The sequence below is a fragment of the Pauljensenia sp. UMB10120 genome (genome assembly GCF_030212035.1).
Classification (GTDB): domain Bacteria; phylum Actinomycetota; class Actinomycetes; order Actinomycetales; family Actinomycetaceae; genus Pauljensenia; species Pauljensenia radingae_A.
Map to the genome: position 1 here is coordinate 288,357 of NZ_JASODH010000002.1, position 57,671 is coordinate 346,027.

The window sequence follows — 57,671 nt, forward strand, 5'->3', positions numbered from 1 at the left end:
AGCAGGTAGGCGGCGCGATGCAGCGCAACAGCGGTCTTCCCGGTTCCCGGACCACCCTGAACGATGACCAGGCCGGAATCTTCTGAGCGGATCACGCTGTCCTGCTCGGCCTGAATGGTCGACACAATGTCGGTCATGTGGCCCTGACGGGCTTCGCTCAGTGCGGACATGAGTGCGCCTTCGCCCTGGAGCGTCATATTCCGCTTGTTTGCGGCCTCCTGATCCAGTGCTTCATCTTCGATTGCGGTGACGCGGCGGGCTCGGGTGGTCAGGTGGCGCCGCCGGATTACACCCTGTGGATCAATGGCCGTCGCCTGGTAAAAGGGTCGCGAAGCGGGGGCGCGCCAGTCAATCAGCATGGGTTCGCCCTCGGCAGTTGAGATGCCGATGCGACCCACATAGTGAGTGAGGTCATCTTCCATGTCGATCCGGCCGAACACCAGGCGGTCCTCCACCTGATCGAGGCGCTCACGCAGGTCAGAGAAGTGTGCTGAGAGCACGTCACGTTCTGTGAATCCCTGAGCGTTGCCGACACCATGCTGGCGGTGGGCGCGTTCCTGCGCCAGACGGTACTCATCCTTCAACTGGTCAAGTCGGTGGTACGTCGCATCAACGACAGCCTGCTCATGAGCAATCTCGGGGTCCTGTGAGCCTGCGTCGACGGGTTCGAACATGCATCCTCCTGGCTAACTGACGGCATACTATTGTGCCCTATCTGGAGGACTTCGGCATATACAGCGAGATAGAAATTTCACCTTGTAGCTCAAAGCTCGCCTGAGGGCACGGATTTGGGTACCGTGGTAGTAGCGACACAGCTGAAAGGAGGCAGCGATGGCTGACAATACGCTTGATCAGTTCCTGGACGACCGAGAAGCGTACGACGACGGCCCCGCCAAAGGCGCGCGTGCCCCCATTTTGCTGACACACTTTGACGGTGCGATGGATGCGGGAACCGCCGGCCACCTCGCAATCGAGCAACTGTTGCACACGCTGGACACCCAACGCGTGGCCACGTTTGAGTCGGACATGTTCATCGACTACCGCTCACACCGCCCTGTGATGAATATTGACGACTGGGTGACAACCTCTCTTGAAGTGCCTGAAATTGCACTTGACCTGGTCTACGACGATGCGGGAGTGCCGCTGCTGGTTCTCCACGGGCCTGAACCCGACGCGAAGTGGGAAACGTTCGTCCGAGCCGTGTCCCACCTTGCCGAGCAGGCAGGCGTGGAGATCTCGTTCTCGCTGCACGGCATCCCTTCCGGTGTGCCGCATACACGGCCCACACCTGTTCATATGCACGCCACAGACGGCTCCTTGTTGCCTGAGCAGCCACAGATGTCGGGAACGATGCGCTTTCCGGCACCCATGACGTCATTCCTGCAGTCCCACCTGGCCAGTCAGGGCATTGACGGTGTGACCATGCTGGCGGCAGTGCCGTATTACATGTCTGACACGCAGTACCCGCGTGCCGCTTCAGCGCTGTTGACCTCGCTGTCGGACTACGCTGACCTGTCTCTTCCGGTTGGCGACCTGGAGCGCGGTGCCAGCGAGGAGATTGACCAGGTAACTCAGCTCATTGAGGCCAACGAGGAAGTCTCGCGTACCATCGCCGCCCTCGAAAAGCACTATGACGCGCTGGCGACCGCGTCGAACAGCACGGAAACCTTCCGGCTGCCTGACTCGGAAAGCTCCGCAATGTCGGCGGAGGACATTACCGAGACCATCGAGGAGTTCCTGCGTACCCGCTCACAGCGTTCAGCCGAGGCTGACGCGACCAGCGCGAACACCGACGAGGCAACGCAGGGTGACGAGGAGGATCAGGTCACCATTGATGATGTCCTCGACCGCCTCAAAGAAGGTTCCTTCCACGCGCGTCCTGCTCGTGGCGCCGAAAGCGAATCATCGGCGCGCCCATCACAGGGCCAGCGCGAAACTGTCGAGGATGTTCTGCGACGCCTGCGTGACCGCGGCAACGACAGTGAGGCAACCGAACGTAACCAGACCCTGCGCCACCGTGCCGATCCGACATGGGGACCCCCTCAGCAGCCATCCGATGACTAGGCGGGCACTTCTCGTCTGGACGAGCGCCATGTTCGCCTACGTGCTGGCCGTTGCTGCACGTACATCCCTGGGCGTTGCCGGTATTGAAGCGATGGATCGTTTCGCCATGCCCGCATCCGTGTTGGCTGCGTTCTCCTCCGTGCAGCTGTTCGTCTACGCTGCGATGCAGATCCCATCGGGACTTGCGCTGGATCGGTGGGGGCCGCGACGCGTTCTCATGGTCGGCGCAGCCCTCGTGTCCATCGCCCACATTGCCATGGCGTGCGCGACGAACTTGCCGCTGGCATTTGCTGCCCGCATTCTGCTGGGAGTGGGTGACGCGACGGCCTTTATTTCTGTGCTGCGCCTGGTACCGAGCTGGTTCACCCCATTTCGCGTACCGCTGATGACTCAGCTCACCGCAATTGTCGGACTGCTCGGTCAGGTGGTGTCAGCCGTTCCCTTCCTGTGGGCGCTGCGCGCCTTCGGCTGGACTCCAGCCTTTTGCATCCTGGCGGGTATTGGATTTTCGGCAACCCTCCTCATCGGATTGGCTGTTGCGGACAAACCCGGAGCGAAACGTGAGCGTTCAGATCAGCAGGGGGAGCACGCACTGACTACCATTAAGTTCGTCATGCGTGACCCGTCGACATGGCTCGGGTTCTTTGCCCACTGGACAGGCGGAATGCCCGGCATGACGTTCACACTCTTGTGGGGCGTTCCGTTCATGACTCTCGGCATGGGACTGAGCCCCGCTGTCGCCTCAGCGGTGCTCGTAGCATTCACCTGCGTCAATATTGCGATCGGTCCAGTCGTCGGTCAGCTGACCGCGTTACGACCCGGTGGCAGAGTTCTGGGCGTGTTGGCCGCGGCCGCTGCCTCCACCTTCGCATGGGTCATCGTGCTGGCTCGCGTGCAGCCTGCCGGTGCCTGGGCAGCATTCTTGCTGGGAATCGTGCTTCCCGTCAGCGGCGTCGCTTCAACAATTGCATTCGACTTTGTGCGCCGCTCTTCACCCGAACACCGCCTGGGTACGGCAACCGGAACGGTCAATATGGGCGGTTTCGTTGCCACGATCGTGACAGTGCAGGTCATCGGCGTCGTCCTTGACCTGTTGAACCCAACACGCGAATACGGGTGGAGCGAGTTCCGCGTGGCGATGTCCATCCAGGCCATCACACTGCTCATCGGGGTGATCGGTGTGATCGTGAATGCGCGGCGTGCTCACGTACGCATCATTCGCCCTGTGGATCTTCCATAGGCCGAGCCCCCGCAATCCACTGGTTTAACGACTTACCTGCCATGATGCGCGCTGGAAGTGCGAGCTTGCGCAGCAGCCGGTCCAACTGGGCAACATCCAGCGGCGCAAAGTGCGGCGACTGGTCGCGGACCGTCTTCCGTCCGGCCACCATGACATTGCCCCACCTGCCTGAACGCGCCACCTTCGGGTCCGCAACGGCGACAACTTCGCCGAACGCCTCGCTGATTGCAGCAACGTCAGGGCGCCCGTTTGCCTTCCCACCGTGCGGCACGTTGGCCACGTACAGTCCACCCGGTACGAGGGCATCCCATGCTGATCGAGCCGCCTGAAGCGTCATCAACTGGCGGGGCACGCTCTGATCGGAAAAAGCGTCACGTACGATGACGTCCCACCGCTCAGGGCGTGTCGAATCGAGGACCTGGCGCCCTTCGCCCACACGTATCTTGAGTTGAGGCGAGCGCGGCAGATCAAACAGGTCACGCACGGTGTGCGCCAGATCTTCATCGATTTCAACGACGCAATGGCGCGACTGTGGACGCTTGATGCTCCATGCCCATGCCAGAGCGCAGCCGGCTCCGCCGATATGGAGGACACGCACCGGCTCAGGTGATGGTGCAAGCGCTTCGAGGGCGGCATCCATATGCTGCATGTATTCAAATTCGAGCACCTCAGGATGGTCGACATCGACACTGGAGGACTCCGCACCGTTGACGAACACTGTCGCATGGGAACCATCCCACGTCACCCGTGCCGAGCCAGTGGAGATCGCAAATTCGTGAGCGTCGCGTGAAGACATACCCGTTACTGTAACGCCCCTAAGATAGTGATGAGGGGAGGAGCCATGTCGAACGCGCCGCGCGACAAGCGCGCCAAACGCAACTGGGGCGATGACGATTCAGCCACCCCGATCATCCACGTGGATATGGACTCCTTCTTTGCTTCGGTTGAACTGCTGGAAAATCCGCAGCTGCGTGGCAGACCGCTGATCGTCGGCGGATCAGGAATGCGGGGCGTGGTCACATCCGCAACCTACGAAGCACGTGAATTCGGAGTGCGTGCCGGTATGCCGATGGCGCGGGCGCGCGCACTGTGCCCCAGTGCGCAGGTGGTCTCCGGGCGCCGGGAAATATACAGCGCATACTCGACGCGCGTGATGGCGATCCTCGCTCAGATCACGCCACTGGTTGAGCAGGTCAGTATTGACGAGGCCTTCCTGGATGTCGCCGGCGCCAGGCGCCGGCTCGGGTCACCCACCACGATCGGACATCTCATCCGCAGGCGAATCCGGGAGGAGGTCGGCCTGCCGGCCTCAGTCGGGATCGCCTCCACGAAATCCGTTGCAAAGATCGCGTCATCACACGCCAAGCCGGACGGACTGCTGCTGATACCTGAGGATCAGACGGTGGCATTTCTGCACAGTTTGCCAGTGGGCGTGTTGTGGGGCGTGGGAGGTCGAACGCTGGATGTGCTGCAGCAGGAAGGCGTTGAACGTGTCGCCCAGTTGGCGCAGATGCCGATGACACGGTTGACGAAGCTGTTGGGAGTGGCCAGTGCGCACCACTTGCACGACCTGGCGTGGGGCATCGACCGCAGGCGCGTGCATGTGGAACGCGAAGAAAAATCGGTCGGAACCGAAACAACCTTTGAGACGAACGTGATCAGCCGGCGTGACCTTGAGCAGTTCATCGTGCGAGCCGCCCACAAGTGCGCTCGTCGACTGCGAGCAGGCGGACAGGTGGCGTGGACGGTTACGATGAAGATGCGCGATGCCTCATTCCGCACGATCACACGATCCGCCACACTGGTGGCGCCTACCGATGAAGGCCGCGTCATTGCCCGCGCTGCCCACGACCTGTTTGCAGCCGAAGTGATGCCGAGCGGGGGAGTCAGACTCATGGGCGTGCGAGCCGAAAATCTGCAGCTGCGCCGGGACGGCGTGGCGGTCCTGATGGACAATGACGGGCGCTCGCGGGCTGTGGAGGAAGCGATGGATCACGCCAGTGAGCGTTTCGGTGACGGAGCATTGCGACCAGCTTCTTTGCTGGGCACTAGCGTCAAAAAAGACGATGTGTCGCCTGCAGATCGTGGCCCGAATGGTCTTAGGGAACCTTAGACCGTTACACTGGATCCGTAACGTCCACAGCCGAAGGAGGTGCGCGATGGCCCTGTCCGACTATGAAAAAGAAATACTCGAACAAATGGAGAGCCAGCTGCGTGAGGACGATCCGGAACTCGCCTCGACCATGTCGGCTCGCACCTCGCGATCCTCACGTGCACGTTCCTCGTACGACACTTCCGCTGATTCCCCTCGGCGCTCCAAACTCTCCCCGCGCAACATGATCCTCGGCGCTTTCTTCGCTGTCATCGGCATGTGTGTGGTGCTCGGTGGTGTGACGCTCGGTTACGGCATATGGTCGATCCTTCTGGGAGTGCTCGGATTCTGCATCATGGTCGCCGGTATTCTCTTCGCGTTGCATACGCGCCCGGTGGATCCCGCCTCGTCGAAGAAGTCTGGCACGAAGCCGTCCAGTGGACGTTGGACGGATTTCGTTGCGAATCAAAATCGCCGCTGGGACGAACGCGGCCGCGACTAGTCACTGCACACTCGCCGTTCCTTCGTTCTCCATTCTTGCCGCCGCTCATTCTTTTGTGCCCTCATCGACGAGGGTGACTGACGTGAGTTGGCGCTGGCTGCCCACTGATATCACCGCGCCGCGAGCGTCGTGGACGTCCACCACTGTGCACCACTGCGTGTGCTGACCCCTCATCGATGAGGGAATACCCCTGCGAAATCTGCAGCCCGACCCTGATATGCCTCGATGTGGCACATATTCATGCCCGTCAACACCCGGCGTCGAGAATTTTCCCTCCACCTTCCTCCACCCTGATTTTTACGCGATTTTCCAACGTTTATTTTCAAAATAAACCGAAACATGGGCACAAAATGTTCCCATAGTGGTTGAAAGTGGGTTAAAGTGGAGCTGCGTGTCACGGAGGGGAAGGGAGGTGTGGCATGTTCCTGGGAACGTACGAGCCGAAGCTCGACGACAAAGGGCGTGTCATTCTGCCTGCTCGTTTCCGTGACGACATGGAAGGTGGAATCGTCCTCACCCGTGGTCAGGAACACTGCATCTACGCATTCCCTGCCCATGAGTTTGAGTCCATGGCACAAGAACTGATGCGCGCGCCCTTGTCATCGAAACAGGCGCGCGACTGGGTTCGCGTCATGCTCTCAGGTGCCTACAAGGAAATTCCAGACAAACAAGGACGCGTTGTCGTTCCAGCTGACCTGCGAGCATACGCCGGACTTGACCGGGAACTCACAGTCATTGGAGCTGGCGCACGTGCTGAAATCTGGGACACCACAGCGTGGCGCGAGTACCTCACCGTCCAAGAAGATGTTTTCGCCAATACAGCGGACGAAATCATCCCCGGAATGTTCTGACCCCACCGTGCCCTCCGCCCGACGCTCTGACATCACTTCCCCGATGGCAGATCGGCGGGGGAGAAGCAGGTGGGAAGAACGCACACAGGCAGATCACGGACAAGGAGGCGACGTGAGCGCAGAAACTACACGCGATGCAGCTCAGCTGCACACACCCGTCCTTGTCGACCAGTGCATGGATCTGCTCGCCCCTGCCCTCACTCGGCCCGACTCTCTTCTGATCGACGCCACCCTGGGAATGGGCGGTCACACGCACGCAGCCTTGACACGCTTTCCCCACATCCGTGTGGTCGGAATTGACCGCGACCCGCAGGCCATTGCGCTGGCAAGCGAACGTCTGCGCGAATATGGACAGCGCTTCGAAGCCGTGAACACAACATACGATCAAATCGGCCAGGTCATTGACGACCACTCGGCAGACGGACTGGCAGATGCCGTCCTGATGGATCTGGGCGTCTCCTCACTGCAGCTCGATGAGACAGAGCGAGGCTTTTCCTACGCGCATGACGCACCCCTCGACATGCGCATGGACCCGACCCGTGGACGCAGCGCAGCCGAACTCATTGCAGATGCGAGCATGCAGGAACTGACGGACATCCTGCGCACCTTCGGGCAGGAACGCTTTGCGCACCGCATCGCCACGTTGATTGTCAAAGAGCGCGCCGAGCAGCCCATCACGAGAACCGGACAGCTGGCGGATCTGGTCAAACGCGCCATCCCTGCGCCGGCACGCCGCACGGGCGGAAACCCCTCCAAACGCACGTTCCAGGCGCTGCGAATTGCCGTCAACAACGAGCTGGACATTTTGCGGGCCGCCATTCCGCAGGCACTGAGCCATCTGCGCGTGGGCGGACGAATGGTTGTCGAAGCCTACCAGTCCCTCGAAGACCGCATCGTCAAAGAGATCTTCGCTCAGGGCGCCCGTGACAATGCGCCGCCCGGACTGCCGGTGGTGCCTGAGTCCATGAAGGCGACACTGACACTGGTCACACGTGGCGCTCTTCAAGCTGACAGCGCTGAACAGGAATCCAACCCTCGATCACGATCCGTGCGCGTGCGTGCCGTCGAAATCCGTTCCCCATGGAGGCCACAATGACAAACGAAGCAGTGGCGCGTACACGTCCAGCATCCCGTACCCGCGACACGCTGCGGCCCACCCTGCACCTGATCGAGGGAAAGATTCCGCAGCGCTCAGTCATCCCGCTCGCACTCCTGGCGATCGCGATTCTGCTGGCGGCAATTGTCGTGCCGCTGGTCGTCAACACGCAGATGGCTGAAACTGCGTTTGAGATCAGGGAGATGCAGCTGGAGGTCAACGCGCTAGATGCTGAAGCGTGGACCCTGCAGACGCAACTGCACAACGCATCGTCACCTCAGGCCCTCGAAAAATCTGCACGCGATCTTGGTATGGTTCCGGCAGGACCCACCGGGTTCGTCACGTTGTCGAACGGCACCGTCGAGGGCGGCCAGGCCGCTTTTCGTAGTGAATAACGCGCAGCTAGAAAGGCTCACTAGATGAACACTCGTGCGGGGCGGCAGGAGTCGGCTCGGCGCGCCCACTGGATCTTGTTCATCACCCTTTTCGCACTGTGCGCATGCGTGCTGCGCCTCTTCCTGCTGCAAATCGTCCAGGGGCCAGCTCTGGCTGCCGAAGGCCTCGAAGTGCGAACATCGGCCTCTGATATCACCGCTCAACGTGGCTCCATTACTGATGACACCGGAATCGTTCTAGCTGAATCCGTGCAGACTTACCACATTGCCGTCAACCAGATCAATATCCGCACCTACGAACATGACGGTCAGATCGGGCCGGCAGCAGCAGCCTCGCAGCTTGCCCCACTGCTCAAGATGGATCCGGTCGAACTGGGCGGACTGATGGTCGGTGATTCGACGTATGCCTACGTCAAGAAGAACGTGGATGCGGTGACCTATCGCAAGATTCGTGCCATGGACATCTACGGCATTGAGTGGGAATCAGCTTTTGAGCGCACCTACCCCAATGGCTCGACCGCAGGTCCCGTCATTGGCACCATCAATGCCGAGGGGGTCGGCGCCTCCGGTCTTGAAGCCACGATGGATCAGATTCTGCAGGGCAGCGCCGGACGTGAAGCCTTCGAAATTGCTCCGAACGGCGCCATTATGCCGGGCGGAAAGCACACAGTGGTTGAACCGGTCTCAGGCGGATCGGTGCGCACAACACTTCGCGCCGACCTTCAGCATGGTGTCCAGGAAGCCCTCGATGCGCGCGTGAAAGCACACAGCGCCGACTGGGGTGCCGTCGTCATCACCGACGTGAAGACCGGACGAATCCTCGCCCTGGCTGATTCCAATTCCACCGCGCCCAACAGTGCCACACCTCAGCCGGTTTCCGCCGTCCAATATGCATTTGAACCCGGATCGGTCGGCAAGGTCGTCACCGTGGCCACAGCCCTGAATAAGGGCACAATCACCCCGACCAGTGAATTTACCGTGCCCTACTCTCTGGACGACCTGCCGGGAGCTGACGGCCCGATTAGTGACTTCCACGAGCATCCCACAGAACGAATGACGGCAACAGGAATCCTGGCAGAATCATCCAACACAGGCACGATCCTGATTGGCCAGACCGTTGACGATGCCGACCGGTATGACATGATGCTGAAACTGGGTCTCGGTGCCCCTAGCGGCATTGAACTGGCCGGCGAATCATCCGGCGTGGTTCGCACACCCGACCAGTGGATCGGACGAGACAAATGGGTGTCCATGTTCGGACAGTCCTACTCCATGACAGCCGTCCAGGAAGCCACGATGATGGCCACAATCGGCAACGGCGGCGTGCGCATGCCGCCACGCATCATCGACTCGTGGCAATTGGCCGACGGTACTGTCCATACCCCCGACCCAGTCCAACCAGTCCAGGCGATGAGCGCACAGAGTGCATCCGACCTGCTGAAGATGATGGAATCGACCGTGGCGACGGACGTCGGCACTGGGCAGACAGCCAAGATGGACGGATACCGGCTGGCCCTCAAAACGGGTACTGCTGACATCTTCGTGGACGGCGTGCCCGCAACCGTATCCACTGTGGCAGGTGTCCTCCCCGCCGAAGCGCCTCAGATCGCAGTGTCAGTTGTGCTCTACAATCCGAAAGTCGGAGTGATCTCATCCGATTCGGCGGCGCCCCTCTTCGCGGAGGTCGCCTCACAGGCGGTGCGAAATCTCGCAATTCCCGCATCACAGGAACAGGCAGAGCTATTCCCGCTCAGACCGGGCTCATGATAGAGGACAGGGACAACCTGCTGAAAGAAGGACGATGAACAGGCAAGCAGAATGGGTAGCCCGAGCAGTGGGCGGGCAGATGATCGGCCCTGACGTGACGATCACGGGATCAGTGGTCACCGATTCGCGTGAAGCAACCGCAGGATCGCTCTACGTCGCCCGTCGCGGCGAGAACGCCGACGGGCACGACTTCATCGCCAGTGCACGAGACAACGGAGCGGTGGCCGCCCTGGTCGAACGTGAAATACCACAGGCCGGACTGACCCAGATCGTCACCCCCGAATCGACCGAGGCGCTCGGCGTCCTCGCCCATGCACATCTGGAGGACCTGCGACAGGCAGGCCCCCTCGATGTCATTGCTGTGACAGGGTCCGCCGGAAAAACCACCACCAAGGATCTGCTTGCTGCGCTCATGGCGACCGACGGGCCGACCGTTGCGCCCAAACTGTCCTTCAATAACGAGGTTGGCCTGCCACTGACCGTCCTCAAGGCCGACGAACACACACGTCACCTGGTGCTGGAAATGGGTGCATCGGGGCCCGGACATCTGCGCATGCTCACCGGCATTGCCGCTCCGGATGTGGCGATTGAACTGATGGTGGGCACAGCGCATCTGGGAGGCTTTGGATCGCGCGAAGCCACCGCCTCCGCAAAAGCCGAACTGATTAAGGGCATGAAACCTGACGGGACAGCTGTACTGAACGCTGATGATGACTACGTGGCGGCGATGGCTCAGCGTGCGCCAGGACGCATCATCGGATTCACCACGCGCACTCAGTACCCGCAGTTCACCGACACGTGGATCCGCGCGGAAAACATTACGATCGACGCTGACGAACGCGCCGCATTCGACCTAATCACACCCGAAGGACGTGCTCACGTGCACCTGACATTGGTGGGTGCGCATCATGTGCACAACGCGCTGGCAGCCGCAGCCGGCGCATACGCGTGCGGCGTCGACACGCAGACCATTGCGCAAGTCCTGACCGCTTCGGGGCCATCATCACCACACAGGATGGACATCGAGACAGTCACGCTGGACGAGGGACGCACCATCATCCTGATCGATGACGCCTACAACGCCAACCCGGATTCCATGCGCGCAGCACTGACCGCTCTGAAGCATCTGGGTGCTCAACGCAATGCGCGAACCGTGGCAGTGCTGGGCGCCATGCTGGAGCTGGGGGAGCAGTCCGAGGCCCTGCACCGAGACGTTGCCCAAATGGCACTTGATGCAGGCGTGTCCCATATCTTCACGTGGTCAGCTGATGCGCAGCCACTTGCCTCCCACGCGCAGGCGAAAACAGATTCAGGCACCGAAGTGACATACAGTGAAGACTGGAATGAGACACTGGGCGAACTCACCAGCGCCGTTCGTGACGGCGACATTGTGTTAGTCAAAGGCTCATACGGATCTCATGCGTGGCAGATTGCCGCAACACTGATGGAAAGCGGGTGCAGTCGATGATCGGGGTTATTGCGTCATTCGCGGTCGGCCTGGTGCTCTCACTGGGCCTGACACCCCTGTTTATCCGATTCCTTGTCCGTCACCAATACGGACAGTTCATCCGCCAGGACGGCCCCACCCAACACCTGACCAAACGTGGCACACCGACAATGGGTGGCGTTGTCTTCATTGGCGCCACCATCATCGCGTGGCTTGCTGGCAACGCCGTAAACCGCACGCTGCCCGCCTATTCATCACTCCTGCTCGCATTCCTCTTTGTCGGCTTGGGAATCGTCGGCCTGCTCGACGACGGCATCAAAATACGCAAACAACGATCCCTTGGCCTGCACGCAGGTGCGAAGATCATCATGCAGGTGGCGATCGGCTCCATCTTCGCCATTTTGGCACTGATGCGACCCAACGAACGCGGCATCACACCTGGATCGACGGCGATATCCGTGGCACGTCCCACCGGTATCGATCTGGCGTTCGCGGGCATCATCGTGGGCGGCATCCTGTTCGTCCTGTGGGTCAACTTTCTGGTTGCCGCATGGTCCAACGCCGTGAACCTGACAGACGGCCTGGATGGTCTGGCGACCGGCGCATCAATCTTCGTCTTCGGAGCGTACGCGCTGATCTCAGTTTTTCAGGTGACACAGTCGTGCTGGGGAACGACGATCAACACGGCAGCCTGCTACACGACCCGTGACCCCTTGTCACTGGCAATTTTCTGCGCCGGCCTGGTGGGAGCGCTGGCCGGTTTCCTCTGGTTCAACGCCTCACCCGCACAGATCTTCATGGGGGACACCGGATCTCTCGCCCTGGGCGGCGCAGTCGCCGGCATGTCGATTTTCACGAACACGGAGTTCCTGGCCGTCATCATCGGCGGACTCTTCGTCATCATCACGATGTCTGACGTCATCCAGATCAGTGTGTTCAAACTGACGCGCAAACGTGTCTTCCGCATGGCGCCGCTTCACCATCACTTCGAACTCAAGGGCTGGAAAGAAATCACCATCGTGATCCGTTTCTGGCTGATCGCCGCACTCCTGGCAGTGATCGGCGTCGGCCTGTTCTACGCGGAGTGGGTGTCATGGCTGTAATGGAACAACTGCCCCAACCCGGTCGTGCAGCAATCATCGGATGGGGAATGTCCGGTCGGGCCGCAGGCCGCGCCCTGAGTTCACGAGGCTGGGACGTCACGGGCTTCGACCAGCACGACGTTGCCGAAAACAACGACCGTGTCGAGGTTATCGCTGACGCCGATGAACTGGCCACACGCGTCGTGCAGACCGCGCCCGACCTGATCGTCATGTCTCCGGGAATCGCACCCCACGAGCCAGTATGGCAATCGGCATTGTCTGCGGATATCCCAATCGTCGGCGAGATGGAACTGGCGTGGCTCCTGCAGGAATCCGGCCTGCATGCAGGCCGCCCCTGGCTGATGGTCACCGGTACGAACGGCAAGACCACAACGGTCTCGATGCTGGCGGCCATGCTGCGCGCAGGCGGAGAGAATGCCCTCGAAGTAGGCAATATCGGCGTCCCCATCACGCAGCTCATTGACGATGATGCTGACGTGTTTGCAGTGGAGGCATCCTCATTCCAACTGTATTCGACCCGCACCGTATCCCCGGAAGCGTCCGTTGTCCTCAACGTCGATGCCGACCATCTGAACTGGCACGGCAGTGTCGAGGCCTACGCGCAGGCAAAGGCACGCATCTACGAAAACACACGCATCGCATGCGTTTATCCGTCAGCTGACCGTCGCATCGAAAAAATGGTGGAGAACGCGGACGTCATTGAAGGGGCGCGCGCCATCGGATTTACACTGGGCACCCCTGCTGTCTCACAGGTCGGCATTGTCGAGGACACCCTCGTCGATCGGGCCTTTCTGGATGAACGACGCACGCACGCATTGCATCTGGCTGAATTCGATGACCTCGTTCATGTCTCCGGTGCACAGCCCTCGCCCGCGCTCCTGATGGATGCGCTGGCGGCCGCCGCTCTTGCACGCGCACATGGAGTGACGCCCGAAGCTGTTGCAGAGGGTCTGCGCACTTTCACGCAACCCGCCCACCGGCGAGCCATTATCTCGCACGCAGCGGACATGACGTGGATTGATGATTCAAAAGCCACCAATGCGCATGCCGCCGCTGCTTCCCTGGCTGGTGTCACGCCGGGAACTGCCATCTGGATTGCTGGGGGAGACGCAAAGGGGCAGAACTTCGACGACCTTGTCACCCGCGTCGCCCCGTTGTTGCGCGGCGTGGTGCTCATTGGCGTCGACCGGGCGCCTTTGAGGAACTCACTGGCGGCGCACGCTCCGTCGGTGCCTGTCGTGGAAGTCGATGGTCATGATGACTGGATGTTCTCGGTGGTGAACGAGGCGGTTGGCCTGTCGCGACCGGGCGACACCGTGCTGCTGGCTCCGGCAACCGCATCGTGGGATCAGTTCGACAACTACGGCCAGCGAGGCGATGTTTTTGCCCAGGCGGTGCAGCGCCTGGAAGACATGTGGAACACCAACAAGTAGGGGAGGCAGATTGTGGCGGACCAGGTGACCCGCAGTCCGCGCGAACGGCTGGCGCGCCTGTGGCATCGCATACCGGCGATCCGCTTCGGGCGGGAAGGCCAGTCATCTGCCGTGCGTGAATCCTCGCCTGTCACGTCCTACTACCTCGTCATCATCCCCGCAGTGCTGCTGGCACTGATCGGACTGCTCATGGGGTTTTCTGCCTCCGCCGTCACCAACATTGCCCAGGGTGAAAACCCCTATATCGCTTTCCTGAAGCCGCTGGCGCTGACGACAATCGGGCTCATCATGATGTTCGTGGCACAGATGGTGCCCGAGAAGGTCTACTACGCCGGAGCCCTTGTGCTGTTCGCACTCGCCTGCCTCCTCCAGGCCCTGGTCATGGTGCCGCTGTTTGGCCGTGCCGAGGGCGGCAACACGAACTGGATCCATATCCCCGGTCTGCCGTTCCTGATCCAGCCATCCGAACTGCTTAAACTGGCGCTCATCATCGCTTTGGCCCAGCTCGTCGCCCGCAGGGATTCGCGCCGTGATGACTTCAAGCAAATGGCGATCCGCTGTGGTGGTGCGACCGCCGTTGCGCTTGGCCTGGTCATGCTCGGACACGACATGGGGACAGCCCTCGTCGTTGCCACGTGTGCCTTTGGCGCGCTGTGGGTGGCAGGACTGCCCAGGAAGTGGTTCGGCTATGCGATCCTGGCAGCGATCCCGATTCTGGCATTCCTCGTCGTGCAGAACCCCACGCGACTGAGGCGCATCATCGCCATCATTCCCGGCATGGGGCCGGAGCGCTCCACCTCAGCTCCCGAACAGATTGACCACGCGCTGTGGGCATTCGGCTCTGGAGGACTGATGGGGCTGGGACCGGGCGCATCGCGTGAAAAGTGGGAATACCTCCAGGCCGCGCACACCGACTTCATCCTTGCCATCGTGGGCGAGGAGTTCGGCCTTTTGGGCACATGCTCGGTCCTGGTTCTCATGATGCTGATGGTGTGGGGAATGGTGCGCGTCAGCAGGGAAACCACATCGCTTTTTGCCGCTGTTATGTGCGGCGGCATCGCATCGTGGATCGCTGTTCAGACCGTCATCAACGTCATGTCGGTAACCGGCATCGGCCCGGTGATCGGCGTGCCGTTGCCGCTGGTGTCCTCGGGCGGTTCGGCGTTCGTATTTACCGCTAGCGCTGTTGGGGTGGTAGCGTCATGTGCGCGCGCGAATGCTCGCATGCGAATGTTCGGCTCTCCCGACGAGGCTTCCGCAGGACGCGATCCACGCCGACGCATTCACAAGCGTCCCGCGCGCACACGACCAGTACGACAGGCACAGAAGGCGCGATGACACACACAATAGTTCTGGCAGGCGGCGGCACAGCCGGTCACGTCAATCCGTTGCTGGCAACGGCCACGTGTCTGCGTGAGCGCGGATGGGATGTGCGAATCCTCGGCACGCGCGAAGGCCTGGAAGCAGATCTGGTCCCGGCAGCAGGATTTGAGTTTCACGAAATTGAACGTGTGCCCCTGCCACGCCGACCCACCCCGGCATTGCTGACAGTTCCGCAGCGACTGCGCCACGCAATCGCGCAGTCCCGCAACGTGATCACAGGAGCTGACGGGTTGTTGGGTTTTGGTGGATACGTCTCCACCCCCGCCTACTTTGCCGCACGTTCAGAGCACATCCCGATCGCCATTCATGAACAAAATGCGCGCCCCGGCCTGGCGAACCGGCTGGGAGCCAGATGGGCCGCCCTCGTCGCACTCACGTTCGGTTCCACGCCGCTTGCAGCACGACAGGGACGCACCGAGGTCGTCGGATTGCCCCTCCGCCCGCAGATCGCGCGCCTGGCGCATCTGCGAACCACCGACGAGGGTGCCCGCACCGCCCGCGTCGAAGGCGCGCAGCGCTTCGGACTTGACCCGGATCTGACCACGCTGGTCATCACGGGCGGCTCCCTGGGGGCGCTTCACATCAACACAGTCATGGCATCCGTCGCCTCCGAGCTGCCTGAGGGCTGTCAGGTTCTGCACCTGACCGGTAAAGGCAAGGACGATGCCGTGCGTGCCAGTATTGACGAGGCGGGAGTGGCTCACCGATGGCACGTGGTGGACTACACGACTGACATGCATGATGCGCTGGCCGTGGCCGATCTGGTGGTCTGCCGCTCAGGTGCCGGCACCGTCGCGGAGCTGAGCGCCCTCGGACTGCCTGCCGTCTATGTCCCCCTCCCGATCGGCAACGGTGAGCAGCGTCTGAATGCGCATGACCACGTCGCAGCAGGCGGTGCAGAGCTGATCAACGACGCGCACTTCACCGTAGAACGCGCACGCACCGACGTCATGGGCATACTGACTGACCAGGAGCGCCTCAGCCGGATGCGCAGCGCGTCAGCTCATGGATCCTCTGCCAACGCCGCTGAGCGCCTGACAGACCTCGTGGAGGAGATGTGCAGATGAACGCGCAAACCGGTATCAGCACAGTTCATCTCATTGGCGTCGGCGGAGCCGGTATGAGCGTGGTGGCAGAGCTGCTTCATGCTCGTGGTTGTACCGTCAGCGGGTCGGATCAGAATCCGTCATCTGTCATTGACAGGCTTCAGGCAGCGGGAATTGACGCCTATGTCGGCCATGACGCTGATCGGGTCCCGGCCGACGCCACAGTTGTAGTCTCGACGGCAGTGCGTCCAACGAATCCGGAACTGGTCCGTGCCACCGAGCGTGGCCAGAGTATTATTCACCGCTCCCAGGCACTTGCCTATGCCGCCAGCGGCATGCGTTTTGTCGCTGTTGCCGGCGCGCACGGCAAGACTACGACATCTGCCATGTTGACTATTGCGTTAGCTGAAGCAGGGGAAGATCCCTCGTGCGCGATCGGCGGCATCGTGCCCCAATTTGGCACTGGTGCGCACCTGGGCGGCGGAGACATTTTCGTGGCCGAGGCAGATGAATCCGATGGCTCATTTCTCAACTACCATCCGACAGTCGCCCTCGTCACCAATGTTGAGCCGGACCACCTGGATCACTACGGCTCAACGGAGGCGTTCGAGCAGGCATTTGTGGACTTTGCGCACCGTATCGTTACCGGTGGGACACTGGTGTGCTGTGCGGAAGATCGAGGTGCGCGGGCGTTGGCGCAGGCAGCTCGTCGCGATGGCATCACCACGCTGACCTATGGCCGCCCTGAACGCTGTGAGGCGGTGCCGGATGTGACTATCACTGATGCTGCGACAACTGATCGTGGCTCGAGCGCCCACCTGTGCGGACCCGACGCGCTGGAGGCGACGATTCGCCTCGCCGTGGTGGGTGATCATAACGTGCTCAACGCGGCGGGTGCATGGACGGCAGGATGCGCGCTGGGGGTCGATGCCGGCCGTCTTGCCAACGGTCTGTCGCATTTTTCAAGTACAGGTCGCCGATTCGAACTTCGCGGCCAGGTGGGCTCCAGACGCGTTATTGATGACTACGCGCACCACCCGACCGAGGTGGAAGCAGCTCTCAGGCAGGCCCGGATCGTAGCTGACGGCGGCGAGGTAACCGTCGTCTTCCAGCCGCATCTATTTAGTCGCACACGAGCTTTTGCCCAGCGTTTCGCTGACGCTCTGGCGCACGCGGATCATGTGGTCGTCACCGATATTTACCCGGCGCGTGAAGATCCGATCGAGGGAATCGACTCCGGATTGATCGTGGCGCACCTGCCTCGAGCCCAATGGATCCCGGACATGCATGAAGCTGCCCGCCTGGCAGCGCGTCAGACAGGAGAACATGGCATAGTGATGACCATGGGTGCCGGCTCAATCACGCAATGCGCAGATGACGTTCTCGATGAATGGCGCAACGGGGACGTGCAGTGAGGCAACCACCCCGGCCTCGCCCTCCCCACGAGCCTGCCGAACAGCCTGAATGCTCCACCGTGCATGATCGCCATGCAGTCGGTGGGCGATCCGCATCAACGCAGCATTCCGAATCGAGCAGGCGGCCCGCCTCGACTCAGCGATCTGCGTCGGCCACGCGATCCGCGTCGGTGGAACGTATCCGCGGGCCACGCCAGATGCGCACGCCGCTGTCCTCGTCCAGTGCGGTCGACGCATTCGGCGAGCGGCGCGCGAGGGGCCAGAAAAACTCGAAGGTCACCCGTCTTGATGAACGACGCAAAGCACGTAGACGGCTGTCTCTTCGCACTCTGATGTCGATTATTGTCACTGTCCTCCTTGCTGCAGCGGCGATCTGGGCCATCTTCTTTTCGCCACTTTTCGCCCTCACGACCTCGCGCATCACCGTCGAGGGCGCGAATGAGGTCGTACCGGCCGAGCAGGTGATTGCCAGCGTCGACGAATTCAGCGGAACCCCGATTACGCGACTGTCAATGTCATCAGTTGTGCAGGCTGTGAACTCGCTGACGCTGGTACGCGACAGCCAGGTGCAGCGTTCGTGGCCCGATGGGCTGACCATTACGATCACCATTCGCAGGCCAGTGATGGTGGAAATGGTCGGTGAAAATGCCCGCGTCATTGACGAGGACGGCGTGGAGATACCCGGGGATCCGCCCGAGGGTCTGCCTGTTGTCGCGCTTCCATCTGAGGCCCCTCTCAGAGCGCAGGCAATTGAGCAGGTCCAGACGGTGTGGGCGGCGCTCAGTTCTGAGCTGCGTCAGATGACAGGCAAGATCAGTGCCGACGGACAGCAGCTGACCATTACCTTGGCGGATAACCGTGTGGTGCGGTGGGGGACCCAGGATGATTCGGATCTGAAGTCACGCGTCCTGAAGGTTCTGATCGACCAACGACCTGCGCAGGTCTATGACGTAAGTTCTCCGACCCGGCCGGTCACGTCCTAGCGACACGCCCACATCTTTCCTTGCAGTTTGAGGTGTTGTTTTCTACCGTCTTTCCGGCAGAATACAGGAGAAACACCAACCTTCAACTTGAGGTTGAGGGTTGAGTGGGAGGGGCACAAAATGGCAGGACCTCAAAACCACCTCGCAGTGATCAAGGTGGTCGGAGTCGGCGGCGGCGGCGTCAATGCTGTTAACCGAATGATCGAAGCAGAACTCAAAGGCGTCGAATTCATTGCGGTGAACACAGACGCCCAGGCTCTGCTGATGTCAGATGCTGAAACCAAACTTGATATCGGTCGCGACCTGACCCACGGCCTGGGAGCGGGAGCTGACCCGTCAGTGGGCCGTCAGGCAGCTGAAGACCACATCGATGACATCAAGGCCGCCCTTGAAGGCGCCGACATGGTGTTCGTCACCGCCGGTGAAGGAGGCGGCACGGGAACGGGCGCAGCCCCCATCGTTGCCAAAGCCGCCCGCGACTCCGGCGCTCTGACAGTCGGCGTCGTCACCCGCCCCTTTTCCTTTGAAGGCATGCGTCGCGCCGCCCAGGGCGAACAGGGCGTGGAGGCACTGCGCAAAGAAGTCGACACGCTGATCGTCATCCCGAATGATCGCCTGCTGTCCATCTCGGATCCCAATATCTCGATCCTTGAAGCATTCCAGGCAGCCGACCAGGTCCTGCTCTCGGGAGTGCAGGGAATCACTGAACTCATCACCACCCCGGGTCTGATCAACGTCGACTTCAACGACGTGAAGTCCGTGATGCAGGATGCCGGATCCGCGCTGATGGGTATCGGTGCTGCTACAGGTGATGACCGCGCGCTGCGCGCCGTGGAAACCGCGATTTCCTCCCCGCTGCTTGAAGCCAGCATTGACGGCGCTCACGGCGTCCTCATGTTCTTCCAGGGTGGCTCGGATGTTGGCCTGCAGGAGATCTACCAGTCCGCACTGCTGGTGCGCGAAGCCGCTCACCCTGAAGCCAACATCATCTTCGGCAACGTCGTTGACGATTCGCTGGGCGACGAGATCCGCGTCACCATCATTGCGGCCGGATTTGACGACCAGCCCGTGACGTCAGGTAACACCGATGCGCCAGCGAAGAAGCCGGAACAGCCGGCACCTGTCGCCGCGCCGGCCCCGAAGTCTGCGGAAGAACCCTTGCGTGAACGCTCAGCGGGAACCATTTCCCAGACGCCGGTTCGCCCCGCACATCGTGCAGAACCTCGCGTGCCTACCCGCACGCAGGCGCCGTCCGCCACACCGTCGGATGCGCCCAGTGCTCAGCCTGCTCCGCGAGATGCCGATTCGCTGGAAGTGCCGCGCATCTTCGACGAGGATGACTCCGCTGACGACCTGGATATTCCTGATTTTCTGCGCTGAAACATGATCACACCGATCGAGTGGGCAGGCGCCCTGATCACGCACACTGAAGCGGGGTCGGGCACCTGCCCACTTCGCAATAACGTGGGATACCACGTTGGCGATGATGCTCAGGCAGTGGCGAAGCGCCGCGATCACCTGAGCAAGCTGACCGGAAGCCCGCTGACCTGGATGGACCAGACACACTCCACGCGTGTCCGCGTCGTCGATGCGATCAGCGACCACATTGACGCAGACGCCCTCGTCGTCAATCTGGCCGAGGGGCCACGCACGGGACTGGCCGTGATGGTTGCCGACTGCGTGCCTGTGTGCCTGAGTGTAGCTCATGGGACGATCCTGGCGGCGATCCACGCCGGACGCACGGGGCTGCTCGGTGGAATACTCAGCGCGACAGTTCGCCGGATTCGCCGCATGAGCGCGGAGCCGATCAGCGCCTTTGTCGGTGCCTGCATATGTGGCCAATGCTACGAGGTGGACCGCGCGCTGTGGGACGACGTAGCAGCCGTTCGACCACATATGTGTACCCACACCAGTTGGGGCACCCCCGGCCTTGATCTTCGCGAGGGGGTATGCAGCGAACTGCGCGAAGCGGGCGTCGACACAATTGAACACGACCTGCGGTGCACCCGGGAAACGCCGGCCCTCCACTCCTACAGGCGCGACCCCACCTGCGGACGCCAGGCATTGATCATTTCGCCATCGTTGCGACATGCCGAGGCAACTTGAGGCCTGTGCGTTATCTTCTCGATTAGCGTGAGATCAGCGGCCTGACAGAGGAGAAACGATGGCGGAATCATTTTCTACGCGCGCGAAGAAATTCATGGGATGGGATACATCCGATGACGAGTTCGATGAACCCGAAATGGAACAGGAAGAGCCCGGACAGTGGGCAGACGTCACTGAACTGTCCGACTACGAACCCACACCTGCAGTGCGCCGCACTGAAACAGTGCAGCAAACTGAGCCGAATGATCTGGCCCGAATTCAGACCATTCACGCCACCTCCTATGCGGATGCGCGCAGCATCGGCGACGCCTTCCGCAGCGATATCCCTGTCATCGTCAACATGACCGACCTGCCTGACAATGAAGCGCGCCGCGTGATCGATTTCTCCGCCGGGCTGGTGTACGGCCTGCGCGGACACTTTGAACGCGTGACTCAACGCGTCTACCTGCTGTCGCCGCGATCTGTCAAGGTGTCATCCGGAATGGCCCCCTCCCACGGTGCGGAGCTGTTCAGCCAGGCAGAGTAATGCCCGTGTACATACTCGGCGCCGCTGTACACTTCTGTGCCAGCTTGTACCTGCTGGTGCTGTTTGGACGGATGATCTTTGACTGGATCCGTATTCTTGCCCGCGACTGGCATCCGCGAGCAACGGCCGTCATTGTGATCGGTAATGTGCTCTACGCGTTGACTGACCCACCTCTGCGTTTCCTGCGTCGCTACATTCCGCCGCTCAGACTGGGTAACGGGATCGCACTCGATGTCGGTTTCATGGTGCTGTTCATCGGTATTCTGCTTCTTCAGCGCGTTGCACGATTGATGATGGTATTTGGCTAGTTAGGCGTTCAAACGGTAGATTAATTGAAACGCATATTGGAATGTGATGTCGCTGTGACTGAAGTTGCCTCAGTGATTCATGTGTCCGATAGAATAAGTATCACTTACAATCAGTGTCATCAGGTTGAATGCTGGTGACACCACGATCGTCGGGCGGTTACCAATCGGCGTTCGACAGGGCAGATACCGAGAGGTGAGGAAATGGACGAGCCCACAGGTCAGGAACAGATTCAGCTGCTGACAACGGACGAAGTTCTGAACAAGAACTTCCAGGCAGTGAAGTTCCGTGAAGGCTACGACCCCGTCGAGGTAGACAATTTTCTCGACCGAGTCGTTGCGACGATCTACTACCTGAACATGGAGAAGCAGAATCTCCAGGAAAAGCTTGAAGCAGCCGAACGCCGCATCACCGAACTCCAGGAAGGTTCGGCCGACGCATCTGGCTTCTCCACTCCTGCCGAAACTGCTCAGCCTGTTGTCGAGGAAGAACCGCAGGTCGCGCAGCCCGAACCAGAACCAGAACCCGTTCAGCCTGTGCAGCCGGTTCAGCCTGCCACGCCCAGCGAACCCGAATCCGCAACCTCGATGCTTGCTTTGGCGCAGCGCGTCCACGACGAGTACGTGCGCGACGGCCGCGAAGAATCAGAACGCATCATTGCTGAAGCTCGCACCAAGGGCGATGAGATCGTTGCCGACGCAGAGAGCAAGCATGAAACGATCCTGGCTCAGCTCGACCAGGAGCGCGGACTGTTGGAAAACAAGATCAACGAGTTGCGCGGATTCGAGACGGAATACCGTCAGTCCATCCGCACTCACCTCGAGAAACTTCTGACCGAAGTGAACGAGGACAGCTCGGAAAACTGACGTTTCTCAAGCCAATGACTGTGTGGCGGCGGCGTACCAGACGCTGCCGCCACATTTATGCCCCACCTGTTAGGAGAACATGTGTCAACGAGTCCAGCTGCAACGAATGTGTCACGGCGCCCACTGGTCAGCGCCATAGTTGTAGCACTCGTCGCACTGATCAGTGACCAGGTCACGAAATTCTGGGCTTTGTCCTCGTTGTCCGAGGGGCAGCGCCGTCCACTTATTGGTGACTTCCTGAGTCTCCAGCTGGTCAGGAACTCCGGAGCCGCCTTCTCGATGGGGGCAGGCTCAACGTGGATTTTCACGATCATCTCAGTGGTCGTGCTCGGCGTCATCATCTGGGTCCTGCCGAAAATCACCTCCACGAGTGTGGCAGCCGTGGTGGGTCTTCTTGCCGGGGGAGCGGCGGGTAACCTGGTGGATCGCCTCGTGCAGCCTCCCTCGTTCGGGCGCGGACACGTCGTTGACTTCATCAACTACAACGACTACTTCGTTGGCAACGTTGCCGATATCTGGATCGTTGTGGCAGCAGTGTTGATGGTGATCGTCTTTCTGCGAACAGAACACTCCCATTCCGGTGCGCGCACCGATGAGTGACGAGTTCGAGCACCGCTACCTGCCAGTGCCGGACGCGCTGGTCGATACCCGCGTGGACGTGGCACTCTCACGCATGCTCGGCATGTCACGCTCTCAGGCCGGTGACCTTGTCAGCGCAGGACACGTGCGCATCAACGGTGCCGTCAGTCGGAAGTCGGACCGGCTCAGCCTTCGGGACCTCATTGAAGTCGACATACCGCAGCACCGTGTGCAGCCCGCACCCGTGACCGGCATGGACATCCTCTACGATGATGACGACATCGTCGTGGTCAACAAACCTGTCGGCGTTGCGGCACACACGGGCCCGGGATGGACCGGTCCCACAGTGATCGGCAACCTGGAAGCCGCAGGCTTCCGCATCGCACTGTCAGGCCCGCCCGAACGCCAGGGAATCGTGCACCGCCTTGACGTGGGTACATCTGGCGCCATGATGGTCGCCAAATCCGAATTGGCATATTCGGTGATGAAACGGGCCTTCAAGGAACGCACCGTCACGAAGATTTACCATGCCGTGGTCGCCGGACACCTGGATCCGCCATCAGGCACCATCGACGCGCCCATTGGCCGCCATCCGTCGCGCGAATGGCGCATGGCCGTTATCGAAGGTGGCAAGCGTGCCGTGACACATTACGACACCCTTGAACTCATGGCTGGTGCAGCCCTGCTGTCAATCCACCTGGAAACTGGTCGCACACACCAGATCCGCGTCCACATGGCAGCGGTCAACCATCCGTGTGTCGGCGACGTGTTCTACGGCGCTGACCCCACGCAGGCTGAACGCCTCGGCTTGGAACGTCAATGGTTGCACGCCGTCCAGCTCGGCTTCGCACACCCACGCACCGGCAAACACGTCACCGTGGACGCACCGTACATGGACGACCTTGATGCTGCCCTCACACTCCTGAGAAAACCACGATGACCACTCTTCACGTCCGACGCGCCACCGACTCCGACCGCTTCGCCATTATCTCGATCAGGTGGGATGTGTTCGTTGTTGAACAGCACGTTCCTATGGTCCTTGAAATTGATGCACGCGACTTCAACCCCGCCGTCACCCAATTCATTGCCGAGGACGAGGCTGGCCACCCTGTTGGAACCGTGCGCCTCATCCCGGATGGTGATGACTGCTATCACCTGGGGCGCCTTGCTGTCAGACAGGAGGCACGCGGCAGTGGATGCGGAGCCGCCCTCGTCAATGCTCTGCACGAAGAAGTCACACGACGAACCCCTGCCGGCAGGCACGCCCGGGTCGACCTCGACGCGCAACTGCAGGCACAGGGATTCTACGAACGCCTCGGATATGTGTCACACGGCGACGACACATTCTGGGATGCAGGAATTGAGCATCGTCACCTCGCTCAGCTCATCGAGGGCACTGCAGAACCATTAAGATGACACGTATGGCCACCCGTGACAGTTTCGTTCATCTTCACAACCACTCCGAATACTCCATGCTGGACGGCGCAGCGAAAATCGCGCCGATGGTTCAGGAAGCTGCCCGCCTCGAACAACCGGCAATCGGACTGACCGATCACGGATACCTGTTCGGCGCCTTCGAATTCTATTCAGCGTGCAAAGATGCCGGAATTAAACCGATCATTGGCCTTGAAGCATACGTCACTCCCGGCACGTCCAGATTTGACACGAAGCGTGTCCACTGGGGAGAACCGTGGCAGCGCAGTGACGACGTTTCGGCCAATGGCGCATACAATCACCTGACACTGCTGGCCTACACGACCGAAGGCATGCTGAATCTGTTTCGCCTTGGTTCACGCGCCTCCACGGAAGGACAGTTTGGTAAGTGGCCGCGTGCCGACAAGGAACTGCTGCAGGAATACCACGAAGGGTTGATCGTTTTCTCAGGGTGCCCGTCGGGAGCCGTCCAAACCCATATGCGGTTGGGTCAGTGGGATGAAGCAGTGCGTGAAGCAGGGGAGCTGCGCGACATTTTCGGGCCGGAGAACTTCTATGTCGAAGTCATGGATCACGGCATCGAATTTGAACGACGCACACGCAATGACCTGCTCAAATTGGCCAAGCTCATGAATGCTCCACTGGTAGCGACCAACGATGCGCACTACGTGAAAAAAGAAGACCGCGATGTGCAGGACGCGTTATTGTGCATCAACTCGGGTGCCAAGCTGGCTGACCAAGACCGCTTCAAATTCGACGGCGACGGCTACTATATCCGCTCCAGCGAAGACATGCGTCGCACCTGGGCTGAACTGCCCGAAGCATGCGACACCACCCTGGATATTGCTGAACGCTGCGACGTGCACTTCACCACCACCAAAGAGGGCGCCAACTACATGCCCGATTTCCCCGTGCCCGAGGGCGAAGACAAAACATCGTGGTTCATCAAGGAAGTTGAACGAGGGCTGGCCGACCGTTTCCCGGACGGCGTTCCTGATGACGTGCGTAAACAGGCTGAATACGAAGAAGACGTCATTATCTCGATGGGGTTCCCCGGCTACTTCCTGACGGTGGCGGACTACATCAACTGGGCCAAGCATCAGGGCATCCGCGTGGGGCCTGGCCGAGGCTCCGGTGCTGGCTCCATGGTGGCCTACGCGATGCGTATCACCGAGCTGAACCCAATGGAACACGGCCTGATTTTCGAACGCTTCCTCAACCCCGAGCGCGTCTCCATGCCTGACTTCGATGTGGACTTCGACGAACGTCGCCGCGACGAAGTGATCGAATACGTGAAACGTAAATACGGCGAAGACCGGATCAGTCAGGTCGTCACCTTCGGACGAATCATGACGAAACAGGCACTGAAGGACTCAGCACGACTGCTCGGCTACGACTTCAAGACAGGCGAGCAGCTCACCAAGGCACTGCCCCCGGCAGTGATGGGCAAGAACATTTCAGTGCACGGCATTTTCGACAAGGAAGACAAGCGCTACGGCGAGGCAGCGGAGTTCCGTAAATACTACGAGGAAAATCCGCAGACTCACGACATCGTCAACCTGGCGATGGGACTGGAAGGACTGACACGACAATGGGGTGTCCACGCATGCGCGGTGATCATGTCCTCGCATACGCTGACCGACATTATTCCGATCATGAAGCGCCTCGCTGACGGCGCGATCATTACGCAGTTCGACTATCCCACGTGTGAAGCGCTGGGGTTGCTGAAGATGGACTTCCTGGGGCTGCGAAACCTCACGGTCCTGTCAGACGCCCTCGAAAATATCAGGCTGAACAACAAGGATGTCCCGGACCTTGATCAGTTGCCGCTCAACGACCCGGCAACCTACGACCTGTTGGCACGCGGCGACACGCTCGGCGTGTTCCAGCTGGATGGCTCGGGGATGCGAGAACTTCTCAAACTGATGCGCCCCGACAACTTTGAAGATATTTCAGCTGTGGGCGCGTTGTACCGGCCCGGCCCGATGGGCGCAGACTCGCACACGAACTACGCTCTGCGTAAGAACGGGCGTCAGGAAATCACTCCCATTCACCCTGAACTTGCTGAGCCGCTCAAAGACATTCTGGGCACTACGTACGGTCTGATCGTCTACCAGGAACAGGTCATGCAGATCGCGCAGAAACTGGCCGGATACTCACTGGGTCAGGCAGATATGCTCCGACGCGCGATGGGTAAGAAGAAGAAAAAGATTCTGGACCAGGAGTTCGGACCGTTCTCGCAGGGGATGCGCGAACATGGCTATTCCGATGACGCGGTGAAAACACTGTGGGACATTCTGGTTCCGTTCTCGAACTACGCGTTCAACAAGGCGCACTCGGCGGCGTACGGATTGGTGTCGTACTGGACTGCCTACCTCAAGGCGAATTTTCCCACTGAATACATGGCCGCATTGCTGACCTCGACCAAAGACAACAAGGATCGGCGAGCCTTGTACCTGGCTGAATGTCGTCACATGGATATCACCGTTTTGCCCCCCGACGTCAACGCTTCGATGGGCACGTTCGCGCCAGATGGGTCGAACATCCGTTTTGGCCTGTCTGCGATCCAGAACGTCGGCGCGAACGTGGTGGACGGTATCGTGCAGGCGCGCTCGGAAAAAGGCGCGTATACCTCCTTCCAGGACCTCCTGGACAAGGTACCTGCCACCGTGTGCAATAAGCGCACCATCCAGTCACTCATTAAGGCCGGCGCCTTCGACTCTCTGGGGAAGAACCGGCGCTCCCTGCTGTCCCGCTGCGACGAGGCCGTCGACGCGGTCACCGACCTGAAACGCAATGAGGCCATCGGCCAGTTCGACCTGTTTGCCGCCATGGGTGGAGCAGCAGCACCTGAACAGTCCTCCCTCACGGTCGAAATCCCTGACCTGCCCGAATTCGATAAGCGGCACAAACTGGCCGATGAACGCGAAATGCTTGGCCTGTATGTCTCCGACCATCCACTGCGCGGTGTGGAAGCGGCGCTGCGCCGATACCAGGACATCGACATCGCCGCGATCGTCTCCTCCGAAGAAGCCATGGCGGACCGCAAGGTGCGCGTCGCAGGACTGGTGTCGTCGGTTCAAATGAAGGTCACCAAGCAGGGCAACCAGTGGGCGATCGCAACGGTGGAAGACCTCAGCGCTTCCATCGAAGTGCTTTTCTTCCCTCGCTCGTTCGAAACAATTCAGTCCTACCTGGCTACCGACACGATCGTCCAGGTCGAGGGGCGCGTCACCCAGCGCGATGAGAACGTCGAACTGATCGGCCAGGCCATGACGTTGCTGGATCTGCGTGACGATCAGGACTCCCCGCTGGACCTGCAGATGACTCCTGGCCGATGCACTCGCTCAATGCTGACCGAACTCAAAGACGTGCTGGAAGCTTTCCCAGGCGAATCACCTGTGCGCATCCACTTGCGCCAAGGCGGGCGCGTCACAATCGTCGAAGTTGACCCGAAGTACCGCGTCGAAAAATCCAGCGCATTTTTCAGCCAGGTCAAGGCCGTGGTCGGAGCAGACGGAGTGATGACCTCCTGAGTTAGGCTAAGAGTTATGAAACGCATGGATCTTCGCGGCACCAGTGCCACCACAGATGCAATCCGCCGTCAACTGCCACGAGCTGCATTCGACATCACCGCAGCGGTCGAGGCTGTCACGCCGATTATCGACAGCGTCATCCACGAGGGTGCGAGCGCCATCAAGGACTGTGCCGAGCGTTTCGACCATGTGCGTCCCGATCGCCTGAAGGTACCGGCCGACCAGATCCGTGCCGCCCTCGATGGACTTGACCCTGCGGTGCGCGGCGCGCTGGAAGTGTCGATCGAGCATAACCGCGCCGGCCACACTGTCCAGCTGCCCACCACGCAACACGCCACCATCATTCCCGGCGGCACGATTACCCAGCGGTGGGTACCAGTGCAGCGCGCCGGTGTCTACGTCCCGGGTGGCTTGGCTGTCTACCCCTCCTCAGTTGTGATGAACGTGGTGTGCGCGCAGGTCGCCGGCGTCAGCTCAATCGCCCTGGCTTCACCTCCGCAACGCGCGTTCGGCGGACTGCCGCACCCGACAATCCTTGCAGCGTGCGCACTGCTGGGAGTGGACGACGTGTGGGCAATGGGTGGTGCGCAGGCAATCGCCGGCCTTGCCTACGGATTTGACGACGAGGGTGACGTGTGTGAACCGGTTGATGTCGTAGCAGGACCGGGCAACATTTATGTGGCCGCAGCTAAACGGGTGGTGTCTGCTCACGTGGGGATCGATGCGGAAGCGGGAACCACTGAAATAGCGATCCTTGCCGATGGTGATGCTCACCCCGCTTTCGTTGCCGCTGACTTGATCAGCCAGGCGGAGCATGATCCTGCTGCCGCATCTGTTCTGATCACGGACAGTGAGCCGCTTGCGGATGCAGTGGAAGCTGAGATTCAGCGGCTGGCACCGCTGACCGCGCACACCGAACGCATTATGACGGCGCTGAGCGGACCGCAGTCGGGCATCGTCCTCGTCGATGATGTGGATGCTGGGCTGCGCGTGGTGGATGCGTATGCTCCCGAACACCTCGAAGTACAGACTGAGAATGCTGCCGAAGTAGCGCTGCGCGTGCGCAACGCAGGTGCCATTTTTGTCGGCCCGTACACGCCGGTACCGCTGGGCGACTACGTTGCAGGCTCCAACCACGTCCTGCCCACAGGAGGCACCGCCCGCTACGCTGCCGGACTGAACGTGGGACAGTATCTGCGCAGCCAGCAGGTCGTTGAGTATTCACGCGATGCGCTCGAAGCGCTCACCGATGACCTCAACACGCTGGCATGTGCCGAAGACCTGCCGGCACACGGAGCAGCCGCGCTGATCCGACGCGAGGAAGGCGGACGCAATGACTGATTTACGTTTGCCGCTGCGCCCTGAACTTGCGGGGCTGAGCCCGTATGGCGCGCCCCAACTGGATGTGCCCGTACGCCTGAACGTCAATGAGAATCCGTGGGCGCCTTCTGACGAGCTGGTTGACGATATCGCGCGCTCAGTGGCTCGCGCCGCCAGCGGGCTGAACCGCTACCCGGATCGCGATTTTCTGGAACTGCGTGGGGAACTGGCACGATATCTGGCTGACGAAAGCGGTGTAAGTGTTCCGCCCGAACATGTATGGGCAGCCAACGGTTCCAACGAAGTCATGACCCAGATTCTGCAGGCATTCGCCGGCACGTCACGGACCGTCGTTTCATGTGCCCCGACATACTCGATGTATCACGAGTACGCGCGCGACACGTGCTCACGGTGGGTCACGTGTGATCGGCACGAGGATTTTTCCATCGACCTGGATGCCCTGCGCGACCTGCTCGAAACTGAGCATCCGGCAGTCGTTCTGCTGGCCAGTCCGAACAATCCCACCGGAACAGCACTGTCACTTGACGACATCCGCTCCCTGGCTGACGACACACGATTCAGCGGGCCTGTCGGGCCGGACGGACAGCCCACAGCGAGCCTGCTGGTCATCGATGAAGCGTACGCGGAATTCAGGCGTGCGGGGACATCCTCGGCACTCGAACTCCTTGAGCAGAATCCGCACGTGGTTGTCTCCCGCACCATGTCGAAAGCATTTGGAATGGCGGGGTTGCGTCTGGGATACATGGTGGCCTGCCAGGACGTCATTGACGCGATCATGCTGGTGCGCTTGCCCTACCATCTGTCAGCCATCACGCAGGCAGTGGCACTGGCGGCGCTGCGTCACCGTGAAAGCCTCATGCAGCAGGTGGCCGACCTGCGTGACAGTCGGGACGCCCTCGCGCACTGGCTGGAATCACGAGGGCTGCAGGTGGCTCAATCTGACGCGAACTTCATTTTCTTTGGACGTTTCGATAACCGGCAGGACATCTTTGACAAGCTCCTGGAGCGGGGCGTGTTGATCCGCGTCGTCGGCCCTGACGGCTGGCTGCGGGTCAGCGTAGGGACACCTGAGGAAAACCAGCAATTCATGACGGCACTGGAGGAGGTTCTCTCATGAACGCGCGAACTGCGACAATTGACCGCGAAACATCAGAGTCAACAATTCACCTGGAAGTGAATCTTGACGGCAGCGGCGTGACCAACATTTCGACTGGTGTGCCGTTCTACGACCATATGCTCACCGCATTTGGGCGTCACTCCCTGATCGACCTGACTGTTCAGGCGCGCGGGGATGTGGACGTGGACGTGCACCACACTGTCGAAGACACCGCGATCTGCCTGGGCCAGGCCATCAAGTTGGCGCTTGGTGACAAGGCAGGAATCCGCCGTTTCGCAGATGCTACGGTGCCCCTGGATGAAGCCCTCGCTCATGCTGTTGTGGACATTTCAGGGCGGCCGTACCTCGTGCACGAGGGCGAGCCGGCCGGCCAGGAATACCACCTCATTGGCGGGCACTTCACCGGCTCCATGACACGACACGTGTTTGAGTCGCTGGCCTATAACGCCGGAATCTGTCTGCATGTGCGTCTGCTTGCCGGTCGCGACCCGCACCACATTGTGGAAGCGCAGTTCAAGGCACTTGCCCGCGCGATGCGCGGCGCTGTTGAACCGGATCCACGGGTGAGTGGCATTCCGTCTACCAAAGGAGCACTGTAATGGTCCAGGATGTTCCTCAGCGTCCTGACGATGAGGACATTGACGCTAAGTTCGCGGGAATCGTTGCGGACTTCGAGCGCTCAAGCGCACCTGCCGAACGGCATGACCTGGACACTCCGGTTGATGAATCCTTGCACCTGGAAGGTGGATCCCTGTCGGTCGCATTGGTGCTCACACCGATTCCGTCAGCCGAGGCGCTGCACAAACTCCTGCAGCTGGCCGGGCTTTCCGTCCACGTCGTCCCGATTAAGCCCTGGACCGCGATTTGGCTGAAAGTTGATTCCAATCAGCCGATGACCGAGGAAGACGAGCTGGCCTCACTGATGGGCAAGTGCCGCTCCATGCCACCCGAAGTGGATCAGGTGGCACGACTGACCTCACGCTTGTCCAAGCTGGGCTCCGTGGCAATCATGTCGTGGCTGGTTGAAGGTGACGAGGAAGATGTGGAGCCGGGTGTATCCGGACAGATCAGTGCACGCCGATACGTGTCCGGCGAGCCGGAAGACGATATTCCAGCTGGCGTGCTGATCGGATCAATGCCGGTGGCCCTTGAAGACCTGCTGCTGGGCAGAACCACCCCGGATGACTACAACGGGTCGGTCGCACCTGATGGCACATGCCTGAAGCGACCACGCGGCCCATTAGGGTGGTTCAGAAAACCATGAGCATGATGCAGCGACGCCCTCGAATCGTCGTCTTGAAATTCGGGTCAGGCAACGTGCGCTCAGCGTGCAGTGCGCTGGAACGAGCCGGTGCAGACGTCTCACTGAGCGCTGATCCGCAGGAAGTCAGCGAAGCTGACGGCCTGGTGGTGCCAGGTGTGGGAGCATTCATCACGGTGATGGACCAGCTGCGCGCAGTGCAAGGCCTGAGGATGATTGAACGCCGGATCGCTGGTGCAAGGCCCGTGCTGGGAATCTGCGTCGGGCTGCAGATCATGTTCGACCGCTCCACTGAAAAGGGCACGACCGAGGGCCTGGGGCAGTGGGACGGAACCGTGGACCGTCTGGACGCGCCCATCATTCCACACATGGGGTGGACACAGGTTGAAGCCGCATCCGACACGACACTGTTCGACGGACTGGATGAGGAGTACTTCTACTTCGTGCATTCCTACGCCGTGATGGATGATCCGGCTCAGACATCTCGCCCTCGCACCGCAGCTGCTCCGCAGACGAGCTGGGCAACCTACGGTCAGCGCTTTGTCGCAGCCGTGGAAGACGGAGCGCTGAGCGCCACACAGTTCCACCCCGAAAAATCTGGTGCCGCCGGCTTGAAGCTGCTGCAGAATTGGTTGGCGACCACCGTGTCTGACTAAAACCGCTCTATCTGACTTGAAAAGGTGACTGATGGATACTCCGTTGATTCTTCTGCCTGCCGTTGACGTGGTTGAGGGGCAAGCAGTGCGCTTGCGCCAGGGTGAGGCAGGAACGGAAACACAGTACGGCGCACCCCTGGAAGCTGCACAGGCGTTCACCCACGCAGGCGCCGCGTGGCTGCACCTGGTTGACCTGGATGCCGCTTTTGGACGCGGATCCAATATCGACCTGCTGGCTGATGTCGTACGCCAGATCCCACTGCACGTTGAACTGTCGGGCGGCATCCGTGATGACGCCTCACTTCAGCGCGCCCTGGCCACCGGTGCACGCCGCATCAATATCGGCACGGCAGCGCTGGAAGACCCCGAATGGACCGAATCGATTATCCAGCGTTACGGCGATCAGGTTGCCGTGGGCTTGGATGTGCGCGGTGAGACTCTGGCAGCACGAGGCTGGACGAAACCAGGTGGAAATGTCTGGAAGGTCCTGGAGCGTCTGAACGAGGCTGGCTGTGCCCGATACGTGGTCACCGATGTGGCGCGTGACGGCATGATGCAGGGGCCGAATATTGATCTGCTCCGCGCCGTATGTGAACGTACCGATGCGCCGGTTGTCGCCTCGGGCGGTGTGTCCAGCATTGACGATATTCGAGCCCTGCGTGAACTGACGTCGATCGGCCTAGAAGGTGCAATCATTGGCAAAGCCCTGTACGCCGGGGCGTTCACGTTGGAAGAGGCGCTGGAAGCGGCCGGCCCTCAGCAGTCATGATGGAACTGAGCGATGAGCAACGCGACAAGATTGCGCAGCGCCTGACACTGCACACCGACTCATCGGATTGTGGCCAGACGTTGCCGTTGACGCGTCACGCACTCGGACTGCCAGCCGGTACCCGCAGCGAGCAGGGCGAGCGCCTCGAACAGCTTGTTCACGCACTGAGCAGTGAGCGCGTCATTATTCCAGTTGTCCTCAATGGCGGAAACTCTGACAACCACGTGGAGTTCACCAGGGCGGAAACACCTGAAGGCCCGGCATTGGCCGTGTTCACGTCAACGGATGAGCTTGCAGCGTTTGACCCACAGGCACGCCCATTGCCTGTCTCAACGCGCCTTGCCGCGTTGAGCGCCCTCGTCGAAACCCGAGGGCTGATAGTGGCCGATCCGCGCGGTGCGAATATCGTGATCCCGCGCCCCGCGTGCAATTCGCTGTCAGTGGGGGACAGGTGGCTGCCCGCGTGGAAAGATCGCGAACTTGCCGCCGGTCTGCTGCGCATCATCATGGACGAGGGTGTCCGATGCGTGGTCGATGTGCGTATCCATCATGGAGGCGGCAGTCGCGTCATCGTCGAGCTGTGCGCGGCCGCCGGTGGGGACGAGCGCGCGATCCGAAACGAATTGTCCCGCGCAATCAACTGCATTCACGGCAGTGATCGCCTCAAAGCTGCGGCTGACCAGATCATGATCGCGCCAACGTGGGTTCAGGCGGTATAGCTGTTAATCCTGAACGTGGTCTCTTACGATGATCATAACCTGTCACGACGCTGGTAAGGAGACCAGCCGATGACGCAGCCTGCTCCGCAACCCACTCCATTCCGGCCGACCAATGTGCAGTCCACGCCACCCAGGAAAAACCGGCCTGATTGTCGGCATCGTATGTGCAGTGGTCACTGTGATAGCCGTGGCTGCCGTCGTGATCGTGATGATGATCCGCCCGTCACAATCCGACAGCCCTGAGGTGTCTGTTCGGCGTCACTTACCTGCTGGGCGGACAGGAATATGAAGTGGAAATCGAGGTGAGCCGGCCCGTTGGTGAAGATACCTGGCAGATCACCAGACCGCTGGCTACGACTGTCGTATTTCCTTCCGGATTCGCCGATCAGGATCTGACTGTGGCACCTGACGACAGTGATCAATACTCTCCGGAGTCGGTTGTTGAATGGGAGCCGGAACTGACAGACACATTCACTGCGGCATTTGTTGACTGCGCGAACCCTTTCCTGCATGAATGCCGGGAAAACCGCGACGATCCTGATGAACAGTGCGGATTCATTTACGCTTTCTACATAGATGAGCAATCAGAATCAGCCGCCCTCAATGGAGAACTGACCACTGCCGGCCCCGCTGACAACCAGCTTGTGTCGATGGTGCACTCCACGGGGATTCCGGACATGCGAACAGATGTGACGAGGGCGACGCTCCATTTCAGGGATGACGGGCTCAATATACCGGACAAGGAGCAAAAACTCGCCGTCCAGGGCACGGTCGAATTGTCGAAGAGATCAGATCCTGTTTTCCATATGAAGATCGTGACTCCTGAGGACTGAAGCGGGAAGATTGTTGTCAAAATGTTGCCTTAAAAGGATGCCTACGCAGCCCAGAGCTTCAACTCTGCAGTGATGGAGGCGATTCCCCTCACGAGGATGAGCTCGAGATGGTCGGAGCCGTTACTTTTGATGACAGTGGAGCCCCTGCATACTCGTTCGACTTCCCCTTCCAGTTCTGAAAGCGGGCGCGATCGGCCACTTCACGATGAAAGTTGACTAGGATAGAAGCGCTTTCATGCGCTAAATCTTTTTACCGGGAGTATGGCACTATGTCCGAAAATGCGAATGGCAACGACCTGAATTCACACTCCGAAACTCATGGGAGTGCTGACTCGTATATGCCTCCGCCACCACCGCCCGCTGATTCGCCAGAACCGCAGCAGGGGCAGGCACAGCAATACGCGCAAGCGACGCAGCAACCGCAGCAATATGCCCAGCAGCAGTACTATCAGCAGCCCAACCCGCAACAGTACTCGCCGCAACCACAGCCGCAGTTTGCTGCGATGGCTTCTGGCGCCGGGTCTTCCTACGCAGCGACCACGACTAAGTCCTCGTCCGGCAAGACTGTCCGCATCGTGTTGGTGGTCATCGGCGTACTGATGGCACTCGCGTTGATCGGGACAATCGCTTTCTACATCCTCAACAGCACGCGGACCCCTGAAAAAGCTGCTGAAGAATACCTGGGATATCTTGCAGCAGGTGACGCGAATGCTGCATCGCAGATGGTGGACCCCGGCAAACCTAATAATCAACGAGCGTTTCTGACAAACGAAGCAATGGCCGGCGCGACCGCGCGAATCGAAAACTTCTCGGTGACGCGAACTGATTCCGGCAGTGATGACTATTCACTCAGCTCCGACAAGCCGCGTGGAGTAATGCTGGATGTCGAATACTACCTTGATGGGCAAGTCGTCAATACGACACTTCAGGTCACCCCTGCCCAGCCCACCTTCCTCGTTCTCAAGAACTGGAAGATTGACGACACACTAGCCACAGAGATCACCCTCCAGCCAGGCACTTTTGACTCGGTCACCATCGGCTCTCAAAGCGTTCCGATCACGAACGATGATCAGAACTCCCAGGAGTATCAGACGTTTTACCTGTACCCCGGAATCTACCCAGCGCAGGCATCCTACGGATCCAATGAGTATGTGAACTATCCCGACAAGAGCCTGATCGTGGGGGGCCCGGAGTCATCCTCGACGCTCTGGTGGGACGCCCCCGAACCGACCGAAAAACTGCAGACACTGATGCTTGATCGGGCCAAGGAATTCGTGGAAAGCTGTGCCTCCCTCGACGGTGGAAACCTGAATGAAGCATGCCCCAGCGGCGTGCAGAGCACCAAACTCGCTGTTCTGGAAGTGACCAAACTGCCCACCACCCTCGAAGACGTCTCCGCATTTGAGTTCGTCACGGATAAGGCCACGATCAAGACCCAGACAAATCCGACCGAATTCAACAAGAACCCCTCACCGGACAACGTTGAATTCCGTGTGTCAGGCCAGGTGACATTCCCCGAGGGAAGCACTGAACCAGAAATCACTGAACTGAGATCGTCAGGATCGTGGTGGTAAACCGCGGGTGATTCGCATACCACCGCATCTCGGTGACGAAGGCCCTGTGTGTGACCAGATGTTGCACGCGGGGCCTTCCACATCTGGCAGTGTGAGGCACCCCATGACGATCCTGCCTAATCTCGCTGGATTTGTCTTCGACGGCAGTGATACAGTAGCTGTCGATTGTCCGGGTACCGTACCCGGGACGTAAGCGGAGATACTCCCACCTTGATTCCCGCCTCAGGGGATCGGGTTCCTGGCTTGAGCCGATGCTGCATGCAGTATCGCTGTGGCCACGTGGTGTCAGTCTCCGTTGCGTTGCGCACGGAGATTTTTTCGTGATGCACCACCATGGAAGGAGCCACCCATCAGCGAGCCTCGGATCAATGAGCGCATCAAAGTAAACGAAGTACGTCTTGTCGGCCCATCGGGAGAACAAGTCGGAGTCGTGCGCGTCGAAGACGCATTGCGTCTGGCAGACGAAGCAGGCCTCGACCTCGTTGAAGTGGCACCCAACGCGAAACCTCCAGTAGCCAAATTGATGGACTACGGCAAGTACAAGTACGAAGCCGCACAGAAAGCGCGCGACGCGCGACGCAACCAGGCAAACACCCAGCTCAAAGAGATCCGTTTCCGCCTGAAGATTGATGACCACGACTTCAACGTGAAGAAGAACCACGTGGAGCGTTTCCTGAACCAGGGAGACAAAGTCAAGGTCATGATCATGTTCCGCGGACGCGAGCAGTCTCGCCCCGAAGCGGGAGTTCGTTTGCTGGAACGTCTGGCAGAAGAGGTCGGTGACATGGCGACGGTCGAATCCGTCCCACGTCAGGATGGCCGCAATATGACGATGGTGCTCGCCCCAACGCGACGCAAGTCAGAAGCAATGAGCGAACAACGCCGCCGCCGCAAGGCTGAGCGCGAAGCCCGCCGTGACAAGCAGGCAGAACGTTCCAGCAAGGAGCAAGCTCGCAGCGCCAGGAACGCTGAAAGCGCGGAACAGTAGCTACTTTCTTGGCACCAGTGCCAAGAGGTGTTGAAGGTTAGGAAACGACACTATGTCAAAAGGAAAGAACAAGACGCACTCAGGAACCAAGAAGCGCTTCCGCGTGACCGGTTCCGGCAAAATCATGCGTGAACGTGCTGGTAAGCGTCACCTGCTCGAGCACAAGTCTTCACGCCGTACTCGCCGCCTCTCCCGTGACCAGGTGCTGGCACCTGCAGATGCGAAGCGAGTTCGTACCCTGCTGGGTAAGTGATAGCGAAGACTTGTAGGTAAGGAGATAACAACATGGCACGTGTGAAAAGGTCTGTCAACGCCCGCAAGAAGCGTCGCACCACACTTGATCGCGCATCCGGATACCGTGGGCAGCGCTCACGCCTGTACCGTAAGGCAAAAGAGCAGGTCACTCACTCTTTCGTATACAGCTACCGTGACCGTAAGCGCCGCAAGGGTGACTTCCGTCGCCTGTGGATCCAGCGCATCAACGCTGCCGCACGCGCAAACGGCATGACGTACAACCGCCTCATTCAGGGTCTGAACCTTGCCGGCATCGAAATCGATCGCCGCATGCTGGCCGACCTGGCAGTCAACGACGCAAACGCCTTCGCAGCAATTGTGAAGACTGCCCGTGAAGCGCTGCCCGAAGACGTCAACGCCCCCAAGGCATCCTGATTGACTCACAATTTTCATCCTGAGCGCCCGCCTGTGATGGACAACCCGCGTGCCGACCGCGTGCGAACAGTCCGTTCACTCGGCGGGCGCTCAGCACAATCACGCACCGGACTCCTCCTGGTTGAAGGCCCAGGAGCAGTCCTCGAACTGGTGACATGGCGCCCCGAGTGCGTCACCGACGTCTACGTCACCGAACGAGTCGAGGAATCCCAGCCAGAAATCTTGGAGCAGGCCCGCCAGGCCACGCGGTGGGTTCACCGCGTCACCGACGAGGTTGCTCACGCGATGTCCCCTGACTGTCAGGGCGTCATCGCGGTCGCTCGACGCGACGCGATTGTTACGCAGATGCCGAGCGTTGACGGACTGGCAGTGATCCTTGCGCGCATCCAAGACCCCGGCAACGTCGGTACGCTGATCCGCACGGCCGATGCGATGGGTGCGCAGTGCGTCCTGACCACGGTGGGCACCGCTGACGTTCGCAGCCCGAAAGTGATCCGCTCAACAGCGGGATCAGTGTTCCACCTGCCGATCATGTCAGGCCTGACTTTCGATGCGGCGATCGAGCGCGCTCGCACCTGGGGTGCACTCGTCCTTGGGACGTCCGGAGGCCACGGATCTGTCAGCCTTCTCGACATTGACGAGGGCGACTCGCCGCTCCTTTCCCGCACACACGCATGGGTTTTCGGCAATGAAGCGCGAGGCCTGTCACCCGATGAAATGCGTCAGTGCGACCATCTGGTGCGCATCCCGATGGCAGGGAAAGCTGAATCTTTGAATGTGGCCTCGGCGGCAGCAATGTGTCTGTATGCGTCAGCACGCTCACGTACACTGACAGCATGAAGGTCCGAGACTGTGATGAAGGCGACCTGATCGCCCGTTTTGTCAATGTTCTTCCCCAGGGTGAGCGCACCATCGTCGGTTCAGGTGATGACTGCGCGCTGATCTCCTGCCCTGAACCCTCATTCCTGGTGACCACCGATACATTGGTCGGAGAGAGTCACTTTCTGAAAGCCTGGTCCACCGGCGCTGAAATAGGTGCGCGGGCTGCGGCCCAGAATCTGGCAGACATCGCTGCGATGGGTGGGCGCACTAGCGCGCTTGTGGTGTCCCTTGTTCTGCGTGGTGACTACGACGTTGACTGGCTTGTGGACATGGTGCAGGCCTTCGGTCAGCGTGCCCGTGAAGCGGGCGCAGGCGTGGTCGGCGGCGACCTGACCGGGGGAGAGGAACTGATCATTTCAGTCACCGCACACGGGTGGGTCGATGGGCCTCCCGTCCTGCGTTCAGGTGCACGACCCGGTGACATCGTAGCGATAGCGGGTACGTTAGGGCGTTCCGGCGCAGGCCTGGAATTGCTGTCACGCCGCATCGTTGACCCCTCACTTCATGACGATATCCTGCTGGGAGATTTCGCTGAAGCGGTGAGGATTTACCGTGCGCCCGAGCCTCCGCTGGAAGCCGGTCCGATTGCCGCTCGCCACTATGCCCACGCCATGATGGATGTGTCCGACGGGCTGGTGCGTGACGGAGGCAGGATGGCACGCGCGTCGGAGGTGATGCTCGAAATTGATTCGTCCCTGCTGGCCGATGACGTCGAGGCGCTGGATGCTGCTGCACAGGCATGCGGACATCACGCTATGGAGTGGGTCCTTTTCGGCGGTGAGGATCATCCGATGTTGGCTACTTTCCCGCCTCAGGTTGTGTTGCCCTCACCGTTCAGGGCAATTGGCGTGGTCGGAGCAGTGAGCCCGGGAGATCAACCTGGGATTCGTCTTGATGGGCAGCGGCTGAGTGGTGGCTTCGACCATTTCCGTCAAGACAATAGTTAAACCGATACACTAGGGCTACGTGTAACCTGTCAATACGCTAGTGAGGGGACTTCATGAGCAACGAAAACGTTCATGACAGCAACCAGGACGCTCCAGTCCAGGGATCGCAACCAAGTGAGCCTGTGACCGAGCCGGAAGCCGCCGAAGAACAGCCACTCAGTCAGCCGGAGCAACCTGCGCAGCAGCCGCAGTTTCAGCAACCAGTTGCTGACCAGTCGCAGGTGCAGCAGGGCCAGCAATATGCTCAACAGCCCATGCAACAGCCGCAGTACCAGCAACCGGTTCCGCCGCAGCAACCGCAGTACCAGCAGCCTTATGCTCAGCCCGCTCCTCAGCAACAGAGCCAGCCCTACGCTCAGCAGCCATACGTTCAGCCTCAGGGCCAGCAATATGCTCAACAGCCCATGCAACAGCCGCAGTACCAGCAACCGGTTCCGCCGCAGCAACCGCAGTATCAGCAGCCTTATGCTCAGCCCGCTCCTCAGCAACAGAGCCAGCCATACGCTCAGCAGCCTGCACCGCAGTCGGGCCAGCCCTATGCTCCACAGCCCATGCAACAGCCGCAGTACCAGCAGCCGGGCCAGCCATACGCGCAGCAGCCTGCGCAACCAGCAAAACCAGTGCTCCCGCCAGCATTTATGGGCGAGCTCAAGGCAGGATTTGCCAATGGGCGCGGCCTTGCTGCCCTCGGCGCCGTGCTGGGGGTGCTCGTCGTCGTCTCATTCATCTTTGGCCTGTTCCTCATGCCTCTGGGATCGGCGATGGGCGGCGCGGCCGGCTCAGATGACTCCATACTGTCGGGCCCCTCGCCCCTCGTATTCGCCGGTGTTGTGCTGGGAGGCTACATCTTTGCAGGTGCTCAGGCTATGGGCTTCACAATAGCCGGAGGAACACTCTCAGTGCTGTTCATCCTCGCCTGGGCTGTCATCTGCACGCTGATCTGGGTCGTGCTCAAACGATTCTTCAAAGTCCAGCGCGATGACACTAACCTTGTTGCCCACCTGGTCCGCACGGTACTGGAAGCTCTGGCTATTGGCCTCGTTACCTCGATCCTGTTCGGTTTTTGGAGGCTGCGGCTTGTCGCACCGCTCGACGGCGGTGACCTGTCCTTTGACAACCTCGGCAGCCTGTCAATGGGACCCGGTTTCTTCCACATCTTCCTGAACGTGACATTCTTCGTTGGGATCACGCTTTTCTTTACTCGTAAATTTCTTCCTGCCAGCTGGAAAGACAATAAGTTTGTTGCTGAGCTGCTTACTGGTGCTCGCGAATTCGTTCAGGCACATGCGGTGCTCTTCGCCATCTTCGCTCCCTTCGCTCTGATTCTCGGGATCGTGTTTTTTGCCAAGACAGATGGCGTGTCCGTCACGCTGGTTCTGCCGCTGTTGGCCAACATCATCATCTGGATTACAGGCATGTGCTTCTTCGGTGGATTCTCGGTGGGTGGCTCAATGATGGACATGTTCGGTTCGGGTGGATCCTACGGTGGCAGTGGCACTGCCATGATCTGGAATTTCCACCCCATCGCCGCGGTCATCGGTTTCATCCTCGCCATCGTCGCCATCATCGCAATGGCGATCCACATCGGGGCTCGACGCACGCGCACCGGCTCGATTCAGTGGGCCAGGATCTGGCAGATGCCAGTCATCGGCCTTCTGGCGTGGCTCATTGTTGGCCTGTGGCTTTCCAACGTTACGATGCATATGTTCGGTGAGAGTGCTTCTCTCGGCATGTCATGGTGGACGCCGTTCACGGTCGCCATCCTTGGACTCTTCCTCGCCTCACTGCTGGCCGAGATTCTTCCCGAAGCATTGGTCGACACTCCACTGCTGCCGTTGCTCGCTGGAAAGAAGACGGCGCAAGCCTGGCGTCAGCAGCCTGCTCCGGTTCAAGCTGCTCCTCAGCAGCAGTACGGGTACGGAAATGGGATGCAACAGGGCATGAACGCTCCTCAAGGCCCCCAAAACTCGGCGCAGTACAACCAGTACCCGCAAGGGGCGGCCGCACCTTACCAGCAGGAATTCGGTTCGCAGTACCCGAATCAGGGGTACCAGCCTCCGGCTCAGGACCCGTCAGGATCAGCCGATAACCAGGCAGAACCGCCGTATCCGCCGCAAGACTCCTCACCTCAGCAGTGAAAGTGAGTCGCTGAATCGATCACTGAAATGAAGATGGTCTCCGAACTGACTTCGGTCAGATCGGAGACCATCTCCACTTTTCAGATGCGCCCGGTTCCTGCCGCAGGCGCAAAAAATTCGCCGCCTACACTGTAGACGGCGAATCAGAAAGCAGCGTATCAGCGGGTGTGACGCGCCACTCGTTCAGACTTCAGGCACTTCGTGCACACATTCAGTCGCTTGGGTGTGCCGTCAACCAAGGTACGAACGCGCTGGATATTCGGGTTCCAGCGGCGATTCGTGCGCTTGTGGGAGTGCGAGACACTCTTACCGAAGCCCGGTCCCTTGCCGCAAACGTCGCATACGGAAGCCACGATGATCTCCTCTAAGTAGTCAGTTATCGTCCCAAATGAGACAGTCGATGTGGTGCGAATCCACCACGAGCAACCACAAAATGGTAGCTGATGACAGGCCTATTCTCCAACTCTTTGAACCACATTGCCTGTGTCAGTTCCACCACATCTGCGCGCGGGCGACCAAAAGTGAGACGATAGGATCACCCGTGACTACTCATAGCGAAAGGCCTATCCGTGACCGGTGAACTCTCAGCACACACGCTGGCACTCACGCTGACAACAGCCGCCACGGAACTGGCCAAATTGCGTCCCTTCCTGGATGACCTCGATGGATGGAACTCCCACGACTGCGACACGGGCACCAACGCGCTTCTGACAGTGGAATCCATGAGCCGCCTCGCCCCAACTGACCCGGACATGCCTCTGGCTGATTACCTCGACACGTTGGTCAGCGAGGGGATCCGCACAGGGCACGGACACGTCGGATTGCTCATTACCGCTCTATGGAGTGCCTGGGCACACGCCCTGCGACAAGAATCCGGCGCAGATCTCAATCCGATCATCGTGCGACGGATGCTCACATCCGCCCCCTGGGATGCGCCCGACGCCCACGTGAATGTCGCACCTGCCCTTGCTGCAATGTTTGATGAGGCAACCAGCGAACTCGAGGTTCTGGGAGCAACGGTTCCTGATCAGAGCGACCTCGTCTCCCTGTATTCCAGCCAATTGCAGTATGGGTTGATCAACGCCACTGATGACTATATCGACGCAGGTGCAGCAGCCCTGATCGTCATCGCCGCATCACTGGACTGCACCATGCGTAACGATCCAGCCATCCTGGACTCACTGGCACGTATGATGAGCGACCTGGCTCATTCACATTCGCGCCTGGTTTCGACCGCTGTCCGCCCGCGCGACGCCTTCAATGTGGACATGATTGTGGCAGGCAGTACTGACGATGCCACGAATGCAGGCGACTATCTTGATGCACTGGAAGCTCGGTGGGCGGCAGTGGGAGCCACCGATTTGTTTGCCTATGGCACCTGGCGTTTCCGCATCGACACATCGGCGCCATTGGCAGTTCGACCACCCCACGGCACCGTCACCCGGTTTATGGTCCGTGACGGCCGACCCGACGAACTCATCGGCGTGGACACGCTCAGTGACGGTGTGACGCATCGCGGCGCTCAGCTCCTCGAACGCCGCACCCACCAGCGCATCGAACGCGCCACAGTTATAGCGATGACTCATGCACCCGGCCTTGTCGAAGACCTCGCACAGGCAGGAGCACTGACACTGCTCGACCCGAGTGACCAGGACATTGAGGCCATCACTTGCGCCCTCGCGCATTCGTCAACAGGAGTGTCGCTCATTGCCGCCTGCGACAGTGCCAGCCGCGCACGTGCCGAACGTATTCGTGATGTATCGCCCCACACAGTCATTGTCGCCCCGTGCGAGGACGACCTGACAGCGCTGGAATGCACCCGAGCGTGCGCCAGCGCCTTCGTCCCACAGCCAGGCGGACCCACCGTCGCACCTGTCATGCAGACCATGCTGACTCAGTCAGCAGCGCGCGCAGCTGCAGCCAGCTTCGCCCTGGCCATTACCTATGATGCGGATGAGCAACTTCCTCTTGCCGTGCGGGAAGTCAAGGCGCGCGCCCCCAGACGCGTGCGTCTGTTGATCGGAGCTGCCGACGGTCCGAACCTGACGGCAACGGTTCGTCAGATGCTGGCACCTGACATCAATGAGCTCGAAGTAATTGACGGCGGGCAGGCAGGCCCCAGCATTATTCAGGGACTGACCGTATGAACGGGTTTTCCACCTCCCTCGACGTCCCCCTTGCGCTGCGTCTGCCCGCCTCGACGGCGCGAAAACTTGCCGCACACGATCTGATCTCGGTGGCTGACCTGCTCACGTACGGGCCACGCAGGCTCGACCAGTGGGGCTCGCTCACACCGATCAGTTCGCTGCACGAAGGGGACACGGTGACGATCCTCGCTGAAGTGCTCAGTGCCCAGATGATGCCCAACCGCACGCGCAAAGGGGTACGCTTCGTGGTTGAACTGACCGATGGGTCCGAGACGATCACCGCCACGTTCTTCGCTTCCACGCGCTATCGCCTCGCGCCCCACGAACGACTGCTCGAACCTGGTGCGCGCATGCTGTTTGCCGGCAAGGTCGGTTCCTACAAGGGGAAGGTTCAGCTGACAAATCCGCAGTTTGAAGGCGCGCAGGACGCCACGATTCCGGAGATCGTTGAACGCAGCCAGCGACTCATCCCCATTTACCCGGCCACTGCCTCGCTCAATTCGTGGACCATTGAGCGCGCTGTGTCTTTTCTGCTTCAGTCCATGCACGAGGGCGACCTGGCTGACCCCGTCCCGGAAACGATTCGCCGTGAAGCTGGTCTGCCTGATCTGGTCACCACGTTGCGCGCACTGCACGAGCCGGACAGCCGCGAGGACTGGAAAACTGCCCGCGCGCACATGGCGTGGCGTGAAGCATTCACACTGCAGGCTGGGCTGGCCTGCGTCAGACGCGGTAGTGACATGGAAAGGGCGCCGGTGTGTCCGCGAGGCGATGACGGTGCCGTCCAGGCTTTACGCGACTCCCTGCCTTTCGACTTGACGGGCTCCCAGGAAGCAGCGGTGGAGGCCATTTCACGTGACCTCATGCGCGAACGCCCCATGCAGCGCCTCCTGCAAGGCGACGTGGGATCCGGTAAGACGGTGGTATCGGCACTGGCCATGTGCCAGGTTATGGATTCAGGATTCCAGGCGGCGATGCTGGTACCCACCGAGGTCCTCGCTGAGCAGCACTACCAGTCCCTGCATGCCCTGATCGCGCGGATGACCACCCACGCGCCACGCATCGAACTGCTCACAGCTTCCACTCCGCGCGCCGAGCGCCGCACTCTGGAACGCGACCTTGCTGACGGCCAGCCCATGATCGTGGTCGGTACACACACGTTGCTGCAAGATAGCGTCACATTCGCGCACCTGGGCCTGGTTGTCATCGACGAGCAGCATCGTTTCGGTGTTGCCCAGCGTGACCACCTGCGCGGCGCGGCCACCGCTGCCACGCTGACGATCCCGCACCAACTGGTCATGACCGCCACGCCCATTCCGCGAACTGTCGCGATGACCGTGTTTGGTGACCTGGACCAGACGTGCATCAATGAGCTTCCACCGGGGCGTCGCCCCGTCAGCACATTCTTAGTCGATGTGGCCAACGCGGCGTGGATGCAGCGTCTATGGGAACGCGCCCGCGAAGAGATTGACCAGGGCGGCCGCATTTTCGTCGTCTGTCCACGTATTGACGAGGGAGACGACGTCGAAGACACGGATGCAGCTGACCACCGTCCACCGCTCGCATCCGTCCACGCGGTGGCGGCCGCACTGCGCACCCAGACAGCGTTGCAGGGTATCGGGATCGAGGAACTGCACGGACGAATCGGCAGTGCTGACAAGACCCGCATCATGGATGACTTCATTGCGGGTCGCGCCCCTGTCCTCGTGTCCACCACAGTGATCGAAGTGGGAGTGGATGTGCCCGAAGCGACCATGATGGTCATCATTGACGCCCAGCAATTTGGCCTCTCACAGCTGCACCAGTTGCGCGGCCGTGTCGGACGCTCGGATTCAGACAGCGTGTGCATGGCGGTACACCGCCACGACCTGTCGGCACCAGCCCGCGAACGGCTCGAGGCCTTCGCGCGCACGACAGACGGATTCGAACTGGCGCGCGTGGATCTGACGCTACGTCGAGAAGGCGACGTGGTCGGCGCCCAACAGTCAGGGCGCACCTCGGGACTGCGTTTCCTGTCGGTCGCACGAGATGGCGACATTATCGAGCAGGCGCGTGACGCTGCGCGACGCACCATCAGCGCAGACCCCTCACTGGCCGATCACAGCGAACTTGAACGAGTCATCAGAGCGCGACTGTCCTCACAGGTCGCGTGGATGGAGCGTTCCTAGCCGACCACTGCTGACAGTGCGATACACACGACTGTTCCGTTGAGAATCGAAATCATGAGGTTGTGTTTCCACAGGTGCAGTCCGACCGTCACGACGAGGGCGACCAGTGTCGGCATTGTTGCCTGCAGGTCGCTCCACGCAACATCCATCATCGTGTAGACGCTCAAGATGGCCATGATGCCCACAGTCATGCGCCTGCCCAGCCATTTGATGAGGCGAGATTCGCGGATCGGGGCGAGCAACGCGAACGGCACGGCGCGCAGCAACACGGTGACAAGACCGGCTACCGCAAGGATCGCAATCAGATACATCGTATTCATCGCCTCTCCTTCGCGGCGAACATGACAACCAGAACCAGCACGTAGGCCGACATGGCGATGACCAGCATTGATCCGGGCACAACAATCGCGGCCGCCACGCACAGGCGCCCCGCATATGCCACGTCGTGTCCGATGCTCACCGAAATTATGGTGGCACGAGGGCCAGTGGCCGCGATGTATGTCCACGCTGCGAACCAGTAGAGTAGGTCCCATGACACGGATTGTGGCCGGAAAGGCAAAAGGGCGCGTACTGAAGGTGCCTGCACGCGGAACGCGGCCCACATCGGAACGCGTGCGCGAAGCACTGTTCTCACGCCTGGATGCCATGAATATGTGCGATGGGGTAGCGGTGCTGGACCTGTACGCAGGGTCGGGAGCGCTGGCCTTCGAGGCCCTCTCACGCGGAGCAGCCCGGGCTGACATGGTGGACAGTTCACGTCAGGCTGCCCGCGCCATGAGTACGAACGCAGCGATGATGGGCTATGAAGATCGCACGCGCATCCACACCCTCGACGCGCTGGCGTTTGTGCAGTCAGGCCGCGTGAGCAGCCCGGTTGACCTGGTGTTCGTGGACCCTCCCTATGATTTGGCACAAAATGCGCTCGCGGCCGTGCTGGCCGGACTCGCGGCGCACCTGTCGCCAGACGCCCTCGTCATTGTGGAGCGATCAACCCGCTCACAGGCGCCAGACCTGCCGGATGGCCTGGTGTGCGAAGATCACCGTCACTGGGGTGAGACTGCCGCGTGGTTCATTGGCCGTGCCGATAGGGTGGAGTCATGACGCAACGCCAGCCACTCATCGCAGTGATCCCGGGATCCTTCGACCCCATCACCTGCGGCCATGTCGACATCATCGAACGCGCTGCACGCTTCGCGGACCGCATCATCGTGGCGGTGGGGATCAACTTGGCGAAAACCACGATGTTCGATTCTGCGGCGCGTATCCGCATGGCGCAGGCAGCGTGTGCCGATCTGGACCCCGCCATCGCCGGCCGCATCAGTGTGAAGAAAATGGACGGCACGGCGATTGATTTTTGCCGCTCCCACCAGGCACGCGTGATCGTCAAGGGAATCCGAAACGCTGCCGACATGCAGTGGGAAGAGGTCCAGGCGTGGGTGAACCGCACTCACGGTGAGGTGGAAACATTGTTCCTCCCCACCGCGCCGGAGCTGGCACTCGTTTCCTCCAGCATCGTGCGCGAACTGTTGGCGTGGCAAATGGACGCTTCTCGGTATGTTCCACCGGCAATTGTGCCGATGTTGACGGACAATAAGACTCATAGACACTCATGAGGCAACAGGCGGAGGACACAATGGCTTACGACGAGAACGTCCCTTCTGACGAGCCGAGTGACAGCTCGGAAGTGTATGGCCCATCGACGGTGATCGCGGCGCTCGAACAGATCGAAGCACTGGTTGAAGAGGCTCGTTCGGTTCCACTTTCAGCATCCGTGATGGTCAATCGCGCTGAGATCCTTGATCTGATTGAACAGGCCCGAGCCGCGCTGCCTGAAGACCTGGTTGCAGCAGACGCCCTCGTCGCTGACGCCGACGCCGTGCTGGGCCGGGCTGACTCGGCCGCTGAAATGACGCTGACGGAGGCCCGCACGCAGGCACGAACCCTCACTGATGAGGCGCGTGAGCAGGCCGAGCACATGATCGCTGAGGCGCAGGACAAGGCACAACGCACCGTGGCCCACGCGCAGGAACAGGCTGAACATGTTGCCAATCAGGCCCGCTCCGACGCTGAAAACACGCTCAGTGATGCGAATGCTCAGGCTGAACGCCTCATCGCGAGTGACCGAATCTCCCAGATGGCGGAAGATCGTGCACGCCAACTGGTCGGTGAAGCGAAGAACGATGCGCGCAAACTGCGCGAAGGTGCCGACCGCTACGTTGTGAAGTCCCTGGGCGAGCTGTCCGACGTGCTGTCGGATCTGCATCGACGTGCGCAGGCCGGTCAGCGCACCATTCTGGAGCGCGCCAGCCAGGAAAAGACGGATATCTCCCTTGACGATGAGTAAACGCGAACCGGTAGCGGCATCCTCACTGACCGTGTCACTGCGCGACGTGCCGCGCCGCGTTGGAACGACCCGCAGTTATGAGCTGCAGTGGCACGTGCCCGCAGGTATCGGCACCCCGATGATGGCGATTCGTGAAGGCGCGCTCGTCCCCGTCACCGTGGACATCACGTCCATTGACGAGGGAGTCCTGGTGCGCGCACGCTGCCAGTGTGACCTGGAGGGTCAATGCGTGCGCTGCCTGGATGACATTGTGCAGGAAGCGGACGTGGACGAAAGCGTCGTCTATTACGATCAGCAGCCGGAAGGTGACGAGGACGCCCTTGTCATCAGTGCGCACGACATGCTGGATCTGGAACCGATGCTGCGTGACGCAATCGTGCCGCTGATTGATCCGCAGCCACTGTGCGGTCCGGACTGTCAGGGGCTGTGCCCGCATTGCGGTGAGCGTCTGGATGATCTGCCTGAGGATCATCACCATGAGGTTATTGACCCTCGGATGGCTTCCCTTGCGCAGCTGCTGGATGATCTGAACGTACAGGACGGGCAGGATCGTGGCTAAGCATTCGAAACTTCCTGAACCTGTCAATGTGGATACGGCTGAGCTGGAACGCAACTGGGGGATTGAGGTTGACCCCTCGCTGCTGCACCGCGCGCTGATTCACCGGTCTTTCGCCTATGAGGCCGGCGGGATTGCGCATAATGAACGCCTGGAATTTCTGGGCGATTCTGTCCTGTCCATCGTGGTGGCAGCCCGCCTGTTCGAGGATCACCCTGACCACAGCGAAGCAGACCTGTCGCGCATGCGTGCGGCCACCGTATCGCAGGAGCCTCTGGCATACGTCGCGCGGCGCATCCACCTGGGTGATTTCCTGTACCTGGGCAGGGGCGAAGATATTCACGGTGGACGTGACAAGGACTCTATCCTCTCCGACGCGCTCGAAGCGCTGATCGGGGCAACGTTTCTGACACACGGGTTTGAGAAGACTCGTCAGATCGTGCTCCACCAGCTTGCTGACCTGCTGGATCGCGCTGTTGTGCGCGGACAGATGCAGGACTGGAAGACAACGCTGAGCGAATATGCGCGCGACCACGGTCACGAGCAGCCCGTCTACCAGGTCACCAGCACCGGCCCGGATCATGAGCGCAGCTTCACCGCCACCGTTGCTTTCGGTGAGGTGGGCTATGAGAAGTCGGCGCTGGCAACAGCGGAAGGCACGTCGAAGAAGCACGCTGAAAATGCGGCGGCTCGAGCTGCGATCGCGCGGCTTGACCCGGATTACCCCATGGAATGATCGCGCCGCCAGGCACACTATGATGGGACATGTGATGAGTAACGAAAATCCTGAACGTCCAGATGTTCGCGTCATGATCGTCGATGATCATGAGATTGTGCGTCGAGGAATTGCTGAAATCGTCGACCGGGCCGATGGCCTGGAAGTGGTTGCAGAAGCGGGCACCGTGGCCGACGCGTTGCGCCGCGCCGATCTGGTTCGCCCGGATGTTATCCTGGTGGACTTGCAGCTGCCGGATGGCACCGGCATCGACATTATGGACCGTCTGGGCACTGACCATCCTGAAATCCGCCCGATCGTACTGACCTCGTTCGATGATGACGAGGCACTGGCTGAGTCCCTTGAAAAAGGGGCACGCGCCTACGTGTTGAAGACAGTGCGTGGAGCTGAAATCACTGACGTGATCCGCGCCGTTTCAGAAGGGCGTGTCCTGCTCGATGAGCGCACTGTGACGCGTCGCCGCGCTGATCACGATGACCCTACAGCTGACCTGACACCTTCTGAGCGCAATGTGCTCGAGCTGATCGGCGATGGCCTGTCGAACCGTGAGATCGGGGAGAAGCTCGGTGTGGCTGAAAAGACGGTGAAGAACCACATTACGTCGTTGCTGTCGAAGATGGGTCTGCAGCGTCGCACGCAGGTGGCAGCCTGGGTGGCGGGCCAGCGAGCGGCGGCCTGGCGTAACTGACCTATTCCGGGTCGATTTCCGCGCGCCAGATAATTTCTGCACCTGCGCCGTCGATACCTGCGCCGAACACGAAACTGCCGGCGTGACGTCGGGCGCGCTCACGCATATTGGACAGGCCGGAATTGCGTGTGCGGTGCGGGTCGATTCCGCGTCCGTCGTCAGCCACACGCACGCACACTTCTCCAGCAGTGTCATCGGATGGGGACGTCACTTCCAAAATGACGCGCCCCGCCGTTGCGTGCGCATGCCGCGCAATATTGGACAGTCCTTCACGCACGACAGCCACCACATCATCACCCACATCATCGGACAGCATGTTTTCGATGGCGCTCACCATCGCGTCTTCTGCTTCTTCGTCCTCGTTAATCGCCGTGCCGTCCAGTGAAATGACGAGGGAGGGCGCGAATCCGAGGAAGGAGCGTGACAGGGAAGATTCCTGACGGACGCGCTCGACCAGACCGACATTCTGGTCGGGCTCGCGCAGGCCGTGGACGATGGCACGGATCTGGCGCACGGCTTCATCCACCGAGGCCAGTGCTTGATCCAGAATCGACGACACCTCGTCGGTCGATGCCTCTTCTTCCCTGACTTTTGAGCGGGCCGCGTCCAGGCTCATCCCCGCCGCGAACAGCTGCTGGATCGCGAAGTCGTGCAGGTCCCGGCTGATACGTGAGCGTTCATCGAGCAGGGTTTCCACGTCTTGAATGTGGCGCGCCGATGCCAGCTCCAATGCCAGGGTGGCCTGGGATGCGAGGGATTCAGCCAGCGGCAGGTCTGACTGGGCGAATTCCTGGCGTCCGGGTTTGCGCAGCAGGATCAAGACACCAGACGTTTCGCCACGAGCCTTCAGGGGCGCGTACAGCGCGGGGCCGAATTTCGTGAATTCCGGGACGCGCATGATCTGTGCGTGCTCCATTGAATCAACCATCATGCCGGTGCCTTCCCTCAGCACGGACATGGTGCGGCCTTCTTTCGGGAAGGTCAGTCCCAGCAATCGATCCGCGTCGTAGCCGTCGGTGATCTCCGCCGCATACGTGTCGCCCACGGAGGGCAGCACAATGATTGCGGTATCCGCGTGGGACACGTCGCGCACGGTGTGCGCAATGAGTTCGAGGGCTTCTTCCTCGTCGGTTCCTTCCAGCATTGCTGTTGTCAGGCGTTGTGAGGCTGAGATCCAGCGTTCGCGGTTACGTGAGTGTGCGAATCGTTCAGCGTTTTCGATTGCCAGTCCGGCTGCGCGTGCCAGCGCGCTCACCGTTGCGACGTCCTCGTCGGTAAAACCGCCGACGCGCCCTGTCAGGAACAGGCGCCCGAACACCTGTTCGTGCACGTTGAGGGAGATTCCCAGGAAGTTGTCAATCGGTGAGGAGGACCCAGCGTCGGCTGGTTGGGCGGGAAGTTCGAAATCGACGTTCGGGTTGAGCAGGTCAGGTATGACCAACGGCTCATGGGGCGGGATATGCGCCGTGAGCGTTTCGATCAGGGGCTGCGTGTGAAGTTCCTGGGCTCTGGCTCCGTGACCGACCAGCCGCGCGGTACGTCCCCACGTGTCCAGCACGGCCACGCCGCCCCACCTGGCGCCAGTGAGCAGGCACGACTGATCGACGAAAGTTGTCAGAATCGGATCCAGTTCCAGTGAAGCCGTCAGGTCCAGTACAGCCTGCAGGATCGACGGGTCCGCATAGGTGTCATTCGTGTGTGTTGGTGGTGTCACTGTTCCTCCTGCTGCAGTGCCCACCGATAGTTTCCAGCGTGAGCGATGAGCTGGTCGTGAGTGCCCGATTCCATGACATGTGCGATGCCGTCCTCATCCTGTTCCAGAACGATTACCTGGTCAGCCTTGGCAAGGCCCGACAGGCGGTGCGTGACGACCACGATGCCGCGTCCCTGGTCAGTCGGGCTGAGCAGTGTATCCATCAAGGCGTCAGCGGTTGTCGCGTCCAGATGCTCGGCAGGCTCGTCCAGCAGAACAAGCGGGGCAGGAGCAGCCAGCGCGCGGGCCAGCAGCAGTCGGCGGCGCTCACCACCGGAAACTGTGGTGCCTCCAGAGCCGATCAGCGTGTCCAACCCTGCCGGCAAGGCATCACACCACTGTCCCAATCCAGCCGTCTCCAGCAGCTGCCAGGCTTCTTCACGGGTCACGTCCGACCTGGCAACACGGATGTTCTCATAGACGGTCGTGGCAAAAATGTGTGCATCTTCGGCGGTCATCGTGATGCGGCGGGTCACGTCGTCGCGATCAGCCTGCCACGCGTCCACGCCGTCAATCGTGACACGCCCTTCCTTGGGCGGAAGCATACCGGCGAGCGTAAACAGGAGCGTCGACTTGCCGATGCCGGACGGTCCCACAATGGCGATATGGGACCCCACGGTGATGTCCAGCGAGATTCCACGCGCAATGGTCGGTCCGTCAGGCCACCCAATCGCAAGGTTTTCCGCAACCACTCGAGGAGTGGCGCCGGTGTGCGCAATGGGATGAGTTTGAGGCGCGTCCCCCTCGCCCAGCAGATCCACAATGCGCGTTGCAGCGTCGGCAGAACGCAGAAGTTGAACGGCTGCGCCTGGAAGTTCCGCGGTGCCTTCAAATGCGGCCAGTGGTGTGAGTACGATCACCGCCAGTGCCACCGCGGCAAGCGCGCCCGAGCGTGTCTGTGGGATGCCGACCAGCAGTGCTCCCACGACGGCAGCACCCATGGCCAGTCGATCCAGCGCAGCAGCCCAACCGGCCGGCCACGCTGCCTGTCGTGTGGATGCGACGAGGGAATCCTCAATGCGTTCGATCCGTTCGCGCACATGAGCCAGGCGGCCCTGGATCTGCAGTTCACTGGCACCATCCATGACGGTGACAACAGATTCAGACAGCTGCGTGCGCGCGTGACGCGACGACATCTCGGCTTCTCTGGCTGCATACATGTTCAATGCGGGCGCGATAACGCCGGAGACCAGCAGGCACAGGAGCAGGATCAGCCCGGCGGCAGGGCTGAGCAGGCTGATTCCAATGACGGTCCCGACTCCCACGATGGTGGTGACAATCGAGGGGAGCAGTGACTTGACGACCAGGTTGCCTACTTCATCTACGTCTGAACCGGTGCGTGCCAGCAGGTCGCCGCGCTGAAGCTTGGCAACGGTGTCGACGCGGGTAGTGGACAGGATGCGGTAGACGTTCTGCCGTAGCGCGTCCATTCCCGTTAAGGCGACTTGATGGCTGGCCAGGCGCTGCAGATAGCGCATCAGCGCGCGAGAAATGCCGAACAGGCGCACCGCGACGGCCGCGACCGTCAAGTACAGGACCGGCGGGTGTTGGGAGGCGCGCGCGATCAGCCAGGCAGAGGTGGCGGACAGGGCGATTGCAGCGCCCAAACCGAGTACTCCTAACAGAACCGACAGAATAAAGTTCTTCTTATCGACATCCAGAAGGTCGATGACGCGGCGCACAGCGCGCCGTTCTTTTTGCGTCAGAAACAGGATCATTTCACCGCCTCCGATTCGTCGAGGAATCCGGGCAGCGTCACGCTCAGGTCTTCCAGTTGCTCAATCTGCGTGAGGATGGGGTACTCCTCGGCATCCTGAGCAGTTGCTGCCTGCGCCGAGACGGTAATGACATGGTCTGCTGCCGCAACGACAGCCTGGCGGTGCGCAATGACGATGACCGTTCGCCCCTGCGCTTTCATCTGCTCTAGGGTGCGTACCACGACATGTTCACTGACTGCATCCAGGTGCGCCGTCGGTTCATCAAGGATGACGATAGGGGCCGGATCGAGCAGCGCATTCGTGAGGGCAAGGCGTTGACGCTGACCCACTGACAGGCCGACACCGCGGTATCCGATCTGCGTGTCCCATCCGTCGGGTAGTTTGTCGAGCACCGCGTCGAACCCGGTTGCCTTGCTGGCGGCATCACGCTGCTGATCAGTGACATCGTGCGATATGACGTCTCGGATGGTGCCGGGAACGAACGTGGGGGATTGTGGAACCCACGTGACCTGGGTCCACCATGAGTGTGGATCGATGTCGGCCAGGTCTACAGGTTCATCTGTGCCGGTATCCGGCTGTGCGATGAGGATCCGCCCTCGGGTAGGTGGTTCCAGTGCCAGAAGAGCCATAACCGTCGTTGTTTTTCCGACTCCGGATGGGCCGACGAGGGTGTTGATCGTGCCCGATTGGATCGTGGCGTTCAGACTATGAGGTGCCCACACTTGCCGGGCGGCAACAGACAGGTCCTCGATGATGATGTCGCGCGAACTCATGTCGGGTGACTGGTGTGCGCCGTGTTCGGTTACGGGCGTTTCCAGAATGTCGAAGGCGGCTTCCGCGGCGGCAATTCCGTTTGCTGATGCGTGGAACTGTGCGCCGACTTGGCGCAGCGGTTCGAATACTTCAGGGGCCAGCATGATGACGGTCAGGCCGACGGTGAGCGATACGGTTCCGCCCACCAGTCGCATGCCTACCTCAACCGCAACCAGCGCCACGGACAGAGTAGTGAGAAATTCGAGGACGCCTCCAGACAGGAAGGCGACCGACAGCGTCGCCATCGTGGTGCGCGTATTTTCCGCCCCCAGGCGCTTCATATGCGCCATCGGGCCTTTTTCGCGCCCCAGGCCTCGGAGCGTGGGCAGGCCCGCCATCAGGTCAAGCAATTGTGAGCCGAGCCGTTCCATGGAGGCAAGTTTGCGCCGTGATGATTCCTGCGTGAATCGACCGATGAGGATCATGAAAACCGGAATCAGCGGGATGACGATCGCTGCGATCAGGGCTGACCAGAAATCAAGCAGGAGCATCGTCAGCAGCGCGAGGGGGGTGACCGTCATTGCGAGGATGAGCTGAGGGAGGTATTTGATGAAGTAGGGCTCCAGATCCGCCAGACCGCGTGTGGCCAGGGTGGCTACGTCCGCTCCGTGACGAGCACGCCAACGTGGTCCAAGTTTTTCAACATGGTCGAGGACTGCGCCGCGCATCTCTCGCACTGCTTTTTCTGCGGCGCGCTGACTCAGCGTTTCACGCAGGCCGATCGTCGCCGCCCGCACAGCCAGCACACCGATCAACAGGCCAATCGTCGGCATGACGTCACGCAAATCCGCTGTTCCCTCGATGACGGGGGAGGCGGCCCGGGAGATCAGGAGGGCCTGCACGATGACGAGAGCTGCTGTGAGCAGACCCAGAAATGCGGTGAAGACGATGTGGACCCGTGCTGAACGTGCGTATTTCAGTAGTCGCGGATCAAGAGGTTTCACACGTTCTATTGTGCCAGTTGTGGGTACGAAGTCCCAAAAGGGCGCGCAATAGGGAAGGTCCCCGGCTCCGTTGGAGCCGGGGACCGTGACCCTTGTCAGCGTTCGAGCGCGAAACTATCCAGCCAGGAAGTTTTCGCCCAGGCGAATCTTCTGAGGCAGCAGTCCCGCATTTTCGTGAACGTCCTTTGTCGAGATACGACGACGGAACGTGTGGTAGCTCCATGCCGTGTAGGCCAGGACAACGGGAACCAGGCAAACCGCGACGATTGTCATCACCGTCAGTGTGCCGGTCGTCGATGATGCCTGCTCGATTGTCAGGGAGTATTCCGGTGCAATCGAGGACTTCATGACGTTCGGTGCCATGATCGTGAAGATCCACGCCACAGCGGCGGCAATGGCGACGGTGGAACAAATGAATGCCCAGCCTTCGCGACGCAGTTGCTTTTGTGAGAAGGCTGCGGCCGCTATCAACGCCAGGGCGGCGATGACCAGCGGAATCCACGCGAACACGGATGTTGCCGATGTTGCGTAGGCGAACTGACCCCACAGGACCCACACAGCTGCCAGAGCCGTCGCGGCAATGGAGGCGGGTCCTGAGATTGCGTTGGCACGCTCACGCAGGATGCCGTCTGTCTTGAGGGACAGGAACTGTGCTGCGTGCGAGAAGCAGATTGCTGCCACTGCGATGCCGCCCAGCAGGTTGAACGGCATGAGCAGTGAGAAGAAGCCGCCGGTCAGCTGGTGCGATGCGTTCGCCAGAACTTCAGGCGTGACCTGCTCGGGGGGCACAACTTCGCCGGCGCGGGTGACGACCTCGATCTTCATGCCGTGCACCAGGTTGGCGAATGCGCAGCCCATGAGGATCGGAACACCGTAGCCGGCGACAACGTGGAAGCGATCCCACATTGCACGCCACTTTTCGGTTGCGATCTTCGAGCGCCACTCAAGAGCGGCGATACGCAGGATCAGCAGGACGAGCACAACGAACAGTGCGAGGTACATGCCGGAGAACATTGTGGCGTACCACTCGGGGAATGCGGCGAACATGGCGCCACCAGCGGTGAGCAGCCACACTTCGTTGCCATCCCAGTGGGGTCCGATGGTCTTCAGTGCTGTGGTGCGTTCCTTGTCGTTCTTGGAGACGAACGGAAGGAGCATTGCAACACCGAGGTCGAATCCCTCGAGAACCAGGTAGCCGATCCATAGAACGGCGATGAGGATGAACCAGAGAATACTTAGCATCAGTGTCTACCTCCTCAGTATCCGAACGACAGTGCGCCGACTGCTTCGTTGTCAGCATCGTCATCGTGAGCTGTCTTTTCAGAAGCCGATGAGATGCCTTCAAGTGCGTAGCGCTTGAGCAGAAGGAACCACACCACGCCGAGAACCCCGTACAGCAGCGTGAAGATCACCATGGTGAGGAACACCTGGATCGGGGGGATCGTTGTGGAAACGGCAACTGATGTCATTTGCATGACGTTGCCGACCGGATCGGCGTTGGCCAGGCCTGGTAGGTTCGGATGCACGATCCACGGCTGGCGGCCCATTTCAGTGAAGATCCAGCCCAGGGATGCCGCAATGAACGGCGTCGGGATGGTCCACAGGGCGAACTTGCCCAGTGCGGCGCTGGTGGAGATTTGATCCTTGCGCGTTGCCAACAGGCCCCATACGGCCATGATTGCGGCGAAGACACCGAAGCCAATCATCAGCCTGAAGGTCCAGAAGGTCACCATTTGAGGC

Annotated in this window: 58 protein-coding genes (2 of these 58 cut by a window edge); 47 read left to right on the plus strand and 11 right to left on the minus strand. The window is 60.5% G+C overall.

The window, feature by feature from the left end:
• Positions 1 to 674: the 5' portion of a HelD family protein gene (locus tag QP093_RS03120; protein WP_058236455.1), read on the minus strand. The gene continues 1,612 nt to the left of window position 1, outside the view; only the first 674 of its 2,286 coding nucleotides appear in the window; it begins with the start codon at positions 672 to 674; its stop codon lies off the left edge, out of view.
• Positions 675 to 831: 157 nt separating this feature from the next.
• Between QP093_RS03120 and QP093_RS03125 the strand changes: the two genes are divergently transcribed.
• Positions 832 to 2,064, plus strand: a complete 1,233-nt coding sequence (locus QP093_RS03125; RefSeq protein ID WP_285014617.1) for a PAC2 family protein — start codon at positions 832 to 834, stop codon at positions 2,062 to 2,064.
• Positions 2,057 to 3,304, plus strand: a complete 1,248-nt coding sequence (locus tag QP093_RS03130; protein WP_285014618.1) for an MFS transporter — start codon at positions 2,057 to 2,059, stop codon at positions 3,302 to 3,304. Before QP093_RS03125 ends, QP093_RS03130 begins: the two co-directional genes overlap by 8 nt.
• On the opposite strand, the gene QP093_RS03135 is transcribed toward QP093_RS03130, so the two are convergent.
• Positions 3,279 to 4,100: a spermidine synthase gene (locus tag QP093_RS03135; RefSeq protein WP_070725902.1), complete on the minus strand. Its 822-nt coding sequence runs from the start codon at positions 4,098 to 4,100 to the stop codon at positions 3,279 to 3,281. The two genes, QP093_RS03130 and QP093_RS03135, sit on opposite strands and share 26 nt — an antisense overlap.
• Positions 4,101 to 4,145: 45 nt before the next feature.
• Here QP093_RS03135 and dinB point away from each other — a divergent pair, with 45 nt between their 5' ends.
• The 36 genes from dinB to thiL all read left to right on the plus strand — a co-directional run bounded on the left by dinB (position 4,146) and on the right by thiL (position 39,926).
• Entirely contained in the window at positions 4,146 to 5,417 is a 1,272-nt protein-coding gene (gene dinB, locus QP093_RS03140; RefSeq protein ID WP_285014621.1) for a DNA polymerase IV, read from the plus strand.
• Between the two features lie 46 nt (positions 5,418 to 5,463).
• Positions 5,464 to 5,898 (plus strand): DUF3040 domain-containing protein, encoded by a 435-nt coding sequence (locus tag QP093_RS03145; RefSeq protein ID WP_058236460.1) that lies wholly within the window; start codon positions 5,464 to 5,466, stop codon positions 5,896 to 5,898.
• A 419-nt stretch (positions 5,899 to 6,317) separates the two neighbouring features.
• Positions 6,318 to 6,749 carry a division/cell wall cluster transcriptional repressor MraZ gene (gene mraZ / locus QP093_RS03150; RefSeq protein WP_058236461.1) on the plus strand — a complete coding sequence of 144 codons (432 nt, stop codon included), beginning with the start codon at positions 6,318 to 6,320 and terminating at the stop codon, positions 6,747 to 6,749.
• A 112-nt stretch (positions 6,750 to 6,861) separates the two neighbouring features.
• Positions 6,862 to 7,845, plus strand: coding sequence for a 16S rRNA (cytosine(1402)-N(4))-methyltransferase RsmH (gene rsmH / locus QP093_RS03155; RefSeq protein WP_285014624.1), 984 nt, complete (start codon positions 6,862 to 6,864; stop codon positions 7,843 to 7,845).
• A complete protein-coding gene (gene ftsL, locus QP093_RS03160) occupies positions 7,842 to 8,240 on the plus strand; it encodes a cell division protein FtsL (RefSeq protein ID WP_092648468.1) in 399 nt (132 codons plus the stop codon). Before rsmH ends, ftsL begins: the two co-directional genes overlap by 4 nt.
• 24 nt (positions 8,241 to 8,264) lie before the next feature.
• A complete protein-coding gene (locus QP093_RS03165) occupies positions 8,265 to 10,007 on the plus strand; it encodes a peptidoglycan D,D-transpeptidase FtsI family protein (RefSeq protein WP_285014628.1) in 1,743 nt (580 codons plus the stop codon).
• A gap of 34 nt (positions 10,008 to 10,041) precedes the next feature.
• Positions 10,042 to 11,475 (plus strand): UDP-N-acetylmuramoyl-tripeptide--D-alanyl-D-alanine ligase, encoded by a 1,434-nt coding sequence (locus QP093_RS03170; RefSeq protein WP_070725890.1) that lies wholly within the window; start codon positions 10,042 to 10,044, stop codon positions 11,473 to 11,475.
• Entirely contained in the window at positions 11,472 to 12,557 is a 1,086-nt protein-coding gene (gene mraY, locus QP093_RS03175; RefSeq protein WP_058236862.1) for a phospho-N-acetylmuramoyl-pentapeptide-transferase, read from the plus strand. Before QP093_RS03170 ends, mraY begins: the two co-directional genes overlap by 4 nt.
• Positions 12,557 to 13,990, plus strand: a complete 1,434-nt coding sequence (murD, locus tag QP093_RS03180; RefSeq protein ID WP_058236466.1) for a UDP-N-acetylmuramoyl-L-alanine--D-glutamate ligase — start codon at positions 12,557 to 12,559, stop codon at positions 13,988 to 13,990. Before mraY ends, murD begins: the two co-directional genes overlap by 1 nt.
• 12 nt (positions 13,991 to 14,002) lie before the next feature.
• A complete protein-coding gene (locus tag QP093_RS03185; protein ID WP_285014632.1) occupies positions 14,003 to 15,328 on the plus strand; it encodes an FtsW/RodA/SpoVE family cell cycle protein in 1,326 nt (441 codons plus the stop codon).
• Complete coding sequence (gene murG / locus QP093_RS03190; RefSeq protein ID WP_285014634.1) at positions 15,325 to 16,440, plus strand: undecaprenyldiphospho-muramoylpentapeptide beta-N-acetylglucosaminyltransferase; 1,116 nt, start codon at positions 15,325 to 15,327, stop codon at positions 16,438 to 16,440. Before QP093_RS03185 ends, murG begins: the two co-directional genes overlap by 4 nt.
• Positions 16,437 to 17,834, plus strand: a complete 1,398-nt coding sequence (murC, locus tag QP093_RS03195; RefSeq protein WP_285014636.1) for a UDP-N-acetylmuramate--L-alanine ligase — start codon at positions 16,437 to 16,439, stop codon at positions 17,832 to 17,834. Before murG ends, murC begins: the two co-directional genes overlap by 4 nt.
• On the plus strand, positions 17,831 to 18,817 hold the full coding sequence (locus tag QP093_RS03200) for a cell division protein FtsQ/DivIB (RefSeq protein WP_285014638.1): 987 nt from the start codon (positions 17,831 to 17,833) through the stop codon (positions 18,815 to 18,817). The genes murC and QP093_RS03200 overlap by 4 nt, the downstream gene beginning before the upstream one ends.
• 120 nt (positions 18,818 to 18,937) lie before the next feature.
• Positions 18,938 to 20,197 carry a cell division protein FtsZ gene (ftsZ, locus tag QP093_RS03205; RefSeq protein ID WP_285014640.1) on the plus strand — a complete coding sequence of 420 codons (1,260 nt, stop codon included), beginning with the start codon at positions 18,938 to 18,940 and terminating at the stop codon, positions 20,195 to 20,197.
• A gap of 3 nt (positions 20,198 to 20,200) precedes the next feature.
• Entirely contained in the window at positions 20,201 to 20,923 is a 723-nt protein-coding gene (locus QP093_RS03210) for a purine nucleoside phosphorylase YfiH/LACC1 family protein (RefSeq protein ID WP_285014642.1), read from the plus strand.
• Between the two features lie 58 nt (positions 20,924 to 20,981).
• Positions 20,982 to 21,449, plus strand: coding sequence for a cell division protein SepF (locus QP093_RS03215; RefSeq protein ID WP_058236472.1), 468 nt, complete (start codon positions 20,982 to 20,984; stop codon positions 21,447 to 21,449).
• Positions 21,449 to 21,757, plus strand: a complete 309-nt coding sequence (locus QP093_RS03220; protein WP_058236473.1) for a YggT family protein — start codon at positions 21,449 to 21,451, stop codon at positions 21,755 to 21,757. The genes QP093_RS03215 and QP093_RS03220 overlap by 1 nt, the downstream gene beginning before the upstream one ends.
• A 228-nt stretch (positions 21,758 to 21,985) precedes the next feature.
• The gene (locus QP093_RS03225) at positions 21,986 to 22,621 is read left to right on the plus strand and encodes a DivIVA domain-containing protein (RefSeq protein WP_285014727.1); all 636 of its coding nucleotides are present in this window, start codon (positions 21,986 to 21,988) and stop codon (positions 22,619 to 22,621) included.
• Positions 22,622 to 22,702: 81 nt separating this feature from the next.
• Positions 22,703 to 23,221: a signal peptidase II gene (lspA, locus tag QP093_RS03230; protein ID WP_285014644.1), complete on the plus strand. Its 519-nt coding sequence runs from the start codon at positions 22,703 to 22,705 to the stop codon at positions 23,219 to 23,221.
• Positions 23,214 to 24,140 carry an RluA family pseudouridine synthase gene (locus QP093_RS03235; protein ID WP_285014646.1) on the plus strand — a complete coding sequence of 309 codons (927 nt, stop codon included), beginning with the start codon at positions 23,214 to 23,216 and terminating at the stop codon, positions 24,138 to 24,140. The genes lspA and QP093_RS03235 overlap by 8 nt, the downstream gene beginning before the upstream one ends.
• Positions 24,137 to 24,616 carry a GNAT family N-acetyltransferase gene (locus QP093_RS03240; protein ID WP_285014648.1) on the plus strand — a complete coding sequence of 160 codons (480 nt, stop codon included), beginning with the start codon at positions 24,137 to 24,139 and terminating at the stop codon, positions 24,614 to 24,616. Before QP093_RS03235 ends, QP093_RS03240 begins: the two co-directional genes overlap by 4 nt.
• Positions 24,617 to 24,621: 5 nt before the next feature.
• Positions 24,622 to 28,170, plus strand: a complete 3,549-nt coding sequence (dnaE, locus tag QP093_RS03245) for a DNA polymerase III subunit alpha (protein WP_285014650.1) — start codon at positions 24,622 to 24,624, stop codon at positions 28,168 to 28,170.
• Between the two features lie 15 nt (positions 28,171 to 28,185).
• On the plus strand, positions 28,186 to 29,511 hold the full coding sequence (gene hisD / locus QP093_RS03250) for a histidinol dehydrogenase (RefSeq protein WP_285014652.1): 1,326 nt from the start codon (positions 28,186 to 28,188) through the stop codon (positions 29,509 to 29,511).
• Entirely contained in the window at positions 29,504 to 30,628 is a 1,125-nt protein-coding gene (locus QP093_RS03255) for a histidinol-phosphate transaminase (protein WP_285014654.1), read from the plus strand. Before hisD ends, QP093_RS03255 begins: the two co-directional genes overlap by 8 nt.
• Positions 30,625 to 31,227: an imidazoleglycerol-phosphate dehydratase HisB gene (gene hisB, locus QP093_RS03260; RefSeq protein ID WP_058236477.1), complete on the plus strand. Its 603-nt coding sequence runs from the start codon at positions 30,625 to 30,627 to the stop codon at positions 31,225 to 31,227. Before QP093_RS03255 ends, hisB begins: the two co-directional genes overlap by 4 nt.
• Entirely contained in the window at positions 31,227 to 31,892 is a 666-nt protein-coding gene (locus tag QP093_RS03265; RefSeq protein WP_058236478.1) for a hypothetical protein, read from the plus strand. The genes hisB and QP093_RS03265 overlap by 1 nt, the downstream gene beginning before the upstream one ends.
• On the plus strand, positions 31,889 to 32,545 hold the full coding sequence (gene hisH / locus QP093_RS03270; RefSeq protein ID WP_285014657.1) for an imidazole glycerol phosphate synthase subunit HisH: 657 nt from the start codon (positions 31,889 to 31,891) through the stop codon (positions 32,543 to 32,545). Before QP093_RS03265 ends, hisH begins: the two co-directional genes overlap by 4 nt.
• 31 nt (positions 32,546 to 32,576) lie before the next feature.
• Positions 32,577 to 33,314: a bifunctional 1-(5-phosphoribosyl)-5-((5-phosphoribosylamino)methylideneamino)imidazole-4-carboxamide isomerase/phosphoribosylanthranilate isomerase PriA gene (priA, locus tag QP093_RS03275; RefSeq protein WP_070725872.1), complete on the plus strand. Its 738-nt coding sequence runs from the start codon at positions 32,577 to 32,579 to the stop codon at positions 33,312 to 33,314.
• Positions 33,311 to 34,033 carry an SseB family protein gene (locus QP093_RS03280; protein WP_285014660.1) on the plus strand — a complete coding sequence of 241 codons (723 nt, stop codon included), beginning with the start codon at positions 33,311 to 33,313 and terminating at the stop codon, positions 34,031 to 34,033. Before priA ends, QP093_RS03280 begins: the two co-directional genes overlap by 4 nt.
• A 302-nt stretch (positions 34,034 to 34,335) precedes the next feature.
• Positions 34,336 to 34,866: a hypothetical protein gene (locus tag QP093_RS03285; RefSeq protein ID WP_285014661.1), complete on the plus strand. Its 531-nt coding sequence runs from the start codon at positions 34,336 to 34,338 to the stop codon at positions 34,864 to 34,866.
• 269 nt (positions 34,867 to 35,135) lie between these two features.
• Positions 35,136 to 36,440: a hypothetical protein gene (locus tag QP093_RS03290; protein ID WP_285014662.1), complete on the plus strand. Its 1,305-nt coding sequence runs from the start codon at positions 35,136 to 35,138 to the stop codon at positions 36,438 to 36,440.
• A 271-nt stretch (positions 36,441 to 36,711) separates the two neighbouring features.
• Positions 36,712 to 37,428 (plus strand): translation initiation factor IF-3, encoded by a 717-nt coding sequence (gene infC, locus QP093_RS03295; protein ID WP_227469198.1) that lies wholly within the window; start codon positions 36,712 to 36,714, stop codon positions 37,426 to 37,428.
• Between the two features lie 52 nt (positions 37,429 to 37,480).
• Positions 37,481 to 37,681 carry a 50S ribosomal protein L35 gene (gene rpmI, locus QP093_RS03300; RefSeq protein ID WP_058236483.1) on the plus strand — a complete coding sequence of 67 codons (201 nt, stop codon included), beginning with the start codon at positions 37,481 to 37,483 and terminating at the stop codon, positions 37,679 to 37,681.
• 32 nt (positions 37,682 to 37,713) lie between these two features.
• Positions 37,714 to 38,097, plus strand: coding sequence for a 50S ribosomal protein L20 (gene rplT, locus QP093_RS03305; protein WP_058236484.1), 384 nt, complete (start codon positions 37,714 to 37,716; stop codon positions 38,095 to 38,097).
• Positions 38,098 to 38,937, plus strand: coding sequence for a TrmH family RNA methyltransferase (locus QP093_RS03310; RefSeq protein WP_285014663.1), 840 nt, complete (start codon positions 38,098 to 38,100; stop codon positions 38,935 to 38,937).
• Positions 38,934 to 39,926 carry a thiamine-phosphate kinase gene (thiL, locus tag QP093_RS03315; RefSeq protein ID WP_285014665.1) on the plus strand — a complete coding sequence of 331 codons (993 nt, stop codon included), beginning with the start codon at positions 38,934 to 38,936 and terminating at the stop codon, positions 39,924 to 39,926. Before QP093_RS03310 ends, thiL begins: the two co-directional genes overlap by 4 nt.
• Before the next feature lie 156 nt (positions 39,927 to 40,082).
• Here thiL and QP093_RS03320 read toward each other — a convergent pair whose 3' ends face one another.
• Positions 40,083 to 40,562 (minus strand): hypothetical protein, encoded by a 480-nt coding sequence (locus tag QP093_RS03320; RefSeq protein ID WP_285014667.1) that lies wholly within the window; start codon positions 40,560 to 40,562, stop codon positions 40,083 to 40,085.
• Between the two features lie 2 nt (positions 40,563 to 40,564).
• Between QP093_RS03320 and QP093_RS03325 the strand changes: the two genes are divergently transcribed.
• On the plus strand, positions 40,565 to 42,064 hold the full coding sequence (locus QP093_RS03325; RefSeq protein ID WP_285014669.1) for a proline-rich domain-containing protein: 1,500 nt from the start codon (positions 40,565 to 40,567) through the stop codon (positions 42,062 to 42,064).
• Positions 42,065 to 42,222: 158 nt separating this feature from the next.
• On the opposite strand, the gene rpmB is transcribed toward QP093_RS03325, so the two are convergent.
• Entirely contained in the window at positions 42,223 to 42,417 is a 195-nt protein-coding gene (gene rpmB / locus QP093_RS03330) for a 50S ribosomal protein L28 (protein WP_058236488.1), read from the minus strand.
• A gap of 216 nt (positions 42,418 to 42,633) precedes the next feature.
• On the opposite strand from rpmB, the gene QP093_RS03335 reads away from it, so the two are divergent.
• Both QP093_RS03335 and QP093_RS03340 read left to right on the plus strand, forming a co-directional pair.
• Positions 42,634 to 44,211, plus strand: coding sequence for a hypothetical protein (locus tag QP093_RS03335; RefSeq protein WP_285014672.1), 1,578 nt, complete (start codon positions 42,634 to 42,636; stop codon positions 44,209 to 44,211).
• The gene (locus QP093_RS03340; RefSeq protein WP_285014673.1) at positions 44,208 to 46,379 is read left to right on the plus strand and encodes an ATP-dependent DNA helicase RecG; all 2,172 of its coding nucleotides are present in this window, start codon (positions 44,208 to 44,210) and stop codon (positions 46,377 to 46,379) included. Before QP093_RS03335 ends, QP093_RS03340 begins: the two co-directional genes overlap by 4 nt.
• Here QP093_RS03340 and QP093_RS03345 read toward each other — a convergent pair.
• Both QP093_RS03345 and QP093_RS03350 read right to left on the minus strand, forming a co-directional pair.
• Positions 46,376 to 46,699, minus strand: a complete 324-nt coding sequence (locus tag QP093_RS03345) for a branched-chain amino acid transporter permease (protein ID WP_285014675.1) — start codon at positions 46,697 to 46,699, stop codon at positions 46,376 to 46,378. The two genes, QP093_RS03340 and QP093_RS03345, sit on opposite strands and share 4 nt — an antisense overlap.
• Positions 46,696 to 46,839 (minus strand): hypothetical protein, encoded by a 144-nt coding sequence (locus QP093_RS03350; RefSeq protein ID WP_157843501.1) that lies wholly within the window; start codon positions 46,837 to 46,839, stop codon positions 46,696 to 46,698. Before QP093_RS03350 ends, QP093_RS03345 begins: the two co-directional genes overlap by 4 nt.
• A gap of 71 nt (positions 46,840 to 46,910) precedes the next feature.
• Between QP093_RS03350 and rsmD the strand changes: the two genes are divergently transcribed.
• The 6 genes from rsmD to QP093_RS03380 all read left to right on the plus strand — a co-directional run bounded on the left by rsmD (position 46,911) and on the right by QP093_RS03380 (position 50,703).
• Positions 46,911 to 47,480, plus strand: a complete 570-nt coding sequence (gene rsmD / locus QP093_RS03355) for a 16S rRNA (guanine(966)-N(2))-methyltransferase RsmD (RefSeq protein WP_285014678.1) — start codon at positions 46,911 to 46,913, stop codon at positions 47,478 to 47,480.
• Positions 47,477 to 47,992 (plus strand): pantetheine-phosphate adenylyltransferase, encoded by a 516-nt coding sequence (gene coaD, locus QP093_RS03360; RefSeq protein ID WP_285014680.1) that lies wholly within the window; start codon positions 47,477 to 47,479, stop codon positions 47,990 to 47,992. Before rsmD ends, coaD begins: the two co-directional genes overlap by 4 nt.
• A gap of 20 nt (positions 47,993 to 48,012) precedes the next feature.
• Positions 48,013 to 48,723 (plus strand): hypothetical protein, encoded by a 711-nt coding sequence (locus QP093_RS03365; protein WP_058236495.1) that lies wholly within the window; start codon positions 48,013 to 48,015, stop codon positions 48,721 to 48,723.
• Positions 48,716 to 49,282: a YceD family protein gene (locus tag QP093_RS03370; protein WP_058236496.1), complete on the plus strand. Its 567-nt coding sequence runs from the start codon at positions 48,716 to 48,718 to the stop codon at positions 49,280 to 49,282. Before QP093_RS03365 ends, QP093_RS03370 begins: the two co-directional genes overlap by 8 nt.
• On the plus strand, positions 49,275 to 50,015 hold the full coding sequence (gene rnc / locus QP093_RS03375) for a ribonuclease III (protein WP_480295782.1): 741 nt from the start codon (positions 49,275 to 49,277) through the stop codon (positions 50,013 to 50,015). The genes QP093_RS03370 and rnc overlap by 8 nt, the downstream gene beginning before the upstream one ends.
• 73 nt (positions 50,016 to 50,088) lie before the next feature.
• Positions 50,089 to 50,703: a response regulator gene (locus QP093_RS03380; RefSeq protein ID WP_058236871.1), complete on the plus strand. Its 615-nt coding sequence runs from the start codon at positions 50,089 to 50,091 to the stop codon at positions 50,701 to 50,703.
• 1 nt (position 50,704) lies between these two features.
• Here QP093_RS03380 and QP093_RS03385 read toward each other — a convergent pair whose 3' ends face one another.
• From QP093_RS03385 to QP093_RS03405, 5 genes are all read right to left on the minus strand, one after another.
• Positions 50,705 to 52,417 (minus strand): sensor histidine kinase, encoded by a 1,713-nt coding sequence (locus QP093_RS03385; RefSeq protein ID WP_285014683.1) that lies wholly within the window; start codon positions 52,415 to 52,417, stop codon positions 50,705 to 50,707.
• Positions 52,414 to 54,174, minus strand: coding sequence for a thiol reductant ABC exporter subunit CydC (cydC, locus tag QP093_RS03390; RefSeq protein ID WP_285014685.1), 1,761 nt, complete (start codon positions 54,172 to 54,174; stop codon positions 52,414 to 52,416). Before cydC ends, QP093_RS03385 begins: the two co-directional genes overlap by 4 nt.
• A complete protein-coding gene (gene cydD / locus QP093_RS03395) occupies positions 54,171 to 55,931 on the minus strand; it encodes a thiol reductant ABC exporter subunit CydD (protein WP_285014686.1) in 1,761 nt (586 codons plus the stop codon). The genes cydC and cydD overlap by 4 nt, the downstream gene beginning before the upstream one ends.
• A 114-nt stretch (positions 55,932 to 56,045) precedes the next feature.
• Complete coding sequence (cydB, locus tag QP093_RS03400; RefSeq protein ID WP_285014732.1) at positions 56,046 to 57,176, minus strand: cytochrome d ubiquinol oxidase subunit II; 1,131 nt, start codon at positions 57,174 to 57,176, stop codon at positions 56,046 to 56,048.
• An 11-nt stretch (positions 57,177 to 57,187) separates the two neighbouring features.
• A protein-coding gene (locus QP093_RS03405) for a cytochrome ubiquinol oxidase subunit I (protein ID WP_285014688.1) crosses the window boundary here: on the minus strand, positions 57,188 to 57,671 show its end. The gene runs 1,076 nt beyond the window's last position; 484 of the gene's 1,560 nt are visible here — the last part of the coding sequence; its start codon lies beyond the right edge, outside the window — the gene reads right to left on this strand; the stop codon is at positions 57,188 to 57,190.

Bases quoted from the DNA above. Each gene is read 5' to 3' on its own strand.
- QP093_RS03125 (WP_285014617.1), top strand. From the start codon at position 832: ATGGCTGACAATACGCTTGATCAGTTCCTGGACGACCGAGAAGCGTAC.
- QP093_RS03130 (WP_285014618.1), top strand. From the start codon at position 2,057: ATGACTAGGCGGGCACTTCTCGTCTGGACGAGCGCCATGTTCGCCTAC.
- QP093_RS03135 (WP_070725902.1), bottom strand. From the start codon at position 4,100: ATGTCTTCACGCGACGCTCACGAATTTGCGATCTCCACTGGCTCGGCA.
- dinB (WP_285014621.1), top strand. From the start codon at position 4,146: ATGTCGAACGCGCCGCGCGACAAGCGCGCCAAACGCAACTGGGGCGAT.
- QP093_RS03145 (WP_058236460.1), top strand. From the start codon at position 5,464: ATGGCCCTGTCCGACTATGAAAAAGAAATACTCGAACAAATGGAGAGC.
- mraZ (WP_058236461.1), top strand. From the start codon at position 6,318: ATGTTCCTGGGAACGTACGAGCCGAAGCTCGACGACAAAGGGCGTGTC.
- ftsL (WP_092648468.1), top strand. From the start codon at position 7,842: ATGACAAACGAAGCAGTGGCGCGTACACGTCCAGCATCCCGTACCCGC.
- QP093_RS03165 (WP_285014628.1), top strand. From the start codon at position 8,265: ATGAACACTCGTGCGGGGCGGCAGGAGTCGGCTCGGCGCGCCCACTGG.
- QP093_RS03170 (WP_070725890.1), top strand. From the start codon at position 10,042: ATGAACAGGCAAGCAGAATGGGTAGCCCGAGCAGTGGGCGGGCAGATG.
- mraY (WP_058236862.1), top strand. From the start codon at position 11,472: ATGATCGGGGTTATTGCGTCATTCGCGGTCGGCCTGGTGCTCTCACTG.
- murD (WP_058236466.1), top strand. From the start codon at position 12,557: ATGGAACAACTGCCCCAACCCGGTCGTGCAGCAATCATCGGATGGGGA.
- murG (WP_285014634.1), top strand. From the start codon at position 15,325: ATGACACACACAATAGTTCTGGCAGGCGGCGGCACAGCCGGTCACGTC.
- murC (WP_285014636.1), top strand. From the start codon at position 16,437: ATGAACGCGCAAACCGGTATCAGCACAGTTCATCTCATTGGCGTCGGC.
- ftsZ (WP_285014640.1), top strand. From the start codon at position 18,938: ATGGCAGGACCTCAAAACCACCTCGCAGTGATCAAGGTGGTCGGAGTC.
- QP093_RS03210 (WP_285014642.1), top strand. From the start codon at position 20,201: ATGATCACACCGATCGAGTGGGCAGGCGCCCTGATCACGCACACTGAA.
- QP093_RS03215 (WP_058236472.1), top strand. From the start codon at position 20,982: ATGGCGGAATCATTTTCTACGCGCGCGAAGAAATTCATGGGATGGGAT.
- QP093_RS03220 (WP_058236473.1), top strand. From the start codon at position 21,449: ATGCCCGTGTACATACTCGGCGCCGCTGTACACTTCTGTGCCAGCTTG.
- QP093_RS03235 (WP_285014646.1), top strand. From the start codon at position 23,214: ATGAGTGACGAGTTCGAGCACCGCTACCTGCCAGTGCCGGACGCGCTG.
- QP093_RS03240 (WP_285014648.1), top strand. From the start codon at position 24,137: ATGACCACTCTTCACGTCCGACGCGCCACCGACTCCGACCGCTTCGCC.
- dnaE (WP_285014650.1), top strand. From the start codon at position 24,622: ATGGCCACCCGTGACAGTTTCGTTCATCTTCACAACCACTCCGAATAC.
- hisD (WP_285014652.1), top strand. From the start codon at position 28,186: ATGAAACGCATGGATCTTCGCGGCACCAGTGCCACCACAGATGCAATC.
- QP093_RS03255 (WP_285014654.1), top strand. From the start codon at position 29,504: ATGACTGATTTACGTTTGCCGCTGCGCCCTGAACTTGCGGGGCTGAGC.
- hisB (WP_058236477.1), top strand. From the start codon at position 30,625: ATGAACGCGCGAACTGCGACAATTGACCGCGAAACATCAGAGTCAACA.
- QP093_RS03265 (WP_058236478.1), top strand. From the start codon at position 31,227: ATGGTCCAGGATGTTCCTCAGCGTCCTGACGATGAGGACATTGACGCT.
- hisH (WP_285014657.1), top strand. From the start codon at position 31,889: ATGAGCATGATGCAGCGACGCCCTCGAATCGTCGTCTTGAAATTCGGG.
- priA (WP_070725872.1), top strand. From the start codon at position 32,577: ATGGATACTCCGTTGATTCTTCTGCCTGCCGTTGACGTGGTTGAGGGG.
- QP093_RS03280 (WP_285014660.1), top strand. From the start codon at position 33,311: ATGATGGAACTGAGCGATGAGCAACGCGACAAGATTGCGCAGCGCCTG.
- QP093_RS03290 (WP_285014662.1), top strand. From the start codon at position 35,136: ATGTCCGAAAATGCGAATGGCAACGACCTGAATTCACACTCCGAAACT.
- rpmI (WP_058236483.1), top strand. From the start codon at position 37,481: ATGTCAAAAGGAAAGAACAAGACGCACTCAGGAACCAAGAAGCGCTTC.
- rplT (WP_058236484.1), top strand. From the start codon at position 37,714: ATGGCACGTGTGAAAAGGTCTGTCAACGCCCGCAAGAAGCGTCGCACC.
- thiL (WP_285014665.1), top strand. From the start codon at position 38,934: ATGAAGGTCCGAGACTGTGATGAAGGCGACCTGATCGCCCGTTTTGTC.
- QP093_RS03320 (WP_285014667.1), bottom strand. From the start codon at position 40,562: ATGCTGGCGGGAGCACTGGTTTTGCTGGTTGCGCAGGCTGCTGCGCGT.
- QP093_RS03325 (WP_285014669.1), top strand. From the start codon at position 40,565: ATGGGCGAGCTCAAGGCAGGATTTGCCAATGGGCGCGGCCTTGCTGCC.
- QP093_RS03340 (WP_285014673.1), top strand. From the start codon at position 44,208: ATGAACGGGTTTTCCACCTCCCTCGACGTCCCCCTTGCGCTGCGTCTG.
- QP093_RS03345 (WP_285014675.1), bottom strand. From the start codon at position 46,699: ATGAATACGATGTATCTGATTGCGATCCTTGCGGTAGCCGGTCTTGTC.
- rsmD (WP_285014678.1), top strand. From the start codon at position 46,911: ATGACACGGATTGTGGCCGGAAAGGCAAAAGGGCGCGTACTGAAGGTG.
- coaD (WP_285014680.1), top strand. From the start codon at position 47,477: ATGACGCAACGCCAGCCACTCATCGCAGTGATCCCGGGATCCTTCGAC.
- QP093_RS03365 (WP_058236495.1), top strand. From the start codon at position 48,013: ATGGCTTACGACGAGAACGTCCCTTCTGACGAGCCGAGTGACAGCTCG.
- QP093_RS03370 (WP_058236496.1), top strand. From the start codon at position 48,716: ATGAGTAAACGCGAACCGGTAGCGGCATCCTCACTGACCGTGTCACTG.
- QP093_RS03380 (WP_058236871.1), top strand. From the start codon at position 50,089: ATGATCGTCGATGATCATGAGATTGTGCGTCGAGGAATTGCTGAAATC.
- cydC (WP_285014685.1), bottom strand. From the start codon at position 54,174: ATGATCCTGTTTCTGACGCAAAAAGAACGGCGCGCTGTGCGCCGCGTC.